This window comes from Pseudomonas sp. A-RE-22, from assembly GCF_019956035.1.
GTDB classification, from domain to species: domain Bacteria; phylum Pseudomonadota; class Gammaproteobacteria; order Pseudomonadales; family Pseudomonadaceae; genus Aquipseudomonas; species Aquipseudomonas brassicacearum.
In genome coordinates, this window is record NZ_JAHBCZ010000015.1 from 57,672 (window position 1) to 103,492 (window position 45,821).

Annotated in this window: 41 protein-coding genes and 1 pseudogene (1 of these 42 only partly in view); 19 read left to right on the plus strand and 23 right to left on the minus strand. The window is 61.9% G+C overall.

Annotation, left to right across the window (positions count from 1 at the left end; genetic code table 11):
* The 7 genes from KGA89_RS09905 to bioB all read right to left on the minus strand — a co-directional run.
* Positions 1–999, minus strand: partial view of a phenylacyl-CoA dehydrogenase gene (locus KGA89_RS09905; protein WP_003206230.1) — the 5' portion only. Its footprint begins 807 nt before the window's first position; only the first 999 of its 1,806 coding nucleotides appear in the window; its start codon is at positions 997–999; its stop codon lies off the left edge, out of view.
* Positions 1,000–1,275: 276 nt separating this feature from the next.
* Positions 1,276–1,572: a pyrroloquinoline quinone biosynthesis protein PqqE gene (locus KGA89_RS09910; protein WP_214509874.1), complete on the minus strand. Its 297-nt coding sequence runs from the start codon at positions 1,570–1,572 to the stop codon at positions 1,276–1,278.
* A gap of 120 nt (positions 1,573–1,692) precedes the next feature.
* Entirely contained in the window at positions 1,693–2,373 is a 681-nt protein-coding gene (gene bioD, locus KGA89_RS09915; RefSeq protein ID WP_223471409.1) for a dethiobiotin synthase, read from the minus strand.
* Positions 2,370–3,182 (minus strand): malonyl-ACP O-methyltransferase BioC, encoded by an 813-nt coding sequence (gene bioC, locus KGA89_RS09920; RefSeq protein WP_223471410.1) that lies wholly within the window; start codon positions 3,180–3,182, stop codon positions 2,370–2,372. The genes bioD and bioC overlap by 4 nt, the downstream gene beginning before the upstream one ends.
* Positions 3,175–3,906, minus strand: a complete 732-nt coding sequence (locus KGA89_RS09925; protein ID WP_223471411.1) for an alpha/beta fold hydrolase — start codon at positions 3,904–3,906, stop codon at positions 3,175–3,177. Before KGA89_RS09925 ends, bioC begins: the two co-directional genes overlap by 8 nt.
* Positions 3,899–5,077, minus strand: a complete 1,179-nt coding sequence (bioF, locus tag KGA89_RS09930; RefSeq protein ID WP_223471412.1) for an 8-amino-7-oxononanoate synthase — start codon at positions 5,075–5,077, stop codon at positions 3,899–3,901. The genes KGA89_RS09925 and bioF overlap by 8 nt, the downstream gene beginning before the upstream one ends.
* Before the next feature lie 162 nt (positions 5,078–5,239).
* The gene (gene bioB / locus KGA89_RS09935; RefSeq protein WP_063324077.1) at positions 5,240–6,295 is read right to left on the minus strand and encodes a biotin synthase BioB; all 1,056 of its coding nucleotides are present in this window, start codon (positions 6,293–6,295) and stop codon (positions 5,240–5,242) included.
* Between the two features lie 90 nt (positions 6,296–6,385).
* Between bioB and KGA89_RS09940 the strand changes: the two genes are divergently transcribed.
* From KGA89_RS09940 to rarD, 5 genes are all read left to right on the plus strand, one after another.
* Entirely contained in the window at positions 6,386–7,126 is a 741-nt protein-coding gene (locus KGA89_RS09940) for a ComF family protein (protein ID WP_223471414.1), read from the plus strand.
* Between the two features lie 58 nt (positions 7,127–7,184).
* Positions 7,185–7,949, plus strand: coding sequence for a TOBE domain-containing protein (locus tag KGA89_RS09945; protein WP_223471416.1), 765 nt, complete (start codon positions 7,185–7,187; stop codon positions 7,947–7,949).
* A gap of 66 nt (positions 7,950–8,015) precedes the next feature.
* Positions 8,016–9,917, plus strand: a complete 1,902-nt coding sequence (locus tag KGA89_RS09950) for a PhoX family protein (protein WP_223471418.1) — start codon at positions 8,016–8,018, stop codon at positions 9,915–9,917.
* Between the two features lie 196 nt (positions 9,918–10,113).
* Positions 10,114–11,088 (plus strand): serine/threonine protein kinase, encoded by a 975-nt coding sequence (locus KGA89_RS09955; RefSeq protein WP_003206247.1) that lies wholly within the window; start codon positions 10,114–10,116, stop codon positions 11,086–11,088.
* 203 nt (positions 11,089–11,291) lie between these two features.
* The gene (gene rarD, locus KGA89_RS09960) at positions 11,292–12,179 is read left to right on the plus strand and encodes an EamA family transporter RarD (protein ID WP_003206249.1); all 888 of its coding nucleotides are present in this window, start codon (positions 11,292–11,294) and stop codon (positions 12,177–12,179) included.
* Between the two features lie 217 nt (positions 12,180–12,396).
* On the opposite strand, the gene KGA89_RS09965 is transcribed toward rarD, so the two are convergent.
* The gene (locus KGA89_RS09965) at positions 12,397–12,915 is read right to left on the minus strand and encodes a glycine cleavage system protein R (RefSeq protein ID WP_003206251.1); all 519 of its coding nucleotides are present in this window, start codon (positions 12,913–12,915) and stop codon (positions 12,397–12,399) included.
* 451 nt (positions 12,916–13,366) lie between these two features.
* Between KGA89_RS09965 and KGA89_RS09970 the strand changes: the two genes are divergently transcribed.
* Positions 13,367–15,544 carry a malate synthase G gene (locus tag KGA89_RS09970; protein ID WP_223471420.1) on the plus strand — a complete coding sequence of 726 codons (2,178 nt, stop codon included), beginning with the start codon at positions 13,367–13,369 and terminating at the stop codon, positions 15,542–15,544.
* A gap of 206 nt (positions 15,545–15,750) precedes the next feature.
* Here KGA89_RS09970 and KGA89_RS09975 read toward each other — a convergent pair whose 3' ends face one another.
* On the minus strand, positions 15,751–16,197 hold the full coding sequence (locus KGA89_RS09975; protein WP_003206256.1) for a response regulator: 447 nt from the start codon (positions 16,195–16,197) through the stop codon (positions 15,751–15,753).
* 258 nt (positions 16,198–16,455) lie between these two features.
* Here KGA89_RS09975 and KGA89_RS09980 point away from each other — a divergent pair, with 258 nt between their 5' ends.
* From KGA89_RS09980 to KGA89_RS10020, 9 genes are all read left to right on the plus strand, one after another.
* The gene (locus tag KGA89_RS09980; protein WP_317846344.1) at positions 16,456–18,390 is read left to right on the plus strand and encodes a putative nucleotidyltransferase substrate binding domain-containing protein; all 1,935 of its coding nucleotides are present in this window, start codon (positions 16,456–16,458) and stop codon (positions 18,388–18,390) included.
* Positions 18,387–19,094: a PolC-type DNA polymerase III gene (locus KGA89_RS09985; protein ID WP_223471422.1), complete on the plus strand. Its 708-nt coding sequence runs from the start codon at positions 18,387–18,389 to the stop codon at positions 19,092–19,094. Before KGA89_RS09980 ends, KGA89_RS09985 begins: the two co-directional genes overlap by 4 nt.
* Positions 19,095–19,320: 226 nt before the next feature.
* Positions 19,321–19,839 carry an RNA polymerase sigma factor gene (locus KGA89_RS09990; RefSeq protein WP_223471423.1) on the plus strand — a complete coding sequence of 173 codons (519 nt, stop codon included), beginning with the start codon at positions 19,321–19,323 and terminating at the stop codon, positions 19,837–19,839.
* Positions 19,836–20,810, plus strand: coding sequence for a FecR domain-containing protein (locus KGA89_RS09995; RefSeq protein ID WP_223471424.1), 975 nt, complete (start codon positions 19,836–19,838; stop codon positions 20,808–20,810). Before KGA89_RS09990 ends, KGA89_RS09995 begins: the two co-directional genes overlap by 4 nt.
* A gap of 231 nt (positions 20,811–21,041) precedes the next feature.
* Positions 21,042–23,480, plus strand: coding sequence for a TonB-dependent siderophore receptor (locus tag KGA89_RS10000; RefSeq protein WP_223471425.1), 2,439 nt, complete (start codon positions 21,042–21,044; stop codon positions 23,478–23,480).
* A gap of 167 nt (positions 23,481–23,647) precedes the next feature.
* A complete protein-coding gene (locus tag KGA89_RS10005; protein ID WP_223471426.1) occupies positions 23,648–24,778 on the plus strand; it encodes a PepSY-associated TM helix domain-containing protein in 1,131 nt (376 codons plus the stop codon).
* Positions 24,775–24,954, plus strand: coding sequence for a hypothetical protein (locus KGA89_RS10010; protein WP_223471428.1), 180 nt, complete (start codon positions 24,775–24,777; stop codon positions 24,952–24,954). Before KGA89_RS10005 ends, KGA89_RS10010 begins: the two co-directional genes overlap by 4 nt.
* 206 nt (positions 24,955–25,160) lie before the next feature.
* Positions 25,161–26,459 carry an MFS transporter gene (locus tag KGA89_RS10015; protein ID WP_223471430.1) on the plus strand — a complete coding sequence of 433 codons (1,299 nt, stop codon included), beginning with the start codon at positions 25,161–25,163 and terminating at the stop codon, positions 26,457–26,459.
* An 83-nt stretch (positions 26,460–26,542) separates the two neighbouring features.
* Positions 26,543–27,172, plus strand: coding sequence for a glutathione S-transferase (locus KGA89_RS10020; RefSeq protein WP_223471432.1), 630 nt, complete (start codon positions 26,543–26,545; stop codon positions 27,170–27,172).
* A gap of 183 nt (positions 27,173–27,355) precedes the next feature.
* On the opposite strand, the gene creD is transcribed toward KGA89_RS10020, so the two are convergent.
* From creD to KGA89_RS10045, 5 genes are all read right to left on the minus strand, one after another.
* A complete protein-coding gene (gene creD, locus KGA89_RS10025) occupies positions 27,356–28,729 on the minus strand; it encodes a cell envelope integrity protein CreD (protein ID WP_223471434.1) in 1,374 nt (457 codons plus the stop codon).
* A 54-nt stretch (positions 28,730–28,783) separates the two neighbouring features.
* Positions 28,784–29,758, minus strand: a complete 975-nt coding sequence (locus tag KGA89_RS10030) for an alpha/beta hydrolase (RefSeq protein ID WP_223471436.1) — start codon at positions 29,756–29,758, stop codon at positions 28,784–28,786.
* 171 nt (positions 29,759–29,929) lie between these two features.
* Positions 29,930–31,348 carry a two-component system sensor histidine kinase CreC gene (creC, locus tag KGA89_RS10035; protein ID WP_223471438.1) on the minus strand — a complete coding sequence of 473 codons (1,419 nt, stop codon included), beginning with the start codon at positions 31,346–31,348 and terminating at the stop codon, positions 29,930–29,932.
* On the minus strand, positions 31,348–32,028 hold the full coding sequence (gene creB / locus KGA89_RS10040; protein ID WP_223471440.1) for a two-component system response regulator CreB: 681 nt from the start codon (positions 32,026–32,028) through the stop codon (positions 31,348–31,350). Before creB ends, creC begins: the two co-directional genes overlap by 1 nt.
* 69 nt (positions 32,029–32,097) lie before the next feature.
* The gene (locus KGA89_RS10045) at positions 32,098–32,604 is read right to left on the minus strand and encodes an ATP-dependent zinc protease (RefSeq protein ID WP_057449669.1); all 507 of its coding nucleotides are present in this window, start codon (positions 32,602–32,604) and stop codon (positions 32,098–32,100) included.
* Between the two features lie 178 nt (positions 32,605–32,782).
* Between KGA89_RS10045 and KGA89_RS10050 the strand changes: the two genes are divergently transcribed.
* Together KGA89_RS10050 and KGA89_RS10055 are read left to right on the plus strand one after the other, a co-directional pair.
* Positions 32,783–33,676, plus strand: a complete 894-nt coding sequence (locus KGA89_RS10050; RefSeq protein ID WP_003206284.1) for an acyltransferase — start codon at positions 32,783–32,785, stop codon at positions 33,674–33,676.
* Between the two features lie 167 nt (positions 33,677–33,843).
* Positions 33,844–34,185: a DUF3757 domain-containing protein gene (locus tag KGA89_RS10055; protein WP_223471442.1), complete on the plus strand. Its 342-nt coding sequence runs from the start codon at positions 33,844–33,846 to the stop codon at positions 34,183–34,185.
* A gap of 40 nt (positions 34,186–34,225) precedes the next feature.
* Here KGA89_RS10055 and KGA89_RS10060 read toward each other — a convergent pair whose 3' ends face one another.
* Positions 34,226–34,804 carry a DUF2780 domain-containing protein gene (locus KGA89_RS10060; RefSeq protein WP_223471444.1) on the minus strand — a complete coding sequence of 193 codons (579 nt, stop codon included), beginning with the start codon at positions 34,802–34,804 and terminating at the stop codon, positions 34,226–34,228.
* 213 nt (positions 34,805–35,017) lie between these two features.
* Between KGA89_RS10060 and KGA89_RS10065 the strand changes: the two genes are divergently transcribed.
* Both KGA89_RS10065 and KGA89_RS10070 read left to right on the plus strand, forming a co-directional pair.
* Positions 35,018–35,590 carry a hypothetical protein gene (locus tag KGA89_RS10065; RefSeq protein ID WP_223471446.1) on the plus strand — a complete coding sequence of 191 codons (573 nt, stop codon included), beginning with the start codon at positions 35,018–35,020 and terminating at the stop codon, positions 35,588–35,590.
* 359 nt (positions 35,591–35,949) lie between these two features.
* Positions 35,950–36,162, plus strand: coding sequence for a cold-shock protein (locus KGA89_RS10070; RefSeq protein ID WP_003206294.1), 213 nt, complete (start codon positions 35,950–35,952; stop codon positions 36,160–36,162).
* Positions 36,163–36,265: 103 nt separating this feature from the next.
* Here KGA89_RS10070 and fdhA read toward each other — a convergent pair whose 3' ends face one another.
* The 8 genes and pseudogenes from fdhA to KGA89_RS10110 form a co-directional block, all read right to left on the minus strand.
* Positions 36,266–37,465, minus strand: a complete 1,200-nt coding sequence (gene fdhA, locus KGA89_RS10075; protein ID WP_003206297.1) for a formaldehyde dehydrogenase, glutathione-independent — start codon at positions 37,463–37,465, stop codon at positions 36,266–36,268.
* Positions 37,466–37,646: 181 nt separating this feature from the next.
* On the minus strand, positions 37,647–38,504 hold the full coding sequence (purU, locus tag KGA89_RS10080; protein WP_003206299.1) for a formyltetrahydrofolate deformylase: 858 nt from the start codon (positions 38,502–38,504) through the stop codon (positions 37,647–37,649).
* A gap of 182 nt (positions 38,505–38,686) precedes the next feature.
* A complete protein-coding gene (locus tag KGA89_RS10085; protein WP_028237469.1) occupies positions 38,687–39,319 on the minus strand; it encodes a sarcosine oxidase subunit gamma in 633 nt (210 codons plus the stop codon).
* A 135-nt stretch (positions 39,320–39,454) separates the two neighbouring features.
* On the minus strand, positions 39,455–42,472 hold the full coding sequence (locus KGA89_RS10090; protein ID WP_003206303.1) for a sarcosine oxidase subunit alpha: 3,018 nt from the start codon (positions 42,470–42,472) through the stop codon (positions 39,455–39,457).
* Positions 42,469–42,798, minus strand: a complete 330-nt coding sequence (locus KGA89_RS10095) for a sarcosine oxidase subunit delta (protein WP_003206305.1) — start codon at positions 42,796–42,798, stop codon at positions 42,469–42,471. Before KGA89_RS10095 ends, KGA89_RS10090 begins: the two co-directional genes overlap by 4 nt.
* Before the next feature lie 14 nt (positions 42,799–42,812).
* Positions 42,813–44,063, minus strand: a complete 1,251-nt coding sequence (locus tag KGA89_RS10100; RefSeq protein WP_003206307.1) for a sarcosine oxidase subunit beta — start codon at positions 44,061–44,063, stop codon at positions 42,813–42,815.
* A 21-nt stretch (positions 44,064–44,084) separates the two neighbouring features.
* Positions 44,085–45,338: a serine hydroxymethyltransferase gene (glyA, locus tag KGA89_RS10105; RefSeq protein WP_003206308.1), complete on the minus strand. Its 1,254-nt coding sequence runs from the start codon at positions 45,336–45,338 to the stop codon at positions 44,085–44,087.
* A gap of 315 nt (positions 45,339–45,653) precedes the next feature.
* A pseudogene (locus KGA89_RS10110) lies at positions 45,654–45,821 on the minus strand (conjugal transfer protein TraX); the annotation flags it as partial.

The window sequence follows — 45,821 nt, forward strand, 5'->3', positions numbered from 1 at the left end:
TGGCGCTTTCGGGCCAGTCAGGGAACGCATTTGCAAGCGATCGCGGGCATATTTCAGGCCGCCCTGGAAGCCGATCTCGGCGTGGGCCAGGCCTTGCAGCGCGGTGCCCAGGCGTGCGGTGTTCATGAAGGTGAACATGCAGTTCAGGCCTTTGTTCGCCGGGCCGATCAGGTAACCGGTGGCCGCGTCGAAGTTCATCACGCAGGTGGCGTTGCCGTGGATGCCCATCTTGTGTTCCAGGGAACCGCAGCTCACCGCGTTACGCTGGCCGATGGAGCCGTCGGCGTTAGGCAGGAACTTGGGAACGATGAACAGCGAAATGCCCTTGGTGCCAGCCGGTGCGTCCGGCAGGCGCGCCAGCACGATGTGGACGATGTTATCGGCCATGTCGTGTTCACCGGCCGAAATGAAGATCTTCGTACCGGAAACCTTGTAGGAACCGTCGGCCTGAGGCTCGGCCTTGGTGCGCAGCATGCCCAGGTCCGTGCCGCAGTGCGGTTCGGTCAGGCACATGGTGCCGGTCCATTCGCCGGAAACCAGCTTGGTCAGGTAAGCCTCTTGCTGTTCGGGCGTACCGTGCTCGGAAATCGTGTTCATCGCGCCATGGGACAGGCCCGGGTACATGCCCCACGACCAGTTGGCTTCACCGACCATCTCGCTGACCGCCAGGCCCAGGGATTCCGGCAGGCCTTGACCACCGTGCTCGACGTCGTGGGCCAGGCTTGGCCAGCCGCCTTCGACGAATTGCTTGTAGGCTTCCTTGAAACCAGTCGGGGTCTTCACGCCGGACTCGCTCCAGGTGCAGCCTTCGATGTCGCCCACGCGGTTCAGCGGAGCCAGCACCTGCTCACAAAACTTGGCGCCTTCTTCGAGAATGGCGTCAACCATGTCCGGAGTTGCGTCCTGGCAAGCCGGAAGGCTCTGATAATGCGCTTCGTAGCCAAGCAGTTCGTCACGAACGAAGCGAATATCACGCAAGGGGGCCTTGTAGTCAGGCATAGCGATAAACCTCTGCTGATGTAACCGGGAATGAACGACCGCGTGGATTTGTTGTAGCGGTCAAACAGTTGTTTGAAACATACGTTTACGCCCAAATCTTGTCAAGCGCCGATCTTTTGCCGTTCGTCATCAGCCTGAGAAAAATGTCGGACACGGAAAATCCATCGCGCTGAAGAATCCGCGATGCGCATAGGAAAAGATTAGTTGAGCAATAAGACGTTAGAGACAAGAACGCCGCGAATAATCGCGGCGTTTTCGTAAATCTGAAGAGAAGGATCAGGCAAAGGTATCGATCAACGTACCGAGCATTTCATCGGATGCCTTGGCCACGTTCACGCCCAGTTGCACCTGGAACTTCCCTTGGGACAGTTCGACCATGTTGCTGGCCAGGTCCGACTGCTGGCTACGATCCACCGAACGCAGGCGATCGACCTGGACTTCGGACGACTGGCTGGTGACCGAACGCTCGATCGTATTGTTGGCGATCTGGCTGGAAGCCTGATCGACACGGTTCTGCCCTGTCTGAATCGTGCTCAGACCGGCATAGAACGCAGTACTTCCTGAGATTTCCATGGCAGAACTCGTCTTCTTGAAGGGTCGACAATGGTCATTGAAGCAGAACCCCAAGGAAAAGACCCGACAAAAACACTAATGGCACAGTGCCTTGCCATAGTAAAAACCTTCCCTCGATGATTAATCCAGCAGATCCAGGTGCAGATGCGCAGCCACGATATCGGCAGTGATGCCTTTGACCGTCGGTACTCGCCCCAGGCAAGGCGCTGGGAGGCGTTCGGCCAGGGTGGCGAGATTTTCTTCCAGGCGCGAGGTCTTGGGATCGATGATATTCGCCACCCAACCGGCCAGTTGCAGACCGTCCCGGGCGATGGCCTCGGCGGTCAGCAACGCATGGCTGATGCACCCCAGGCGCACCCCCACTACCAGGATCACCGGCAGGCCCAGGGCCATTGCCAGGTCCGAAAGATTATCCTGATCGGCCAACGGAACACGCCAGCCGCCCGCGCCCTCTATCAAGGTGAAATCGGCCTCCAGGGCCAGCACCTCACGCATTGGCCCCAGCAAGGATTGCACCGTCAGCGCCACACCGGCTTCCCGGGCGGCCAGATGCGGCGCGATGGCCGGCTCGAATGCCAGCGGATTGACCTGGGCATACTCAAGCGGCACCGAACATTCGGCCAGCAGCGCCAGGGCATCGGCATTGCGCAGGCCCTTGGCCGTCACGTCGCAGCCAGAGGCCACGGGCTTGCCGGCGGCGGTGCTCATGCCAGCCTGTCGCGCAGCATGCAGCAGGCCTGCCGCGACGGTGGTCTTGCCCACATCGGTGTCAGTGCCGGTAATGAAATAGGCCTGGCTCATAGCGGTTTCTCCAAAACGGCGTAGACCACCTGGTAAGTCGCCGGCAGTCCCTGCGCCTGACGAAACTGCTCATAGGCTTCAACCAGCGCCAGGATCCGCGCCCTGCCGGTCAAGCCGCCGGGGCGACCGGGGTTCAGATTGTGGGCGCCCAAGGCTTTCAATTCGTGAGTCAGGCTGCGCACGTCAGGGTAATGCAACACATGGGGACGGTTTTCAAGACTGACGACATTCAACCCGCTGGCCGCGCAAAGGTGTTGATACGTCTCGAACCCACGGAAACGGTTGACGTGCACCAAGCCATCCACCTGACGCCAACTGTCGCGCAATTCGTACAAAGTGCCCACGCAGAGACTGGTGAAGGCAAACACCCCACCCGGTTTCAACACACGATGGGCCTCGCTCAGCACCGCGGCAAAATCCGCACACCATTGCACCGCCAGGCTGGAGAACACCAGGTCGCAGCTCACCGCTTGCAAAGGCAACCGTTCAGCGTCGCCAGCGACAAAATGCGCGGCGCCACCTTGGGGACGAGCATGGTTGAGCATGCCCTCGGCAATGTCCAACGCCAGACCGGAGGCCACGCCAAAACGCGCGCCCAGGGCCCGGGTGAAGTAGCCGGTGCCGCAACCCAGGTCCAGCCAACGTTGCGGGATAAACGAAGACGGCAAGCGCCCGAGCAACTGTTGGCCGACGTCGCGCTGCAGTTCGGCCACGCTGTCATAGCTGGTTGCCGCCCGGGAAAACGAAGCCGCCACCTGGCGCTTGTCGGGCAAGGCACCGGGCAATTTTGGAAGAGACAAATCAGTCATCGCCGGACTCATGCAAAAAAGCCTGGATCGCCCCTGCGACGCCGTGTGGGTCCTCCAGAAGGAATCCGTGGCCGGCCTGTTCGATCAGGCCGATTTCAACATCCGGCAGCAAGACCAGCAACTCAGTCGCAGCTTCGGCCGGCACCAGGGCATCGAGCCCGGCGAACAGATGCAGTTGCGGGCCACGAAAGCTCTGCAATGCGGCGCGAGTGTCCAGTTGCGCCAACAGTTCGAGCCCGGCCATCAACACTTCGGGCGAAGCGCTTGGCGCCCCGGCCAATAACAACCGCGACAACCCGCGTGGATCGCTGCAGCCCTGGGCGCACAGCAAACTGAAGCGCTTGAGGGTCTGGCGTGGATCGGCCGCACAGCCGGCGAGAAAACCATTGAAGGTTTCGCCGTCCATCGCGCTTGGCCATTGCTCATGGGCGACAAAGGACGGATTGCTCGCCAGGGTCAGCAGGCCGCAGCAGCGCTCACCCCGACGCGCCGCCAGCGCCGAGGCCAGCATGCCACCCAGGGACCAGCCGCCCAGCCAGGCGTCCTGAGGTACGGTGGCGTCCAATTCTTCGAGCCATTCATTGGGATCATTCGACGCCAATGCCGGCAACGGCTCGATTTCCACCCGCAGATGTTCGTCGAGCCCTTGCAACGCCGCCGCCAGCGGCTCCAGCGTTGAAACGCCCAAGCCCCAGCCGGGCAGCAATATCAGTCGATCACGCATGGCTTGGCTCCGGTCCCAACAGGGCAAAACACTCGGCCAGTGCATTCAACAATAGCTGCACCTGGGCCTCGCTGTGGGCGGCGGTCAGGGTCACGCGCAAACGGGCGCTGCCGGCCGGTACGGTGGGTGGGCGGATCGCCGTGACCATCAGCCCGCGCTCACGCAGCATCTGCGACAAGCGCATGGCCCGTCCCGCATCGCCAATCAGGATCGGCTGGATCGGCGTGAAACTGTCCATCAATTGCAGGCCGATCTGCTCGGCGCCCTGGCGGAACTGACGAATCAGCACCTGCAAGTGCTCGCGCCGCCAATGCTCGCTGCGCAGCAGCTCAAGGCTCTTGAGCGTGGCGCAGGCCAGGGCCGGCGGTTGGCTGGTGGTGTAGATGTAGGGGCGAGCGAACTGGATCAGGCTTTCAATCAGTTCTTCACTGCCGGCGACAAAAGCCCCGGCGGTGCCAAAGGCCTTGCCCAGGGTGCCCACCAGAACCGGCACGTCATCCTGGCTCAAGCCAAAATGCTCGACGATCCCGCCGCCATGGGCCCCCAGTGGACCGAAGCCGTGGGCATCGTCGACCATCAGCCAGGCGCCCTTGGCCTTGGCTTCACGGGCCAGCGCCGGCAAGTCGGCAATGTCGCCGTCCATGCTGAACACGCCGTCGGTGACCACCAGGATATTGCCGGTGGCTTTCTCCAGACGGCTGGCCAGGCTTTGGGCATCGTTGTGCAGGTACCGGTTGAAACGCGCACCGGACAACAGCCCGGCGTCGAGCAGCGAAGCATGATTGAGGCGGTCTTCCAGCACCGTGTCGCCCTGCCCCACCAGCGCGGTGACCGCGCCGAGGTTGGCCATGTAGCCGGTGGTGAACAGCAACGCCCGGGGGCGGCCGGTCAGGTCGGCCAAGGCTTCTTCCAGGGCGTGATGCGGGCTGCTGTGGCCGATCACCAAATGGGAAGCGCCACCACCGACACCCCAACGGAGCGCCCCGGCGCGCCAGGCTTCGATCACTTGCGGGTGATTGGCCAGGCCCAGGTAATCGTTGTTGCAGAACGCCAGCAACGGCTGGCCGTCCACCACCACTTCCGGGCCCTGCGGGCTTTCGAGCAGCGGGCGCTGGCGATAGAGGTTGTCGGCACGACGGGCAGCCAGGCGTGCGGCGAGATCGAAGGGCATGCAGGCCTCAACTGTTTAGAGACTGGCCAAAGCCCCTTGTGGGAGCGAGCTTGCTCGCGATGAGGATATTACATTCAACATTTCTGTCGGCTGTTATACCGTCATCGCGAGCAAGCTCGCTCCCACAGGGTCTTGCATTCCAATCCGGGAATCGGTGAGTGGTCAAACAGCGGCGTTATAGAACTGCTCGCTGCTCTTCTGCTCCACCAGCGCCTGTTCAATCGCCGCCTGGTGCACTTCATCGGCATGTTCTTCGCGGGCTTCGGGCTGGATGCCCAGGCGTGCGAACAGCTGCATGTCCTTGTCGGCTTGCGGGTTGGCGGTGGTCAACAGCTTGTCGCCATAGAAAATCGAGTTGGCACCGGCCAGGAACGCCAGGGACTGCATCTGCTCGTTCATCGCTTCACGGCCGGCGGACAGGCGCACATGGGACTGGGGCATCATGATCCGCGCCACGGCGAGCATGCGGATGAAATCGAATGGGTCGACGTCCTCGGCATTCTCCAGCGGCGTGCCAGCAACTTTGACCAGCATGTTGATCGGCACCGATTCCGGGTGCTCCGGCAGGTTCGCCAGTTGGATCAGCAGATTGGCGCGGTCGTCCAGGGATTCGCCCATGCCGAGGATGCCGCCGGAGCAGATCTTCATCCCCGAATCACGCACATAGGCCAGGGTTTGCAGGCGCTCGCTGTAGGTGCGGGTGGTGATGATGCTGCCGTAGAACTCCGGCGAGGTATCGAGGTTGTGGTTGTAGTAGTCCAGGCCGGCCTGGGCCAGCGCTTCGGTCTGTTCCTGGTCGAGGCGGCCCAGGGTCATGCAGGTTTCCAGACCCATGGCCTTCACGCCCTTGACCATTTCCAGCACGTACGGCATGTCTTTGGCCGACGGGTGCTTCCAGGCCGCGCCCATGCAGAAACGGGTCGAACCGATGGCCTTGGCCCGTGCAGCCTCTTCGAGGACCTTCTGCACTTCGAGCAATTTCTCTTTATCCAGGCCGGTGTTGTAGTGACCGGACTGCGGACAATATTTGCAATCTTCCGGGCACGCGCCGGTCTTGATCGACAGCAGAGTGGAAACCTGGACGCGGTTGGCGTCGAAGTGCGCGCGGTGCACGGTCTGCGCCTGGAACAGCAGGTCATTGAATGGCTGGACGAAGAGTGCTTTGACTTCGGCCAAAGACCAGTCATGACGCAGGTTGGCAGTGGTGCTGGCGCTCATGGGCATTTCCTTGATTATGCTTGGCTGGCGCCTGGGGCATGGAATACCCACAGGCGCGACACGGATGTTCGGCATATTTAAGGAAGAGTCATGCGCTGTCAACCACGACACAAAGGACCGGTTTACATCTGGTTAAAAAACAAACAATCCTGCCTACTGTGTGGCGAAAGCACCGATACGCCACAACCTATCTGCACGCCCTGCGAAAGCGAGCTGCCCTGGCTCGGCGATCAATGCAGCGTCTGCGCCTTGCCGCTGCCCATGGCTGGAATGCGTTGCGGACAATGCGCCTCGCAACCGCCGGCCTTCGAGCGGGTCCTGGCGCCCTGGGCCTACGACTTCCCGGTGGACAGCCTGATCACCCGTTTCAAGCACCAGGCGAAATGGCCCCTGGGCCGGCTGATGGGCGAATTGTTGGCGCAGTCGCTGCAACATCATTTCGACGAAGGGCTGGAGCGGCCCGACGCACTGGTACCGGTGCCACTGGCGACCCGCCGTTTGCGCCAGCGCGGTTTCAACCAGGCAGCGCTGCTGGCCCGCTGGCTCAGTGGGCCGTTGGCGATCCCTTGCGAAGAACACCTGCTGCGACGCACCCAGGACACCCCCGCCCAACAGGCACTCGATGCCAGGGCCCGGCGGCGAAACCTGCGTCAGGCCTTTGCCCTGGCGCCGCAGGCTTCCTTGCGCAACCGTCACTTGGCGTTGGTCGACGATGTGCTCACCACCGGCGCCACCGCCCAGGCGCTGGCTGCCCTGCTGCTCGATGCCGGCGCTGCGCGGGTCGATGTGTATTGCCTGGCGCGCACGCCGAAACCCGATGACTCGGCTTGACGCGCCGCGCCCAAGGCGCCAACGTCCGTCCATCAGCCATTGCCCACAGTTTTCCGTCATGTCATTGCCCACGCTTCTGACCCAGCACATCGTTCGGCGCCCGCAACGCATTGCGCTGCTGCAACACATCGCCGAACAAGGCTCGATCACCCGCGCTGCCAAGAGCGCGGGCCTGAGCTACAAGGCGGCGTGGGATGCCATCGATGAGCTGAACAACCTGGCGGACCAACCGTTGGTGGAACGCAGCGTCGGCGGCAAGGGCGGTGGCGGTGCCAAGTTGTCGGAGGAAGGCCAACGCGTGCTGCGCCTGTATCAGCGCCTGCAAGCGTTGCAGACGCAACTGCTGGAAGCGAGCGAGGATGCCGGCGACCTGGGCCTGCTCAGTCGCCTGATGCTACGCACCAGCGCCCGTAATCAACTGCATGGCAAGGTCCTGGGCATCGAGGCCCAGGGCCACAACGACCGGGTACGCCTGGAGCTGGCCCGGGGCCTGCTCATCGAAGCCCAGATCACCCACGACAGCACGCTGCGCCTGGAGCTGGATGTCGGCACCGACGTGGTGGCGCTGATCAAGGCTGGCTGGCTGCAATTGCACCCTGTCGAGCAAGCGGAAAAACCGGGGATCAATACGCTGCGCGGCATGATCGAACAGGTCGACGCCGCCAAAGACGGCCCCAGCGAAGTGCGCATCAGCCTGCCCAACGGCCAGACGCTGTGCGCCCTGGCCGACCCGCTTGAGCTACAAAAGCAGCATCTGGAAAGCGGCTCACCGGTGCAAGTGACGTTTTCAGCGACAAATGTGCTGCTCGGCACACCGTTGTAGCGCGCTGCAACAATAGTTTCATCGGCCCGCTTTAAGGTGACTGCCAAAACCAGCAGGGAGCCTGAGATGAGCCTATTAGAAGAAAACCAATCCACCGACCTGGAAAAGATCGTCGGCCTGAGCCGGCGCAGCTTCATCAGCGCCGGCGCCCTGTGCGGCGCGGCGATGTTCCTGGGCGGCAACCTGCTGAGCCGCAGCGTCCTGGCCGCCGCCGTGAGCGAAGGCAACAGCCGGCTGCTGGGCTTCAACAGCATCGCCGCCGCCACGGCCGACACCATCACGTTACCGCCAGGCTACAAATCCTCGGTGCTGATCAGTTGGGGCCAGCCGCTGCAGAAAAATGCACCGGCCTTCGACCCCAGTGGCAACGGCACCGCCCGCGCACAGGAAGTGCAGTTCGGCGACAACAACGACGGCATGAGCCTGTTCCCGTTCCCCGGCGACAATAACCGGGCGCTGATGGCGATCAACAACGAATACACCAACTACCGCTACCTCTTCCCCCACGGCGGCCAGCCGCAGTCGGCTGAAGACGTGCACAAGGCCCAGGCCAGCGAAGGGGTGTCGGTGATCGAGGTCCAGCGTCGTCGCGGCCAGTGGCAGTTCGTCCAGGAATCGCGCTACAACCGCAGGATCCACGGCAACACGCCGATCCGCCTGCGCGGCCCGGCCGCCGGCCACGACCTGCTGAAAACCAGTGCCGACAAGAGCGGCAAGAAAGTCCTGGGGACGTTCCAGAACTGCGCCAACGGCATGACGCCATGGGGCACTTACCTGACCTGCGAAGAAAACTTCACCGACTGCTTCGGCAGCAGCAAGTCCGACTTGCAGTTCGATGAAGCGCAAAAACGCTATGGCGCCACCGTCACCAGCCGCGAGATCAACTGGCACCTGTACGATCCGCGCTTCGACCTGGCGAAGAACCCCAACGAACTCAATCGTCACGGCTGGGTAGTGGAAATCGACCCGTTCGATCCGCAATCCACACCGGTGAAACGCACCGCCCTGGGCCGCTTCAAACACGAAAACGCCGCCCTGGCGCAGACCAATGACGGTCGCGCCGTGGTGTACATGGGCGATGATGAGCGCGGTGAGTTCATCTACAAGTTCGTCAGCCGCGAGCGCATCAACCCGCGCAATGCCCAGGCCAATCGCAACCTGCTGGACCATGGCACCTTGTACGTGGCGCGCTTCGATGCCGGCGACGGCAACCCGGACCACCCCAAAGGCAAGGGCCAGTGGATCGAGTTGACCCACGGCAAGAACGGCCTCGACGCCAGCAGCGGCTTCGCCGACCAGGCCGAAGTGCTGATCCATGCACGCCTGGCCGCCAGTGCCGTGGGCGCCACCCGCATGGACCGCCCGGAGTGGATCGTGGTCAGCCCGAAAGACGGTCAGGTCTATTGCACCCTGACCAACAACTCCAAGCGTGGCGAAGACGGCCAACCGGTAGACGGGCCAAACCCTCGGGCCAAGAACGTCTACGGGCAAATCCTGCGCTGGCGCACCGACCGCGACGACCATGCGTCCAAGACCTTCGACTGGGACCTGTTCGTGGTAGCCGGCAACCCGACGGTACACGCCGGCACGCCGAAAGCCGGATCGTCCAACATCAACCCGCAGAACATGTTCAACAGCCCCGATGGCCTGGGCTTCGACAAGGCCGGCCGGTTGTGGATCCTCACCGACGGCGACTCCAGTAACGCCGGGGACTTCGCCGGCATGGGCAACAACCAGATGCTCTGCGCCGACCCCAACAGTGGCGAAATCCGCCGCTTCATGGTCGGGCCGGTGGGCTGCGAAGTGACCGGGATCAGTTTCGCGCCGGACCAGAAGGCCTTGTTCGTCGGGATCCAGCATCCTGGGGAAAACGGCGGTTCGACCTTCCCTGAACACTTGCCCAACGGCAAGCCGCGGTCTTCGGTGATGGTGATTACCCGTGAGGATGGCGGGGTCATCGGCGCCTGACTCTGATCGTTCCCACGCTCTGCGTGGGAATGCAGCCAGGGACGCTCCGCGTCCCCAAAGCGTAACGCGGAGCGTCACATGAGGCGTTCCCACGCTGAGCGTGGGAACGATCACCGACAGCCACCACCTATCTGCCTCTGTCTGCGCTACCATGCTGGGCCGGACGCGGCAGCCCTGCCGCTGCGCAGGAGTCAGCATGTCCCATCCGTTTGAAACCCTCACGCCCGACCTGGTACTCGATGCCGTTGAAAGCATCGGCTTTCTCAGCGACGCCCGCGTGTTGGCCCTCAACAGTTATGAGAACCGCGTCTACCAGGTCGGCATCGAAGATTCCGAGCCGCTGATCGCCAAGTTCTATCGCCCTCAGCGCTGGACCAACGAAGCGATCCTGGAAGAGCACAGCTTTACCTTCGAGCTGGCCGAATACGAAGTACCCGTGGTCGCGCCGCTGATCCACAACGGCACCAGCCTGCACGAACACGCCGGGTTTCGTTTCACCCTGTTTCCCCGTCGCGGCGGCCGTGCACCGGAGCCGGGCAACCTCGATCAGCTCTATCGCCTGGGACAATTGCTCGGGCGCCTGCACGCGGTCGGGGCGACCCGTCCGTTCGAACATCGTGAAGCCCTGGGCGTGAAGAACTTCGGCCACGATTCGCTGGCCACCGTGCTGGCAAGCGGCTTCGTCCCGCGTAGCTTGCTGCCGGCCTACGAGTCGGTCGCCCGGGACCTGCTCAAGCGCGTCGAAGAGGTCTACGCCGCCACGCCCCACCAGAACATCCGCATGCACGGCGATTGCCACCCGGGCAACATGATGTGCCGTGACGAGGTGTTCCACATCGTCGACCTGGACGACTGTCGCATGGGCCCGGCGGTGCAGGACTTGTGGATGATGCTCGCCGGCGATCGCCAGGAATGCCTGGGGCAATTGTCGGAATTGATGGACGGCTACCGTGAGTTCCACGACTTCGACCCGCGGGAATTGGCGCTGATCGAGCCACTGCGGGCGCTGCGCCTGATGCACTACAGCGCCTGGCTGGCGCGACGCTGGGACGACCCGGCGTTCCCGCGCAGCTTCCCGTGGTTCGGCAGCGAACGTTATTGGGGCGACCAGGTGTTGGCGTTGCGCGAGCAACTGGCGGCGCTCAATGAAGAGCCGTTGAAACTATTCTGACCCTACTGCTGGTCCCCCCGTGGGAACGAGCTTGCTCGCGATGGCGATCGAACATTCGACACCTTTGTCGACTGACACACCGCTATCGCGAGCAAGCCCGCTCCCACAGGGGATCTGCGGTGATTGTGCACAATACTCACAGCGCAACCAGACAAATCTCCTTACAATCACTCCTTTGTTAGCTGCCTAAGCAAGGATTCTGCATGCAAGCCGCCAACCCGCGTCGCGGGTACATCCTGGGCCTGAGTGCCTACATCATCTGGGGTCTGTTCCCGATCTATTTCAAAGCCATCGCCAGCGTGCCGTCGGTGGAGATCATCATCCACCGGGTACTGTGGTCGGCCCTGTTCGGCGCGGTGTTGCTGATGGTCTGGAAACACCCGGGCTGGTGGCGCGAACTACGGGACAACCCACAGCGCCTGGCGATCCTCGCCCTGAGCGGGACACTGATCGCAGCCAACTGGCTGACCTACGTCTGGGCAGTGAACAACGAGCGTATGCTCGAAGCCAGCCTGGGTTACTACATCAACCCGCTGGTGAACGTATTGCTGGGCATGTTGCTGCTGGGCGAGCGCCTGCGCCGCATGCAATGGCTGGCGGTGGGGTTGGCGGCGGTCGGCGTGGCGCAGCAGGTCTGGCAAGTGGGCAGCCTGCCGTGGGTGTCGCTGGTGCTGGCGCTGACCTTCGGTTTCTATGGGTTGATCCGCAAGCAGGCGCCGGTCAAGGCATTGCCGGGGCTGGTGGTGGAAACCTGGATGCTGGTGCCGATCGCCATCGCCTGGTTGCTGTTCAATCCCACGGCCACCAGTGCCCAGGCCGCTTTCTGGACCACCTCCGAAGCCTGGTGGCTGGTGGCGGCCGGCCCCGTGACGCTGGTGCCGTTGGTGTGTTTCAACGCCGCAACACGGCATTTGCCCTACACCACCATCGGTTTTCTCCAGTACATCGCACCGACGCTGGTGCTGCTGCTCGCCGTCACGCTGTTCGGTGAGCACCTGTCGTCCAGCACACTGGTGGCATTCCTGTTTATCTGGGCCGGGCTGGCGGTGTACAGCGTCGATGCCGTGATCAGCATGCGCCGGCGCAGCTGATCAAAAAACACACAAACCTCTACAGGCCACGTCTGACGTGGCCTGCGCTTATCCTTCCCAAGGTTATCCACAGCGTGATCCCCGCCCTTTGTGCACAAGCCCTTGAAAAGTGATGATTTTTTGACCATTCCCCGCTGAGCCCCGGTGGGTCTGGGCTGGAGCCGGGTCTCTACAGGTTATCCACAGGCAGGCGCAGTTTTTCCTTGGATAACCTTCGTCACGCTTCGTCGCTGAGCTTGAGCTCCACCATCAACTCATCGGCCAGCGTCTCCAGGCGCTCCTGCAACGTATCCAGCGACAGGGTCAAGGGCACCCCCAGGATCGCTTCGGCGTGGAACAGCAGCTCGCTGCTCATCGGTGCCGGCCGAACGTAGGTCACCAGACGCTCGACATTGACGCCCTGCTCGCTCAACAGCCGGGTGATGTCCCGCACGATGCCGGGACGATCGTTGCCCACCAGCTCCATGGTGATGGGTTTCCAGGTGCAGGACTCCTCAAGGGCGCTTTCAGCGATCAACACGCGGATGTCGTGAGTCGATAGCCCCTGCAAGGCTTCGATCAGTTCTTCATGGGCCTCGGCGGGGGCGCCGATTCGCAGGATCCCGGCAAACTGCCCGGCCAGGCGCGACATGCGGCTTTCCAGCCAGTTACCGCCGTGTTCGGCGATGCAATCGGCAATGCGCTCGACCTGCCCGGGCTTGTCCGGGGCGAAAACAGTGATGACGAGGTGGTCCATGGCGCAGTCCTCTTGTTGTGGAAGGGACAGTATAGGCAGGTGATCGCAAGCAGACCGCGGGCCTCGGGATTTATACCTCCCACAGAATGAGATCAGAAACATCGTGTACAAACATCAAGATTTATCTGGAACAATCCATCTGTTTTTTGAGAACATCCCGTGCCTCGTCGTGACTGTACTGCTTTAGTCGGTCGCGGAACGACGCAATTAGTCTAATTTTCACAACCGCAATTGATCATGTAGTATTCCGCAGCGAGCACTACATAACGTTGTACCGATGTCTGCTTAAGGCGCAGTCGCATCCCTGAAAAGCCCCGTCAGCAAGGCTTACCACCCAGCCGCCAGCGATGGCATGTACTGGTTCCGGGGTTTGTGCTTTAAATGTCCCGAGGCTTCATTGTCAAAATCGAAGAGCTGAAAAGCGAAATAGCTGAGCAGAGTGAGGCAAGCAATGACTGAACACGTTCAAGTCGGTGGCCTGCAGGTCGCCAAAGTCCTGTTCGACTTCGTGAATAACGAAGCCATTCCCGGAACCGGCCTCACCGCCGACGCGTTCTGGGCCGGTGCCGACAAGGTCATCCACGACCTGGCCCCGAAGAACAAAGCCCTACTCGCCAAACGCGATGATTTCCAGGCGCGGATCGATGCCTGGCACCAGGCCCGTGCCGGCCAGGCCCACGACGCCGTGGCTTACAAAGCCTTCCTGCAAGACATTGGATACCTGCTGCCAGAAGCGGCGGATTTCCAGGCTACGACCCAAAACGTCGATGACGAAATCGCCCGCATGGCCGGCCCGCAGCTGGTGGTGCCGGTGATGAACGCCCGCTTCGCCCTCAACGCATCGAACGCCCGCTGGGGTTCGCTGTATGACGCGCTGTACGGCACCGACGCCATCAGCGAAGCCGATGGCGCGGAAAAAGGCAAAGGCTACAACAAGGTCCGCGGCGACAAGGTCATCGCCTTCGCCCGTGCCTTCCTCGACGAAGCCGCGCCCCTGGCGGCCGGCTCCCATGTCGATTCCACCGCTTACAAAATCGTCGACGGCAAACTGGTGGTCACCCTCAAGGGCGGCAGCAACAGCGGCCTGCGTGACGATGCCCAGTTGATCGGCTTCCAGGGTGATGCCTCGGCACCGACCACCGTGCTGTTGAAACACAACGGCCTGCACTTCGAAATCCAAATCGATGCCAGCACCCCGGTCGGACAGACTGACGCCGCTGGCGTTAAAGACATCCTGATGGAAGCCGCGCTGACCACCATCATGGACTGCGAAGACTCGGTCGCCGCCGTCGATGCCGATGACAAAGTGGTGATCTACCGCAACTGGCTCGGCCTGATGAAAGGCGACCTGGCTGAAGAAGTCGCCAAAGGTGGCCAGACGTTCACCCGCACCATGAACCCCGACCGTGTCTACACCGCCGTCGACGGTTCGAGCGTGACCCTGCACGGCCGCTCGCTGTTGTTCGTGCGTAACGTCGGCCACCTGATGACCATCGATGCGATCCTGGACAAGCATGGCAACGAAGTGCCGGAAGGCATTCTCGACGGCCTGATCACCAGCCTGGCAGCGATCCACAGCCTCAACGGCAACACCAGCCGTCGCAACAGCCGCACCGGCTCGGTGTACATCGTCAAGCCGAAGATGCACGGCCCGGAAGAAGCCGCGTTCACCAACGAGCTGTTCGGTCGCGTCGAGGACGTGCTGAACCTGCCGCGCAACACCCTCAAGGTCGGGATCATGGACGAGGAGCGCCGTACCACGGTCAACCTCAAGGCCTGCATCAAGGCCGCCAGCGAGCGGGTGGTGTTCATCAACACCGGCTTCCTCGACCGTACGGGCGATGAAATCCACACCTCCATGGAAGCCGGCCCGATGGTGCGCAAGGCCGACATGAAAGCCGAGAAGTGGATCGGCGCCTATGAAAACTGGAACGTCGACATCGGCTTGAGCACTGGCCTGCAAGGTCGCGCACAAATCGGCAAGGGCATGTGGGCGATGCCGGATCTGATGGCGGCGATGCTCGAACAGAAAATCGCCCATCCAATGGCCGGCGCCAACACCGCCTGGGTTCCCTCGCCGACCGCCGCTGCCCTGCACGCGCTGCATTACCACAAGGTCGACGTGTTCGCCCGCCAGGCCGAACTGGCCAAGCGCGCGCGTGCATCGGTGGACGACATCCTGACCATCCCGCTGGCCGTCAATCCGAACTGGACACCGGAGCAGATCAAGAACGAACTGGACAACAATGCCCAGGGCATCCTTGGCTACGTGGTGCGCTGGATCGACCAGGGCGTGGGTTGTTCCAAGGTACCGGACATCAACGACATCGGCCTGATGGAAGACCGTGCGACGCTGCGTATCTCCAGCCAGCACATCGCCAACTGGCTGCGCCACGGCATCGTCACCCAAGACCAAGTGATGGAAAGCCTCAAGCGCATGGCGCCGGTGGTCGACCGCCAGAACGCCAGCGACCCGCTGTACCGTCCGCTGGCGCCAGACTTCGACCGCAACATCGCCTTCCAGGCGGCGGTCGAGCTGGTGATCGAAGGCACGAAGCAGCCCAACGGCTACACCGAGCCGGTGCTGCACCGTCGTCGTCGCGAGTTCAAGGCAGCCAATGGGTTGTGATTGAGCGGTAGACGCGGCACAAAAAAGCCCTGATCGAAAGATCAGGGCTTTTTCAATGCAAAATCACCATGCCCTGGCTGATGCTTGAGTCATTGCGGCAAGGGGATTTATCTGTGGGAGCAAGGCTTGCCCGCGATGAAGACAGCGCGGTCCTTGGTGAACCGAGGCGCCTGCATCGCGGGCAAGCCTTGCTCACACAGACGATTTTAAAGATCCATCCCCAACTCATGCTTGACCAACCCCAGCAGCTTGTCGGTATCGATCGGCTTGAGCAGAAAGTCCACCACGCTCAGGTGCATGGCTTCGATGGCGTCTTTCACGTCGGCATCGCCCGACACGATGATGATCGGCAGCGCCGCCCGCGGCGACTCGCGCACCAGGCGAATCAGTTCCAGGCCATCGACATTGCCCATCCGCAGGTCGGTGATCAACAGGCCGATCGATGGCTTGGTTTCCAGCATCTTGAGTGCCGTTTCACCACTGGCGGCGGTCATGCAGTGAATCCCGTCCAACGCCAGGATCTCCGACAGCAGCTCACGAGCGTCCTTGTCGTCATCGACGATCAAGACGCGCTGCGGCGGCAGGTCAGGTTCCAGCATGACGGCACTCAGCGCCTCGCGCTCGGCGTCACTCAAAATATCGTGGTCGGACATGGTGCTCTCTACGTTCTTTAAATCGATCCCCTGGCACAGTGGTCAGACATCGTTCTGCGGCGCTTCAATGTGCACTTCGTCGGATTTTTTTCCAAGAACATTTAACGAAGATTTTTCTGACGCTTGGCGTAGGATTTTTCCGTAAGCCTACCCCGAGGCTGCGACCTAGACTTACGTCCAATGGGCACCCCGCGCTGAGGGGCCGACCATGGGAGAACAGATCGACCACAACAATTCAAAAAAGACTGCGTAATGGTTATGAAAAAAGCGGACGCCTTCACCCAGGCAGGGAAAACCGCGGTGTTGCAAAACATCCAGGGGACACTGCAGTTTCTCCAGCGTTTCCCACCGTTCAACCAGATGGAAAACGCCCACCTGGCCTATCTGGTGGAGCAATGCCTGCTGCGTTTTTATGCGCCGGGCGAAACCATCATCAAACCAGCCGACGGCCCGGTGGAGCACTTCTACATCGTCAAGCAAGGCCGGGTGGTGGGTGAACGTCCGCATACGGCCAAGGGTGGCACCGAGACCACCTTCGAAATAACCACCGGCGAATGTTTCCCCCTCGCCGCGCTGCTGGGCGAACGGGCCACGCGCACCGAGCACCGGGCCGGCGAAGACACGTTCTGCCTGCAGTTGAACAAACTGGCCTTCATCAAGCTCTTCGCCCTGTCCGGCCCGTTTCGCGACTTCGCCCTGCGTGGGGTCAGCAGCCTGCTCGACCAGGTCAACCAACAGGTCCAGCAAAAGTCCGCACAAACGCTGGGCACCCAGTACTCCCTCAACACGCGGCTGGGCGAATTGGCGATGCGCCATCCGGTCAGTTGCAGCCCGGACACGCCGCTGCGCGAAGCCGTGAAGCTGATGCACGACCAGCAGGTCGGCAGCATCGTGGTGGTGAACGAACAGAAAGCTCCGGTGGGGATTTTCACCTTGCGCGACCTGCGGCAGGTGGTGGCCGATGGGTCCGGGGATTTTTCCCAGGCCATCGTAGGACACATGACTCAGGCACCGTTTTTCCTCTCGCCGGACCACAGCGCCTTCGACGCCGCCATCGCCATGACCGAACGGCACATCGCCCACGTCTGCCTGGTCAAGGACCAACGCCTGTGTGGCGTGGTGTCGGAGCGCGATCTGTTTTCCTTGCAGCGCGTCGACCTGGTGCACCTGGCCCGGACCATCCGCAACGCGCCCAGGGTGGAAAACCTCGTGGCCCTGCGCGGCGAAATCGGCCAACTGGTGGAGCGCATGCTGGCCCACGGCGCGTCGTCAACCCAGATCACCCACATCATCACCCTGCTCAACGACCACACCGTGTGCCGGGTCATCGAGCTGACCCTGATCGACAAGGGTGACCCAGGCGTGCCGTTCAGTTGGCTGTGCTTCGGCAGTGAAGGCCGGCGCGAACAAACCCTGCACACCGACCAGGACAACGGCATTTTGTTCGAGGCCCGGGACGCCGCCCATGCCGCGCAGATCCGCGGTCTGCTGCTGCCCATCGCCCAGCAGATCAACCAGAGCCTGGCCTTGTGCGGCTTCACCTTGTGCAAGGGCAACATCATGGCCGGCAACCCCGAGCTGTGCCTGTCCCGTGCTGAGTGGGCCCGGCGCTTTTCGGCATTCATTCGCGAAGCAACCCCGGAAAACCTGCTGGGCTCGAGCATCTATTTCGACCTGCGGGTGGTCTGGGGCGATGAGCAAGGCTGCGAGCAACTGCGCCGGCAGATCCTCGATCAAGTGGCCGATAACCGTTTGTTCCAGCGCATGATGGCCGAAAACGCTCTGCGCCACCGCCCGCCCGTGGGCCGCTTCAGGGATTTCGTACTGAGTCGCAAGAACGGCGAAAAAGCCACCCTCGACCTGAAAGTGCAAGGCCTGACGCCCTTCGTCGACGGCGCCCGTCTGCTGGCGCTGGCCAATGGCATCGAAGCCAACAATACCCTGGAGCGCTTGCGGCAATTGGTCGACAAGCAAGTGATCGAACCGCTCGATGGCGCAGCCTACGAAGAGGCCTATCACTTCATCCAGCAGACCCGCATGCAGCAACATCAATTGCAAACCCGCGAGAACCTGCCCTATTCCAACCGCGTCGACCCCGACAGCCTCAACCATCTGGACCGACGCATCCTGCGCGAATCCCTGCGCCAGGCCCAACGCCTGCAAAGCAGCCTGACCGTGAGGTATCAGCTGTGAGCATTTTTTCCTGGTTGCGCCCAGCCCAGCCAATGTTGTCCGAAGAAACGCAAAGGCGCCTGGAACGCCTGCCGACGGCTTCAGCCTTGGGTGAATGCGACCTGCGGGAACAGCGCTGGGTCGTGCTGGACCTGGAAACCACCGGGTTGAACCTGAACAAGGACCAAGTGCTGTCCATCGGCGCGGTGGTCATCGAAGACGGCGCCATCGACTTCAGCCAGCAGTTCGAACGCACCTTGCAATGCGATAAGCAGAAACTCGGGCCGAGCGTGCTGATCCATGGCCTGGCGCCCAGCGCCATTGCCGCCGGCAGCGACCCGGCCGAAGCGCTGCTGGCGTTCATGGAGTTCGTCGGCGACAGTCCGCTGCTGGCCTTTCATGCGCCGTTCGATTCCCACATGCTCGGGCGCGCCTTGAAAGACTACCTGGGCTATCGCCTGCAGCATTCGTTTCTCGACGTGGCGGATCTGGCACCGATGCTTTGCCCCCAAGCCAACCTGCGCAAGTCAGGCCTGGATGAGTGGATCGACTGGTTCAAGCTGCAAGTCTTCGACCGCCACAACGCCAGTGCCGACGCCCTGGCCACGGCGGAACTGGCGCTGATCCTGTTCAGCCGCGCCCGCCAGCAACAGATCCTGAGCCCGCTTGACCTGCAACAACGCCTGAGCCACTGGAAACGACGGCAGCAGGCGCCTTCGCTCTAAACCCTCTGCTCCGAGGGTGGTTCACCTGTGGGAGCAAGGCTTGCCCGCGAGGGCATCGCCTGGGATTGACAGGCTGACCGAGTCGCCTGCATCGCGGGCAAGCCTTGCTCCCACAGATTCATTCAGACCCACAAATCGAGTCCCGACCAGCGCCAATTGCTTTCCCGCCTCCGCCTCTGCCACAATCGCGAACAATTCTCGTTACTTAAAACGTCGGTGATGTTCCGTGTCGTCAGTCCCCAGTCCTCATAGTGATTTGGTTGGTGCGTTGTACCGCGACCATCGCGCTTGGCTATTGGCCTGGCTGCGACGCAACGTGGCGTGTTCGCAACGGGCCGAGGACCTGAGCCAGGACACTTTTGTGCGCTTGCTGGGTCGCGAGGAACTGAAGGCGCCCCGCGAGCCGCGAGCGTTTCTGGTGGCCATCGCCAAGGGCCTGTTGTTCGATTACTTCCGTCGAGCGGCATTGGAGCAGGCCTACCTCACCGAACTGATGCGGATCCCCGAGGCCGAACAGCCCTCGGTGGAAGAACAGCAAATCATCCTCGAAGACCTCAAGGCCATCGACCGCCTGCTTGGCAAACTGTCGAGCAAGGCCCGCGCAGCCTTCCTCTATAACCGCCTCGACGGCCTCGGCCACGCCGAAATCGCCGAGCGCCTGGGGGTTTCGGTGCCGCGGGTCCGACAGTACCTGGCCCAAGGCATCCGACAGTGCTACATCGCACTTTATGGTGAGCCGACATGAACCAGGCCCATGCCAAACCGGTCTCGGCCAGCGTGCTGGATGCCGCAATTGCCTGGCAGTTGTCCCTGGACTCGAGCAGCGCACAGCAGCGTGAAGCCTTCGCCCAATGGCATGCCGCCGACGAAGAACACGCCCGGGCCTGGCGACAGCTGGGCATGCTTGACCAGCGCTTCAGTGTGGCCACCGGACCGGCGCGCGCCGCGTTGCTGCAATCGCGGGTGAGCATTCGCCGACGGATACGCAAGGTTGGCAGCGGCCTGGCCAGCGTTATCGCGGTCATCGGCCTGGCGTTGTTTGCCGGCGATCGTTACCTGCCGCTGGATTACTGGCTGGCCGATCAGCGCACCGCTACAGGCGAACAGCGCACTCTGCGCCTGGCCGATGGCACGCTGATCAACCTCAACACCCACAGTGCCCTGGACGTGCGTTTCGATGACAAGCAGCGCCGCATCGTCCTGCAGGAAGGCGAGATTCTGGTGGAAACCGGCCACGACGACCCGCGTCCGTTCATCGTCGAAACCCGCGAAGGCAGCCTGCGCGCCTTGGGCACACGGTTCCTGGTCAAGCGTGAAGACGAAGGCACGCGCCTGAGCGTGTTGAAATCCGCTGTAGCCGCGCATCCGCAGGCCACGGACAAGGAACAGATCCTGCGCGAAGGCCAACAAGTGCTGATGCGCCGCGACGACCTAGGGCCGACCCTTGCCTTGAACCCCGGCGCCGATGCCTGGACCCGCGGCATGCTGGTGGTGGACAACGCGCGCCTAGAAGATCTGGTCCACGAACTGGGGCGTTACCGGCATGGCTACTTGGGTGTCGCGCCACAAGTGGCAGACCTGCGCATCACCGGCAGTTTCCCGCTGCACGACATCGACCTGGCCTTAACCGCCCTGCTGCCGACCTTGCCGGTGCAGGTCGAGCATCACACGCGGTGGTGGGTGGTGGTGGGGCCGAGGGCTGAAGCCAAGCCCTGAAGGACTTTGTGTCAGTGATGGCCTCATCGCGAGCAAGCTCGCCCCCACATTGATCGGGTTGCCCACGAGTCATCCTGTGGGAGCGAGCCTGCTCGCGATGAGGCCATTCGCCCCACCACAAAGCCACCACCAGCAAAGCGAATCTAAATTATTTTCATCCAGCCCTATCACTTTTCAATTTTCATCCGGCACCCAGGCAATTGAGAAATATTTCCATTCAGGAGCCGCCGTATGTCCCGCCCGCTAGACACCCTGTTGCGCCCCAGCCTGTTGGCCATCGCCATTGCCTTTGCCGTCCCGTTGACCAGCGCCCCGCTGCTGGCCGCCGAACAGGCCACGAGCGTGCGCACCTACAACCTGCCCGCCGCGCCGCTGGCCAGCACCTTGAACCAGATCGCCAGCCAGGCTGGCCTCGCCCTGAGCCTGAATCCGTCCCTGGCCTCGGGCAAGACCTCGGCCCCGGTCCAGGGGCAGTTCGATGCCACGGGCGCATTGCGCGAAGCCTTGCGCGGTACCGGCCTGCAACTGGAACAAAGCAGCGCCGGCACCTACAGCCTGGTGGCCGTGCCTGAAGGCGTCATGGCCTTGCCGGAAACCAGTGTGATCGGGGCCGGCCTCAGCGAAACCGCGTGGGGCCCGACCGAGGGCTACGTCGCTACCCGCACCGCCGCCGGGACCAAGACCGATACGCCGATTGTCGAACTGCCGCGTTCAGTCTCCGTGGTCACGCGCCAACAGATGGAAGACCGTTCGGTCCTCAACCTCAATGACGCCCTGCGCTACACCGCCGGTGTGCAGAGCAGCGGCTACGGTTCAGATTCGCGCAATGACTGGCTGTTGGTCCGCGGTTTCATACCGACCCAGTTCCTCGATGGCCTGCCGCTGCCCAAGGGCAACTACATCACGCCGAAAATCGAGCCCTGGAATCTGGAGCGCATTGCCGTGCTGCGTGGCCCGGCCTCTTCGGTCTACGGCCAGACACCCCCTGGCGGCATGCTGGACATGGTCAGCCGTCGTCCACAGGCCGAAAGCAGCAATGAAGTCGAGCTGCAGGCCGGCAGCTACGAACACAAGCAGATCAATTTCGACAGCACCGGCAAGGTCGATGACGAAGGCCAGTTCCTCTATCGAGTCAGCGGTACCGTGCGCGACAGCAACTCCCAGGTCGATCACATCCCGGACAAACGCTACAACCTCGCGCCGAGCCTGACCTGGAACATCAACGACGACACCCGCCTGACCTTCCTGTCCCAGTACACCCGTGACGACACCGGCATCACCGGGCAATTCTTGCCGCTGCAAGGCACCAAGCTTTCTTCGCCAGCGGGCAAGATTTCCCATCACAAGAACCTCGGCGACCCGGACTGGGAATTCTACGACCGTACCTACTACGCCCTCGGTTATGCCTTTGAACATCGCCTGAACGATACCTGGCAGTTCCGCCAGAACCTGCGCTACACCAAGAGCGACCTGGAGACCCAAGGCATTTCCGCTGGCGGGCAATTCTGGCCGGCGGGACCTGAGGAAGCAGTGAGCGCCGATGGCACCGTCAAACGCAGTGCCAGTGTCGTCGACGAAGACATCAGCCAGTTCGCCGTGGACAACAACTTCCAGGCCGACTTCCAGACCGGCGCCCTCAGCCACACCCTGCTGCTGGGCCTGGACCACCAGCACTCCAACAGCAATTCGCGCTGGCTGTGGGGCTCGACCGGCGTGCCGACCAGCAACATCAACAACCCGATCTACGGACAGGATTTCTCCAATGTCCAATACTTCACCATGTACGACTACAACCAGAAGACCAACCAGACCGGCCTGTACGTCCAGGACCAGATTGCCCTGGACAACTGGCGCCTGACCCTCGGTGGTCGTGAAGACTGGATTCACACTGGCACCGAGTTCCACAACCAGAACAACGTCACCAATACCCAGCGCGACAAGAAATTCAGCGGCAACGCGGCGTTGAGCTATGTCTTCGATAACGGTGTGACGCCCTACATTTCCTTCGCCCAGTCGTTCCAGGCAGCGGCAGGTTCAACCGTCAACAGCACCGAAGCGTTCAAACCCACCGAAGGCGAACAATACGAAGCGGGTATCAAGTACCAGCCACCCGGCACCAAGACCCTGCTGACCGCTGCGGTGTTCGACCTGACCCAGAAAAACAACTCCGTCACCGAAAACAACGTCACCCGCCAGGTGGGCGAAGTCCAGGTGCGTGGCCTGGAACTGGAAGCCTCGGGCGACGTGACCGACAACCTCAAACTGATCGGTTCCTACACCTACAACGACAGTGAAATCACCAAGGGCACGGCGGCGGAAAAAGGTAAGCGCATGGCCCAGGTGCCGCGCAACCAGGCCACCGCCTGGGCGGACTACACCTGGCATAACGGCTCGCTGGACGGCTTCGGCATCGGCGCCGGTGTGCGTTATGTCGGCGACACCTACGGCAACACCACCAACACCGACTGGGGCCATGTCGGGTCCTACACCGTGTACGACGCCTCGGCCCATTACGACCTGGGCCGTCTGAACAAGACCCTCAAGGGGGTCACGGTGGCGGTGGACGCAAAGAACCTCTTCAACAAGGACTACCTGTCCACCTGCGACGGCTTCTACTGCTACTACGGCGACCAGCGCAACGTCGTCGCCAGCGTGAATTACAAATGGTAAACGGTTAGCATTTGCATACCCACTTTAACGGGCACTATGTGGGAGCAAGGCTTGCCCGCGATGGAGGCGACTCGGTTTCGGAAGGACCGTATCGCCTGTTTCGCGGGCAAGCCTTGCTCCCACAGATATCCCTCGCCACAAGGTGCCCTTTTACATCCGGATCGATCATGAAAAGCAAAACCATCCGCCGCTGGTCCTTCGTCCACACCTGGACCAGTCTGATCTGCACGGTGTTCCTGCTGATGCTGGCGATCACCGGGCTGCCGTTGATCTTCCACCATGAAATCGAACACCTGCTGGGCGACGCTCCGCAGCTTCGGGAAATGCCGGCCGACACGCCGCCGCTGGACCTGCAACAACTGGTGGAAAAAGCCAAGGCCCATCGCCCGGGGGAAGTGGTCCAGTATTTTGGCTGGGACGATGATGACCCCAACGGCGTCATCACCATCATGGCGCCGACACCGGGTACGGAACCCAACTCGTCCCACACCTTCATGCTCGACGGGCGTACCGGCGAGGCTCTGGAAATGCCCTCGGCCAATGGTGGCTTCATGATGGTCATGCTGCGCCTGCACGTGGACCTGTTCGCCGGGCTGCCGGGCAAGTTGCTGCTGGCGTTCATGGGCCTGCTGTTCGTGATTGCCATCGTCTCCGGGGTGGTCCTGTACCTGCCGTTCATGCGCCGCTTGAAGTTCGCCACGGTGCGTCAGGACAAATCCACGCGCCTGCGCTGGCTCGACCTGCACAACCTGATCGGCGTGGTCACACTGGTCTGGGCGCTGACCGTGGGCGTCACCGGCGTGATCGCCGCATGCGCCGACCTGATCATCGCCGCGTGGCGCAACGACAGCCTCAGCGCCATGGTCGAACCCTACCGCAACGCCCCACCACTGACCCAACTGGCACCGGCCACCCGACTGCTGGACATCGCCAAGGACGTCGCGCCGGGCATGGAGCCGAGTTTCATTGCCTTCCCCGGCACGCTGTTCTCCAGCGAGCACCACTACAGCGTCTTCATGAAGGGCGACACCCACCTGACCTCGCACCTGCTCACGCCCGTGCTGATCGATGCCACCACTTTGGACGTCACCGCCGTCGCCGAACGGCCGTGGTACATGGACGTCATGAGCCTGTCCCTGCCGCTGCACTTCGGTGACTACGGTGGCCGGCCAATGCAGATCTTCTGGGCGACCCTCGATGTACTGACCATCATCGTCCTCGGCAGCGGCGTTTACCTGTGGCTGGTGCGGCGTAAAACGGCCAAGCGCGTAACCGTCGGCACGGAGGTCGCCTCGTGAGGCCTCGGCAGTCGAGTTTCTGGAAAGTGTTTGGTATTCCCCTGATGATCGGTGCGCTTAGTGCGGCGGGGTTGTTCAGCGCATTGCTGGGTGACGGTCTGTGGGACGCCGTCAGTTGGCTGGGGTTGGGCATACCCTCCGTGTTGGCGGTGCGGGGATTGGTCCCACGCCGTTGAGTCATCCGGGCGCTCACTTGCCAGAGTGAGCACCCTCTCTCCTCGTCATACGACAACCGACAGATACGCCAGGTTGTTTCAAACCGCACAGCCTTTGACATATTTGTTGACAAATTAATTCTTGACCCTCTATAAGTGCGCCTGTTGTACGACAACCTACAACACAGCATGCGACGCCAAATCCAAAAATAATTGATGGTGAAGTAATGAAAATCAAAGGCATCCGCTGGTGGATGGTTGGCCTGGTCACGGCCGGCCTGATGGTCAACTACCTGGCTCGCAATACCCTCTCGGTGGCCGCTCCCACCCTGATGAGCGAAATGAACATCTCCACCGAGCAGTATTCCCACATCGTCGTGGCCTGGCAGATCTGCTACGCGTTGATGCAACCGGTGGCCGGCTACATCATCGACGCCATCGGCACCAAGATGGGTTTCGCCATTTTCGCGTTCGCCTGGTCCATCGCCTGTGCCGCAGCGGCCATGGCATCGGGCTGGCAGGGCCTGGCGTTTTTCCGGGGTTTGCTGGGCCTGACCGAAGCCGCCGGGCTGCCGGCTGCGGTAAAGACCTCTACCGAATGGTTCCCGGCCAAGGAACGCTCGGTGGCCATCGGCTGGTTCAACATCGGTTCCTCAATCGGCGCCGTACTGGCTCCGCCGCTCGTGGTCTGGGCGATCCTGAACAGTGGCTGGGAGCTGGCGTTCCTGATCGTTGGCGGCCTGGGCGTGGCCTGGACGTTACTCTGGATGATCTTTTACAAGCATCCGCGCGACCAGAAGCTCCTGGGCGACACCGAGCGTGATTACATCCTCAGCGGCCAGGAAGCTCACTTCCAAGACCCGACGCCAAAGAAAGGCAGCTGGAAACGCATCATCGCCAGCCGCAACTTCTACGCCATCGCCAGCGCCCGGATCCTCTCCGAGCCGGCCTGGCAAACGTTCAACGCCTGGATCCCGCTGTACCTGATGACCGAGCGGCACATGAACATCAAGGAAATCGCAATGTTCGCCTGGCTGCCGTTCCTGGCCGCCGACCTGGGTTGCGTGCTGGGCGGTTACCTGAGCCCGTTCTTCCATAAATACTGCAAGGTGTCGCTGTTTACTTCGCGCAAAATGGTCCTGTTGTTCGGTGCGTCCTGCATGATCGGCCCCGCCTGCATCGGCCTGGTTGCCAGCCCTTACACCGCCATCGCCCTGCTGTGCGTCGGCGGCTTTGCCCATCAGACCCTGTCCGGTGCGCTGTACGCCATCACGTCCGATTCGTTCGGCAAGAATGAAGTCGCCACCGCCACCGGCATGGGCGGGATGTTCGGTTACCTGGGCGCCGCCGCCTTCACGCTGCTGTTCGGCGTCATGGTGACCAAGATCGGCTACAGCCCACTGTTCGTGCTGCTGGCAATCTTCGATGTCATCGCCGCATTCATCGTCTGGACTGTCGCCCGGGAGCTCAAACACCAACCGGCAACGCCGTCGTCCGAGCCGCAAGCACTGCAACCGGCCGTCTGAGGCACCTTGCGGCCGGGCCCCTTCGGCTCGGTCGCACGAACGCGCTATGCTGCGCAGCAAGCCCCACTGATCGAGACGTTGCCATGTCCACCCCCAGCATGACGCTGTTCCACAACCCCGCTTCGCCCTTCGTTCGCAAGGTCCTGGTGCTGCTGCACGAAACCGGCCAGCAGGACCGCGTGGCGTTGCAGCTCAGCCAGCTCTCGCCGGTCAAGCCGGACCGGGTGCTGATCGATGACAACCCGTTGAGCAAGATCCCGGCCCTGCGCCTGGCCAACGGAACGGTGATCCATGACAGTCGCGTCATCCTCGACTACCTCGATCACCAGCACGTCGGCAACCCGCTGATCCCCCGGGACGGCGCGGCCCGCTGGCGGCGCCTGACCCTGGCCTCCCTGGCCGATGGGATCATGGATGCGGCGGTGATGATCCGCTACGAAACCGCGCTACGCCCTGTGGAAAAACACTGGGACGAATGGCTCGATGCGCAACGGGACAAGATTCGCCGGGCCCTGGGCATGCTCGAAGCCGAAGCGATTGCCGAACTGGCCTGCCACTTCGACGTGGCCTCCATCAGCGTGGCCTGCGCCTTGGGCTACCTGGACCTGCGCCATCCCGACCTGGAATGGCGCAAAGCCAATCCGCAACTGGCGGCGTGGTTTGCCGAGGTCAGTCTGCGGCCTTCGATGATTGAGACGGTGCCCAGGGTTTAGCTTTGCGTTAGCTGTGCCGGCCTTATCGCGAGCAAGCTCGCTCCCACAGGGGACCGTGGAGCTCTTTGTGGGAGCGAGCTTGCTCACGATAGCAGCGCACCGGATCCAGCGGAAACAACCCAGCAATGCGCATCACCAACACTTCGCGCACCCGCTGATCCTCACGCAACCCCAGCGACCGGCTCATTTCACCTCTCCCAAATCGAAGTTCATCGCCGCCGCCGGCTTCGCCCCGACCCCGTACCAGTCCAGCTTGCGGGTCAGCACCATGAACACGCCCAGCAGGCCGAACAGCAACAGCGAGCCCATCAACAACGCGTAGTCCTCGGCGCTCAACAGGCCGTAGAGCAAACCGTACAAGCCCGCCAGCCCTGCCGAGAATCCCAGGCCGTGGCTCACGCTGCGCAGCACATGGCAGACATAGAACCCGATCAGCAATACACAGGCGCTGGCCGACACCAGGTACGCCAGGGTGAAGCCGATGTGCTCCGACAGCGACAACAGCAGCAGGTAAAAGAATGCCAGCGCCACGCCCACCAAGGCGTATTGGACCGGGTGCACCGCCAGGCTCTTGAGTACCTCGAAGAGGAAGAAGCCGGCGAAGGTCAGGGCGACAAACAGCAGCGCATATTTGATCGCCCGGTCGCTCTTGAGGTACTGGTCCACCGGGTCGATGAAACTCACCCCGAAGGCCCGACTGCGGAACGCTTCACAACTATCGCTCGATTCGCAGGCTTGCAGCGTTTCCAGAAGGTTGGTGGAGAAAAACGACGTCTGCCAGTCGGCACTGAAACCCTGCTCATTGATCTCACGATTGGTGGGCAGGTAGTTGCCGATGAAGCTCGGATGCGGCCAGTCGGCCGACAGGTGCACCTTGGTGGATTTGCCCACTGGCAGAATCTGGAACTCGCCAGTGCCTTGCAGACGCAGGTCAAAACCGAAGGTCAGCTCAGGGCCGCCCTGGGCGGTGATCATCGGCAGCGGCACATGCACACCCTGCCCCAGCCAGCCGAGTCGCGAGCCGGGCAGGAAGTCGACGGTCTGTTGGTTCAGCGTCAGGGTCAGCGCATTCTCGATGCCGCGAATATCGCTGATGCCGACACTCATGTACGGCTCGTCGAAGCGGTAATCGGCGAAATCCTTGGCGGCTACACCGTAGCGCTCAGGCACCTTGAAGCGACCATCGATCCGGTTATCGGCATGGAACAACCGCGCTTCGTAGATGCCCCGGGCCCGGGTTTCGGTGCGGACTTGGCCGTCGAGCTCAAACTGCTCCGGTAGAAAATACAACTCGCCCGCTCGCTCGACGGTTTCCAGGAAACGCACGCCGGTCTTCTCGTTGGTATTCCAGACCTTCACGCTCTTGCGAAACGGCACCACGATCATCGGCCCGATCAATTGCTGGCTGTAGCTGGAGCTGCGGGCGATGTCCTGCAGCACACCGTCACGCAGTTCCTGGCGCTCATCGATGAGCCCGTTGATCATCAACAAAGGGATCATCAACAAGAGAATCAGTAGGGCGATCATGCCCAGTTTTATGGCGAGACTGCGGTTCATGTGGGGCTCTCCCTGTTCGAATGAGGGAGAGTCTGGGATGGCTGTGTGCTGGGCTTATGGAGCGATTGTGGAGATTGTGTGGAGACTGCCCTCGCCTCGTTGCGCCGAAGCGCCGGCATCCGCGTCATCCACGGTCTGGAAAGCCTCGCGCAGAGAGTCCTCCATCATCTGCCAGGCCTCCTCGGCCGATTCGTCCGGCCCCAGGTGGGTGAACATATGGTCGCAGCCTTCAAACATTCGCTGGCGCACCGGCACGCCGGCCTGGCGCAACTTCTCGGCGTAGGCCTCGCCTTCGGCACGCAGGATATCGTATTGCGCCGTGATCACCGTGGCTGGCGGCATCCCCGCCAGTGCCTCGATCGGCGCCAACAGGGGTGAGGCCAACGGATCGCGAGCTTGTGCCGGATCGCTCAGGTAGCAGCTGTTGAAGAAGCGCATCAGGCCGGCATTGAGCAGTGGCCGGGCACTGGTGGACGTCTTCAAGGCTGGGTCCTGGTGCAGATCCAGCGCCGCATAGTCGATCAACTGATGCACCACCTTCAACGCTTGATGCCCTCGCGCCAGCCCCGCCACGGCGGCGGCCAGATTGCCGCCGGCGCTATGGCCGCCAACGGCGAGACGCTGAGGATCGATGCCCAGCGTTTCGGCTTCGCTGGCCAGCCATTCGAGCACCGCGAAGCACTGCCGCGGGCCTGCGGGGAAGGCGTGCTCTGGCGCCAGCACATAGTCCAGATTGACCACCAGGCAGTTCAGGTTATGGGCCAGTCGACGGCAATAGCTGTCGTCGTGTTCGGGCGTCCCGGCGACAAAGCCACCGCCATGGAAATTCAAGTACACCGGCAGCTTCGCCGAGGACTGCGAATGGGGCCAGTAAAACAGCGCCCGCGCAGCCCCCCAAGGGGTCGGGATGGTTTGCTCGACAACGGCGCGCAACGGAAACAATGCAGCGTCATAGGTAAACTTCGCCTTCATTCTCTTGGCGAAGGCGCGCAACAACTTGGCCTGCAGTTTTTGCCAGAGGCTCACCATGCTCATGCTCCCGGTTGTGTATCCACGAATAGGACCAGCCGACCGAAAGTCATCTCGCCGTAAGGCATGGCTTGCTGACAGGTTTATTGAATCGTTCGCCGGTGCTGAGGGGAAATTAAACCTAAAAAATGGTTATGTAAATTAATCAATAACAAGTTTAAGCAAATTCCCTCACGGCAACCTCAGCACCACCTCAACCCCGCCCTCGACATTGCCGATACTGAATTGCCCCCCATGCAACTGCACCACTTCCTCCACGAAGTTGAGCCCCAGCCCGGTGCTCTTGCGGCCGCTGTCTGGGCGCGGCAGGGAGTAGAAGCGCTCGCTCAGGCGTGGCAGCGCGTAGTCGGGAATCGGCGCGGCCTGATTGAACAGGCGGATCTCGACGCGATCCCCGCTGCGCTCGGCGCTGATACGTAGCCGGCCGTTGACGGGGGTGAAGTCCAGGGCGTTTTCCAGCAGGTTGCCCAAGGCCTGACGCAACAGGAACGGCTCACCGGTTAGTATCAGGTCGGCAGCGATGTGCTGCTCAACCGTCAACTGGCGACTTTCAATCCAGCCGCCACGCGCTTCCAACAACTCGTCCATCAACGCCGCCAGCGGCACCGCGACTTCTTCTTCCAACCCCTGGCGCTGCTCGATCTGGGCCAGGTTGAGCAACCGTTCGATCAACTGCTGCATGCGCACACTTTCGTTGTCGATGTTATTGACGAAGCGCTGGTGCTGGGCGGCGGGCATGTCGCTTTGCAGCAGTTCGGCGGCACCGCGAATCGCCGCCAGCGGGCTCTTGAGTTCGTGGGTCAGCGTATGCACGTAACGCTCGACGTAAGCCTTGCCTTCCAGTTGCGTGCGCATGTGTTCCACAGCGCCAGCCAGTTGCTCGAACTCGCCACCGCGATAATGCGGCACCTCCACCCGAAGTCCCTGGCTGACCGCCTGGGCATAGGCCGTCAAACGCCGCAGTGCCGCACTGAGCCACCACGACAACAAGCCCCCGAGCAACAGGCCCAGGGCCACCAGCCCGGCGCCATAGGCCAGCAGTCGCCGCTCGGTGCGATCGACATAAGGCTGCAATGAGCTGTTGGGCTTGGCGACGGTGACGACCCCAATGATGCGGCCGTTGTCACGGATCGGCGCGCCGACGTGCATCACCGAAGACGTCGGATCATCGGCAATGCTGCGGGTCGAGCGAGCGCCGTAGTGGCCGCGCAGGGTCAGGTAGACGTCGTTCCAGCGCGAATAATCCTGGCCCACCGCCACGCCACTGGAGTCGAGCACCACGATGCCGCTGGCATCGGTGACATAGATGCGATGGCTGACCTGGTTTTTCGGCAAGCCCCAGATCGTCGCCGCCGGCTGGCGCTCGCCGTAGGCCTTGAGCAACTGCGGCCAGCGATTCTGGTTGAGGGTGCCGGCCTTGAAATCGTCCCGCAGGATCTCGGCCATCAGGTTGGCCGTGTCCACCAGGGTTTCTTCGGTGGACTGGCGCACGCCGGGGCGGATTTCCTCCATGACCGTGTTGAGCACGAAATAACCGGTCAAGGCGATAAACAGCACATACACCAGGAAAATCCGGATCCCCAGCGACATCAGCTGTGCCCCGGACTGTAGCTGTAGCCCAGGCCCCGATGCGTCTGGATCGGCTCGGCCTCGGCCCGGACCAGGCGCAGCTTGGCGCGCACGCTCTTGATGTGGCTGTCGATGCTGCGCTCGTAGCCGGCATCGCTGGCCACGCCCAGGGCATCGAGCAATTGTTCGCGGCTGAAAACCCGCTCAGGTTGCTCCAGTAGACAATTGAGCAGGCGGAACTCGTGACGGGTGAGATTCAGCGGTTTGCCGCGATAGTTGATCTGCACACGGTCGGCATCGACCTGAAACAGCGCCGTGCTCGACTCCGCCGCCGGACGCGGCGCCATGCGCTTGAGAATCGCCCGGACCCTGGCCGCCACCTCGCGGGGGCTGAAGGGTTTGACCACGTAATCGTCGGCACCGATCTCCAGGCCCACCACCCGGTCGATCTCGCCATCCCGGGCTGTAAGAAAGATGACCGGAACGTCGCTGAAACGTCTGAGATTTTTACAAGTCTCGAATCCGCTGATATCCGGCAGCCCCACATCGAGAATGATCAGGTCCGCCGGAGCGCTTTTCTGGTGCTCAAGGGCCGCGGCACCAAGGCTCAGCCACGTGGTGTCGAACCCCTCCCCTTGCAGGGCAAACACCAGCGTATCGGCGATGGCGGCTTCGTCTTCGACAATCAGGATATGAGGCATGGCTTGCGAGCCCGGCAGTAAAGTTGCCGGAACGGTGCCGCAAGCCTTGGAGTACGTCAATCAGGGAAATCAGCAGTCAGGCTTATCCGCCGTAAACCGCCGCGCCGGGTTCACCGCCGCCCCGAACTCACGCAACGCCTTGGCGCCAATCAGCAACGGGTAATTGAAACTGCTGCGGTCCGTCAGGTTGACCTCGACCGTGCGCTTGACGTTACCCAGGCACAACTCCAGATCGACCACCGGGCGCTTGGTGGGCGCGATCTTTTCGTCGTCTTCTTCATCTTCCTCGGAACGGGTCTTGATCTTGCTGATGCGCGCGATCTTGTGCTCGTAGACCTTGTTGCTCGCATCCTTGGTCGCCAGGCGGAACCGCACCCAGTCATCGCCGTCGCGGGTGAAGGTCTCGATGTCCTTGGCCGACAGCGAGGCGGTCAGGGCGCCGGTGTCCATCTTGGCCTTGAGCACTTCGCCGCCGATTTCCGGCAGCGCGATGTATTCGTAGCGCCCGTACAGGGTTGGCTCGGCGGCCAGCACTGGAAGGGCCACCAGGGAAAGCAGGGCGAGAAAAGACTTCATGCAATAGGGCTTCCTGTGTGGGTGGTTTTTTAGACCGTGACCGACGGATTCGTTCGGTTGGTCATGCACCAGTGGCCCAGCCTACCCCGGCCAAGGTGAAACTTTCGTCCACACCGATTTGGCCTGCCGCCCGAAGCTTGCTTATCATGGCCCGCCCACCTGTTTGCAAGAGTCATCTATGCGCCGCCTGCTCACCGGCTGTTTCGTCACGCTGCTGTTATTGCTCAACACCCTGGTGCTGTTCGGGCCGTTGATGGTGTTCGCCGTGCTCAAACTGGTCCTGCCCGGGCGCTTTCGCGACTATGCCTCGTGGTCGGTGATGTGGATCGCCGAGACCTGGGCCGAGATCGACAAGCTGATCTTCGCCCTGTGCATCCCCACCCGCTGGGACATCCGCGGCGGCGCGGACCTGCGAGGCGATACGTCTTACCTGGTGATCAGCAATCACCAATCCTGGGTAGACATCCCCGCCCTCGTCCAGACCCTCAACCGGCGTACGCCGTTCTTCAAGTTCTTCCTCAAGAAAGAGCTGATCTGGGTGCCGTTCCTGGGATTGGCCTGGTGGGCGCTGGACTACCCCTTCATGAAGCGCTACACCAAGGCTTTCCTGGCAAAGAACCCGGAACTGGCCGGCAAGGACCTGGAAATCACCAGGGCCGCCTGCGAACTGTTCAAGCGCCAGCCGGTCACCGTGGTCAACTACCTCGAAGGCACCCGCTTCACCGCCGCCAAGAGCCAACAACAGCAATCGCCTTTCACCCACCTGCTCAAGCCCAAGGCCGGGGGCGTGGCGTTCGTACTGGCAGCCATGGGTGAGCAACTGGACGCGGTGCTGGACGTGACCGTGGTCTATCCGCAAGAGCGCATCCCCGGGTTCTGGGACTTGATCAGCGGCGCGGTGCCCAGGGTCATCATCGACATCCAGACCCGCGAACTGGACCCGACGCTATGGCAAGGCGACTACGAAAACGACCCGGTGTTTCGCCAGCACGTGCAGGACTGGGTCAACCAGCTATGGACTGAAAAGGACCGGCGCATCGCGGCCCTGCGCAGCGAGGGAAGTACTGCCTGACCGTTCTGACAGGCAACGCCGCGGATGAATACCTTAAAGCGGGAGGTCTGCTTTTTTTGGACCTGTCCTCTATTCCAAATCGACATAAAAAACTGTCAACCCTGACAGTAGCCCTGGCCAGGCACAGCCGCAAACATGTCGCCGACACAGAATATGGAGGCAGGCCAATGGGAAACTTCATGACAGGCGGCTCTGGAATACTCTTGCTGATAATCGGTCATGTCCACGCCGCAGAAGTCACTCACCCGAGTGCGGCACCCAGCCATGGCAATAATGAAACGGTAGAGATTCAGGATGATCGCGAATGGCAGCAACCGCGCCTCATACAGGCCGCCAACCCAGCGGTGGAACAATTCAACGAGGCCGAGTTCGCGATCCATGAATCCGACGAAGAGGAACAAGCATTAAGCAGGGTAACTCTCACCTGCAAAGTGGGTGGCATCCATCTCACGCTGCATTACCTTCAGGCCCAAGCGCCAACACCCGACTGCTTCAGCTTGAGCTTTTAAGGGCTTCGTGGCGGATTTTCGATGTCGCCACCTTTATCTATCAGACGCCTGCACCCGCGCCCCAAATACCACCCAGGTTCTGCAGCAGCGAACCGGCAACACCCTGTTGGCCGAGGTACTGCAGAATGATCGGAGCAAACTGGCCGATCATGCCGCTGTCCATGCCCAGCGCACTGAAGGCATTGTTCAGGTCGCCGGTGTCCTTGACGTTACCCAGCAGGCCATCGAGCAAGGCATTTTTGTCCGACCCGCCGCCGAGCAAACCACCCAGGCCATTGAGCCCACCGATGGCGCTGTTTCCGGCAATCTGATCCAGCCCCGGCACACTTTTGCTCAATTCGGAAAACTGCGGCTCGCTGAGCCGATTCTTCGCCAGCCCCAGCATCGCACCGGCACCGCCGATAGCCTGTTCCGGCGTGATCTTGAGTTCCGATCCCAAGGTGTTGAGCAGCCCGGCGGCTTTCGGCGCGGCGGCCACGGCGCCCTCGCCCTGCTCGCCTTGGTTGCCCTGCATCGCCGATACCACATTGGCTGCATCACTGAGGCTGAACTGCGCGAAGGCCGGGCTGGCAGCCAGCGTCAACAGGCAAGACAGAGCAAAACCACGTGAAACCTTCATCAGGAACTTCCTCTTGAGCATGAAAAAGCCGCTCGTAAAGAGCGGCGTAAAGCGTTCGTTGGACTGGGGTCCAGGGGGATTGTTCCCTAAGACGTATTGCATCTGCGGCCAGTCATGGCAACCGCGTCACGGTTCCAGCACCGCCGCTCAACGCCCCCTGCCATCGCCTGCGTCATTGCCGTACAGTGCGGCTTCCTCCAACAGAGTTTGCCCATGAACGTAAAAATCGGTGGCGCCACCCTTGTGGTCATCCTGACCGGCATGCTCATTGTCCTGGGCGTCAACGAGTGCCAGCGTGGCCCGCTGAATCCGGAACTGGCCGACGGCACCAGCGAAGAACAAAAGACCTGGCTGACCATCGAACACCGCATCAAGCGCTCCGACCCGACTCTCACCGATGTGACCCGCGACCAGCAAACGCTGACCGTGCTTTACCGTCCAGGTGCTTGCGCGGATGACTGCGAGCCCTGGGTCCCACACATGCTGCGCGTTGTCGGCCATGGCCTGGCAGCGCTCAATGGCTCACCAGGGGGCAAGCAATACACGCAAGTGACGGTCAAGGCGCGACTGCTTGCCGACGATGACGTGGAACTGGTCTACGACATGCGGGGGTTCGACGCCATCAAGACCCAACAAGGCGGCTATGAAACCTTTGCCGGCATGCCTCGCAGCCTGAGTTTCAGCGCCGACGCCCTGGCCCAGGCGCAAGCCTATTGCCAAGGCCCTAGCGTCAAAGGTTTCTACCCTGAATTCTGCGAACGGATCGGGACCGCATCTGCCCTGTAGGAGCTGGCGAAGCCTGCGATCTCTTGATCTTTCGCTTGAGACTCAAGTGTCTGGGAAAAGATCGCAACCTCGTTTCACTCGACAGCTCCTACGGACGATTCCGTTGCGCGGTGGCTGCGATGTGCTGGACGTGATCGGTCGACGCTTGCAGGCACAAGCCATGGCATGACAGCTGCGGCAGTCATCCAACTATCAATGCACAATCCGTTATTTCTTCTCGGTATTGCCTACTGTCAACTCTGACAGTAGGCAACTGTGGGTGCCGACTCTAAGCTCCAGCCGAGACAGCGAAAAACAAGGCTCTGGGCAAACCACAGTCCCTGTGCCTTTCTTCATTCGGGCAAGCAGGACAATAAAAAATGAACGACCGAATCAAAGGAACCGTTAAATGGTTTAACGATGCAAAGGGCTATGGCTTCATTACCTGCGGCAAAGGAGGCGAGGAATTGTTCGTTCATTATTCGGCAATAGCTGGCGAAGGTTATAAAACGTTGAAACAGCGGCAGACCGTTTCGTTTGAAGTCGAAAAGGGAGGCAAAGGCATGCAGGCCGCGAAAGTGACGCCGGAATAACGATCGGTCAGGGCTATCACTATCAGTGCCAGGATGAGGTTTTCAAACCAATAAAAAAGGGCGACATCACTGTCGCCCTTTTTTCCGTCTTGCCCTTTACCGCTTACGCCGCACTGAACAACTTGTGCGGGTCAATCACAAACTTCTTCGGCACGCCCGCATCGAACTCGCCGTAGCCTTTCGGCGCGTCGTCCAGGCTGATGACCTGCACGCCGACGATTTCAGCAATGTTGATACGGTCCCACATGATCGCCTGCATCAGTTGGCGGTTGTACTTCATCACCGGGGTCTGGCCGGTGTGGAAGCTGTGGGATTTAGCCCAGCCCAAGCCGAAGCGAATGCTCAGGCTGCCCATTTTCGCCGCCGCATCGACAGCGCCCGGGTCTTCGGTGACGTAGAGGCCAGGGATGCCGATCTTGCCGGCTACACGGACCACGCCCATCAGCGAGTTGAGTACGGTGGCCGGGGCTTCGTGCTTGACGCCGTCATGGCCATGGCCGCGGGCTTCAAAGCCTACCGCATCGACGGCGCAATCGACTTCAGGCTCGCCCAGCAGCGCGGCGATCTGTTCGTGCAACGGGGTGTCCTGGGACAGGTCGGCGATTTCGAAACCCTGGGCCTTGGCGTGCGCCAGGCGGACCGGGTTGACGTCGCCAATGATCACCACTGCTGCACCCAGTAGGCGAGCGGAAGCAGCGGCCGCCAGGCCAACCGGGCCAGCACCAGCGATGTAGACAGTGCTGCCAGGGCCAACGCCGGCGGTGACAGCGCCGTGGTAGCCGGTCGGCAGGATGTCGGACAGGCAGGTCAGGTCGCGGATTTTCTCCATGGCCTTGTCGCGGTCCGGCAGTTTCAGCAGGTTGAAGTCGGCGTACGGCACCAGCACGTATTCGGCCTGGCCGCCGGTCCAGTCGCCCATGTCCACGTAACCGTAGGCACCGCCGGCACGGGCCGGGTTGACGGTCAGGCAGACACCGGTGTGTTGCTCCTTGCAGGAACGGCAGCGCCCGCAAGCCACGTTGAACGGCACCGACACCAGATCACCGATTTTCAGGTTCTCGACGTCGCTGCCCTTTTCGATCACTTCACCAGTGATTTCGTGACCCAGGACCAGACCAGTCTGGGCAGTGGTACGGCCGCGCACCATGTGCTGGTCGGAGCCGCAGATGTTGGTGGAGACCACGCGCAGGATGACACCGTGCTCAATCTTCCTGCCGCGCGGGTCCTGCATTTTTGGATAGTCGATTTTCTGTACTTCGACCTTGCCGTTGCCGAGATACACGACACCACGATTACCAGACATGCTTTCACCTCGCTGTTGTTTTTGTGGAACTGCGTTGCCCAGGCAGGCAGCGCGTTGATTGCTCGGGTTAGTGCTTGTGTCTTTGTTTCTTTGTTGTCTGTAAGGGCCTCATCGCGAGCAAGCTCGCTCCCACAGTTGATCGCGTACTCCCTGTGGGAGCGAGCTTGCTCGCGATGTCGGTCTAAAGAACGACAGTGCGATTGGCGTTCAAGAACACCCTTCGTTCGATGTGATACCCCACGGCCCGGGCCAGGGTGAGCCCTTCGATGTCCCGGCCCTTGGCGATCAGGTCTTCGGGATAGTGGCTGTGGTCCACCACTTCCACGCCCTGGGCGATGATCGGACCTTCGTCCAGGTCGTTGTTGATGTAGTGCGCCGTGGCGCCCACCAGCTTCACGCCTTTGTTGTAGGCCTGGTGATACGGCTTGGCGCCCTTGAAACCCGGCAGCAGCGAGTGGTGGATGTTGATCGCCTTGCCGTCGAGCTTGCGACACAGCTCCGGCGACAACACTTGCATGTAGCGCGCAAGGATCACCAGTTCGGCGCCGGTGTCTTCGATCACCTGCCACACCTGCCGCTCCTGGGAAGGCTTATCGTTCGGGTCCAGGGGGAAATGGTAGTAGGGAATCTGGTGCCAGTCGGCCAGCGGCTTGAGGTCGGGGTGATTGGACACCACAGCCACCACGTCCATGGACAACTGGCCGATGCGCTGGCGGTAGAGCAAGTCGTTGAGGCAGTGATCGGCCTTGGAGACCATGATCACCACTTTGGGCCGGTAGTTGGGCGGCGTCAGTTCGAAAACCATGCCGAAGGCTTCGGCACGCTCGGCCAGGCCGGAACGGAAATTCTGCTCGTCAAAACCTTCCGGTTGGCGAAACTCCACGCGAATGAAGAAGCGTCCCGAGAGCCGGTCGTCGAAGGAGTGGTGCTCGGTGACGTAGCAGCCCTGCTCGAACAGAAAGCGGGTCACCGCGTCCACCGTGCCGAGCACGCTGGGGCAGTCGGCAGTCAAGATCCATGTGTCTGGGGCGCGGCTCATTGCGGTGACTCCTGTTTGTTATGGATAACCCCCCGCCGGACACAGAACCTGTGGCGGAGGATTTATCTGTGGGAGCAAAGCTTGCTCGCGATAAAAACAACGCGGTCTATCTGGAACTCAAGCGCCTGCATCGCGAGCAAGCTTTGCTCCCACAGTTTTGCTTCCACAAGGACTGCAGTGTTTCAGGCCTGCACGCTCAAGCCATACTCAGCCGCGGCATCCTGCAACCACAGCCACCAGTAATCCGAGAAGCTGCGGCGGATCACCAGTTCCCAGGTGTCTTCGCCCGTGTGGCGGATCACCAGTTGCGACTTGGCGAACACCGTGCCCACGGCCTTGCCCACCGGGAAGTTGCTTGGGTGAACGTCATAGCTGGTGGACTTCATCAGCACGTCGCGCACGTTCGGGCCGGACAGTTCGAGGATCTGCTGGCCGCCGCTGACGTTGACGATCTGGATGTGCAGCTCGCCCAGGGCTTCGCGCAGCTTCTGCTCGGCGGTGAACTCTTCGCCAGTGGGCACCACCAACAGCCATTCATCCGGGCCAAGCCATTGCAGGCTGGTTTCACCCTTGACGATGACGGTCAGCGCACCTGGCAATTCCAGGCCCAGGGCCTTGTGCACACCGGCGGCGAACGCCGGGTCGTGACCGTCGCCACGAAGGGTCAGGTGACCCAGGAGTTTTTTCTCGCGCACGGTCACACCGGCGTTCTTGCGGCCCTTGCCCACCAGGCTGGCGAGGTCGGCATGGTGCAGCGACGACTCGGCCTTGGCCCCGGTGGTTGGGCGTTGTTGGTACACGTTGACTGCGGTCATATGGAGCACCTGTCTCGTAGATTGATCGTTCCCACGCTCTGCGTGGGAATGCCGCCATGGACGCTCTGCGTCCGCTTTTGGGACGCGGAGCGTCCCGGGATGCATTCCCACGCAGAGCGTGGGAACGATCAGGTATCAAATATTCTGCCGATCCCCCTTCGGATCGAAGAACACCGAAGAAACGATCTCTGCCTCGATCACGCTGCCGTCGGCCAATGGCGCGAACACCCGCTCGCCCATCCGCTTGAGGCCGCCCCTGACCACACCCATGGCAAATGAGTAACCCAGGGAGTTGTGGGCATAGCTGGAGGTCACGTGGCCAACCATGGTCATCGGGATCGCCTGCTTGGTGTTGAACACCAGTTGCGCGCCTTCCGGCAGCCAGACATTCGGGTCGATCGGCTTGAGGCCCACCAGTTGCTTGCGGTCTTCACGCACGCAATCTTCGCGATTCATGCCGCGCCAGCCGATCCACGAGAACGGCTTGGTCCGCCCTACACACCAGCCCATGTTCAGGTCGTCCGGGGTCATCGAGCTGTCAGTGTCCTGACCGACGATGATGAAGCCCTTCTCGGCCCGCAATACGTGCATGGTCTCGGTGCCATATGGGGTCAGGTTGTACTTCTTGCCCGCCTCGACGATCTGCTCGAGCACGCCCATGGCGTAGTCGGCCTGCACGTTGATTTCGTACGACAGCTCACCGGTAAACGAGATCCGGAACACCCGCGCCGGCACGCCGCCCACCAGGCCTTCCTTCCAGGTCATGAACGGGAAAGCGTCCTTGTCCAGGTCGATGTCGGTGACGTCGCTCAGCAGCTTGCGGCTGTTGGGGCCCGACAGGGTCATGGTCGCCCAGTGGTCGGTGACCGAGGTGAAGTACACCTTCAGGTCCGGCCATTCGGTCTGGTGATAGATCTCCAGCCATTGCAGCACGCGCGCCGCGCCACCCGTGGTGGTGGTCATCAGGAAGTGGTTGTCCGCCAGACAGGCTGTCACGCCGTCGTCGAAGACCATGCCGTCTTCCTTGCACATCAGACCGTAGCGGGCCTTGCCCACGTCGAGCTTGGTCCAGGCGTTGGTGTAGACGCGGTTGAGGAACTCGCGGGCGTCCGGGCCCTGGATGTCGATCTTGCCCAGGGTGGAGGCATCCAGCAGGCCAACGCTGTCGCGCACGGCCTTGCATTCGCGCTTGACCGCGGCATGCAGATCTTCACCGTTCTTCGGGAAGTACCAAGGGCGCTTCCACTGGCCGACGTCTTCGAACTCGGCGCCGTTTTTCACATGCCAGGCATGCAGCGCAGTGAAGCGCACCGGCTCGAAGATGTGCCCACAGTGCCGACCAGCCACCGCGCCGAAGGTTACCGGCGTGTAGTTCGGACGGAACATGGTGGTGCCCATCTGCGGGATGCTCACGTTCAGCGAGCGGGCCGCGATGGCCAGGCCGTTGACGTTGCCCAGCTTGCCCTGGTCGGTACCGAAGCCCAGTGCGGTGTAGCGCTTGACGTGCTCCACCGACTCGAAGCCTTCGCGGGTGGCGAGCTCGATGGCGGCGGCGGTGACGTCGTTCTGCAGGTCGACGAATTGCTTCGGCGCCCGTGCAGTGGATTTTTCGTGGGGCACCTGGAACAGCGCCAGGGTTGGCTCTTCGTGACGACTCAGGGCTTTGGGCAACACGCCCTCCACTGCCTTGAAGCCGGCTTCGTTGGCCGCGCGCACGCCGCCCTCGAAGCCATCGGCCAAGCTATCGCCAAGGCTGTAGACACCGTTCACACCACCGACGCACACGCGCTTTTGCGGTGCTTCGCCCGGTACGAAACCGAGGATATCTTCACGCCAGATCGGCTTGCCGCCCAGGTGCGAAGCCAGGTGAACCACCGGGCTGTAGCCGCCGGAACTGGCTACCAGATCGCAGTCCAGCCATTCGCCGGGGCTGGTGACTTTGTGGGCACGGACGTCGATCGCGGCAACACGTGCCCCGGTGACGCGCTTGCTGCCGCGGGCCTCGATCACGGCGCTGCCGGTGAGGATGCGAATGCCCTTGGCGCGGGCCTCTTCCACCAGCGCACCACGCGGGTTGCTGCGCGCATCGGCAACGGCCACCACTTGCAGGCCGGCGTCGAACCAGTCCAGGGCCACGCGATAGGCATGGTCGTTGTTGGTGCTCAGCACCAGTTTCTTGCCCGGTGCCACGCCGTAGCGACGCACGTAGGTGGACACCGCACCGGCCAGCATGTTGCCCGGCACGTCGTTGTTGCCGTAGACCAGCGGACGCTCGCAGGCGCCGGTCGCCAGGACCACGCGCTTGGCGCGGACGCGGTTGATGCGCTGGCGGACCTGGCCGATGGGCGCTCGATCACCGAGGTGGTCGGTAAGGCGCTCATGGATGGTCAAGAAGTTATGGTCGTGGTAACCGTTCACCGTGGCGCGAGGCAGCAACACCACTTCTGGCATCGAGCGCAGTTCAGCCACCGCCGCAGCGACCCATTCGATCGCAGGCTTGCCGTCCAGGCTCTCGCGGGAGTCGAGCAGGCTGCCGCCGAACTCTTCCTGCTCATCGGCCAGGATGACGCGCGCACCGCTGCGGGCCGCGGCCAGTGCGGCGGCCAGGCCGGCAGGGCCAGCGCCGACGATCAGCACGTCGCAGTGGCGGTTCATGTAGTCGTAGGTGTCCGGATCGTTCTCGGTCGGCGAGCGACCCAGGCCGGCAGCCTTGCGGATGTACTTCTCGTAGGTCATCCAGAACGATTGCGGGTACATGAAGGTTTTGTAGTAGAAGCCCGGCGGCATCAGTTTGCCGCCGACCTTGCCGAGAATGCCCATCATGTCGTTGTTCACGTTCGGCCAGCCGTTGGTGCTGGTGGCGACCAGACCCTGGTACAGCGCCTGTTGCGTGGCGCGCACGTTAGGAATTTGCGTGGCTTCGGTGGCACCGATCTGCAGCACGGCGTTCGGCTCTTCGGCACCGGCGGCGAAGATGCCGCGAGGACGCGAATACTTGAAGCTGCGGCCAATGATGTCGACGCCGTTGGCCAGCAGCGCAGCAGCCAGGGAATCGCCCTCGAAGCCTTTGTAGGTCTGGCCGTTGAAGGTGAAGCTCAGCGCTTTGTTGCGGTCGATCCGTCCACCGTTGGACAGGCGATTGATCTGGCTCATACCTTCTCTCCCAGAGCCTGTGCGGCCGCTTTCGGACTGTCAGCCTTGTCGGTGAATTGCGGCTTTTGGCCGATCTTGTAGGTTTCGAGAATCTCGTAGGTCACGGTGTCGCGGGTCACGTTGAAGTACTGGCGGCAACCGGCGACGTGATCCCACAGCTCATGGTGCAACCCGCGCGGGTTGTCACGGAAGAACATGTAGTCGCCCCACTGTTCGTCGGTGCAAGCGTTCGGATCCAGTGGACGCGGGATATGCGCCTGGCCGGATGCATGGAATTCCTCTTCGGAGCGCAGTTCGCCGCAGTGAGGACAGAAGATGTGCAACATAGGGATTTCTCCTGTTAGTGGGCGACGGCAGCAGCGCCGTGTTCGTCGATCAGTGCGCCGTTGTGGAAACGGTCGATGGAAAACGGCGCGGCCAGCGGATGCATTTCACCCTTGGCCAGGCTTGCAGCGAAGACGTTGCCCGAGCCCGGTGTTGCCTTGAAGCCGCCGGTGCCCCAACCGCAGTTGAAGAACATGTTCGGCACCGGGGTCTTGGAGATGATCGGGCAGGCGTCCGGCGTGGTGTCGACGATGCCGCCCCACTGACGGTTCATGCGCACCCGCGAGAGCACCGGGAACATTTCGACGATGGCCTGGATGGTGTGTTCGATCACCGGGTACGAACCACGCTGGCCGTAGCCGTTGTAGCCGTCGATACCGGCGCCGATCACCAGGTCGCCCTTGTCGGACTGGCTGATGTAGCCGTGCACGGCGTTGGACATGATCACGCTGTCGATAATCGGCTTGATCGGCTCCGACACCAGCGCTTGCAGCGGGTGGGATTCGATCGGCAGGCGGAAGCCCGCGAGCTTGGCCATGTGTCCGGAGTTACCAGCGGTCACCACGCCGACACGCTTGGCGCCGATGAAGCCCTTGTTGGTTTCCACGCCGATGCACACGCCGTTTTCCTTGCGGAAACCGATCACTTCGGTCTGCTGGATCAGGTCCACGCCCAACGCGTCCGCCGCCCGGGCAAAGCCCCAGGCCACGGCATCGTGACGGGCCACGCCGCCGCGACGCTGGACGGTGGCGCCCATCACCGGGTAACGGGTGTTCTTCGAGCAATCCAGGTATGGGATCTCGTCGGCCACTTGCTTGGCGTTGAGCAGCTCGCCGTCCACGCCATTGAGGCGGTTGGCGCTGACACGACGCTCGGAATCACGGATGTCCTGCAGGGTATGGCACAGGTTGTAGACGCCACGCTGGGAGAACATCACGTTGTAGTTCAGGTCCTGGGACAGACCTTCCCAGAGTTTCATCGCGTGTTCGTACAGGTGGGCCGATTCGTCCCACAGGTAGTTGGAGCGCACGATGGTGGTGTTGCGCGCGGTGTTACCGCCGCCCAACCAGCCCTTCTCGACCACGGCCACGTTGGTGATGCCGTGCTCCTTGGCCAGGTAGTAGGCGGTTGCCAGGCCATGCCCGCCACCGCCGACGATGACCACGTCATAGACCTTTTTCGGGGTCGGCGTGCGCCACATCCGCTGCCAGTTTTCGTGATGGCTGAGAGAGTGTTTGAAGAGGCCGAAGCCCGAATAGCGTTGCATAGTCATTACTCCAAAACCGACTCAGCGATAAACCGGGAAGTCCGCGCACAGGGCCGCCACTTGCTGCGCGACATTGGCCTCGACATCGGCATCGCCGAGGTTGTCGAGAATGTCGCAGATCCAGCCGGCCAGCGTGACGCACTGGGTCACCTTGAAGCCACGTGTGGTCACCGCCGGGGTGCCAATGCGCAGGCCCGAGGTCACGAACGGTGATTGCGGGTCGTTCGGCACGGCGTTCTTGTTGACGGTGATGTGGGCACGGCCCAGGGCAGCATCGGCGTCCTTGCCGGTCAGGCCCTGACGGATCAGGCTGACCAGGAACAGGTGGTTATCGGTACCACCGGACACTACATCGTAGCCGCGCTTGATGAACACGCCAGCCATGGCCTGGGCGTTATCGATCACTTGCTGCTGGTAAGCCTTGAAGCCAGGCTCCGCCGCTTCCTTGAAGCACACCGCCTTGCCGGCGATCACGTGCATCAGCGGGCCACCCTGGGCGCCGGGGAATACCGCGGCGTTGAGCTTCTTCTCGATCTCTTCGTTGGCCTTGGCCAGGATCAGGCCGCCACGTGGACCGCGCAGGGTCTTGTGGGTGGTGGTGGTGACCACGTCGGCGTAAGGCAGTGGATTAGGGTACAGACCGGCGGCGACCAGACCGGCAACGTGGGCCATGTCGACGAACAACAGGGCACCGACCTTGTCGGCGATCTGGCGGAAACGTGGGAAATCCAGGGTCTTGGAGTAAGCGGAGAAACCGGCAACGATCATCTTCGGCTTGTGCTCGACCGCCAGGCGCTCGACTTCGTCGTAGTCGATCAGGCCGGTGGTGGTGTCGATGCCGTATTGCACCGCGTTATAGAGCTTGCCCGAGGACGACACCTTGGCACCGTGGGTCAGGTGACCGCCGTGGGCCAGGCTCATGCCCAGGATGGTGTCGCCGGCCTGCAGCAGGGCCAGGTATACGGCGCTGTTGGCCGAAGAGCCGGAGTGCGGCTGGACGTTGGCGTAATCGGCACCGAACAGTTGCTTGGCGCGCTCGATGGCCAGGGCTTCGACTTTGTCGACGTGCTCGCAGCCACCGTAGTAGCGCTTGCCCGGATAGCCTTCGGCGTACTTGTTGGTCAGGCCGCTGCCCTGGGCCTCCATCACGCGCTTGCTGGTGTAGTTTTCTGACGCGATCAGTTCGATGTGATCTTCCTGGCGTTGCTCTTCGGCGTTCATCGCCGCCAGCAGTGCATCATCGTAGCCTTGGATTTGGTCTTGCTTGCTGAACATCGCGTCTCTCCCAGCGGCGGCGGTGCGCCTTTCGTCTCGGTGAGGCACGGACCGTTCGGTCGTGCCCTTTGGATGCGATGGTATGGCTGGCGCAGGCATGTCAAATGCCTATGGACGCCACGCAAAGGTGCGTTTACGACATGGGATCAAAGAGTCGGAGAGCAAGGCCTGCGCGATAGCACTGTGGGAGCAAAGCTTGCTCGCGATCCAGGCGCCTCGGTCCATGGGAGCGCGCGGCGCTTTCATCGCGGGCAAGCCTTGCTCCCACTGGCTTTGCTCCCGCGCCTTAGTTCCCAGGATGCTGCTCCCATAGGGTTACTCGACGATATGGCGAACCGCGAGCAGTAACAGGAAATGCGCGGGATAAAGGCCATATGTCCAACGCCGCATCGCCGGTGGATGAAAACGACCCGCGTGTCGCAAAAGCATCAGCCCAAGCCATGGCGCGATCAGGCAAGCCACCAGCCCCCACAACGCCACCCC

Coding starts and splice junctions, on each gene's coding strand:
- KGA89_RS09910 (WP_214509874.1), bottom strand. CDS start 1,572: ATGGAAATCTCAGGAAGTACTGCGTTCTATGCCGGTCTGAGCACGATT.
- bioD (WP_223471409.1), bottom strand. CDS start 2,373: ATGAGCCAGGCCTATTTCATTACCGGCACTGACACCGATGTGGGCAAG.
- bioC (WP_223471410.1), bottom strand. CDS start 3,182: ATGACTGATTTGTCTCTTCCAAAATTGCCCGGTGCCTTGCCCGACAAG.
- KGA89_RS09925 (WP_223471411.1), bottom strand. CDS start 3,906: ATGCGTGATCGACTGATATTGCTGCCCGGCTGGGGCTTGGGCGTTTCA.
- bioF (WP_223471412.1), bottom strand. CDS start 5,077: ATGCCCTTCGATCTCGCCGCACGCCTGGCTGCCCGTCGTGCCGACAAC.
- bioB (WP_063324077.1), bottom strand. CDS start 6,295: ATGAGCGCCAGCACCACTGCCAACCTGCGTCATGACTGGTCTTTGGCC.
- KGA89_RS09940 (WP_223471414.1), top strand. CDS start 6,386: ATGCGCTGTCAACCACGACACAAAGGACCGGTTTACATCTGGTTAAAA.
- KGA89_RS09945 (WP_223471416.1), top strand. CDS start 7,185: ATGTCATTGCCCACGCTTCTGACCCAGCACATCGTTCGGCGCCCGCAA.
- KGA89_RS09950 (WP_223471418.1), top strand. CDS start 8,016: ATGAGCCTATTAGAAGAAAACCAATCCACCGACCTGGAAAAGATCGTC.
- KGA89_RS09955 (WP_003206247.1), top strand. CDS start 10,114: ATGTCCCATCCGTTTGAAACCCTCACGCCCGACCTGGTACTCGATGCC.
- rarD (WP_003206249.1), top strand. CDS start 11,292: ATGCAAGCCGCCAACCCGCGTCGCGGGTACATCCTGGGCCTGAGTGCC.
- KGA89_RS09965 (WP_003206251.1), bottom strand. CDS start 12,915: ATGGACCACCTCGTCATCACTGTTTTCGCCCCGGACAAGCCCGGGCAG.
- KGA89_RS09970 (WP_223471420.1), top strand. CDS start 13,367: ATGACTGAACACGTTCAAGTCGGTGGCCTGCAGGTCGCCAAAGTCCTG.
- KGA89_RS09975 (WP_003206256.1), bottom strand. CDS start 16,197: ATGTCCGACCACGATATTTTGAGTGACGCCGAGCGCGAGGCGCTGAGT.
- KGA89_RS09980 (WP_317846344.1), top strand. CDS start 16,456: ATGAAAAAAGCGGACGCCTTCACCCAGGCAGGGAAAACCGCGGTGTTG.
- KGA89_RS09995 (WP_223471424.1), top strand. CDS start 19,836: ATGAACCAGGCCCATGCCAAACCGGTCTCGGCCAGCGTGCTGGATGCC.
- KGA89_RS10000 (WP_223471425.1), top strand. CDS start 21,042: ATGTCCCGCCCGCTAGACACCCTGTTGCGCCCCAGCCTGTTGGCCATC.
- KGA89_RS10005 (WP_223471426.1), top strand. CDS start 23,648: ATGAAAAGCAAAACCATCCGCCGCTGGTCCTTCGTCCACACCTGGACC.
- KGA89_RS10015 (WP_223471430.1), top strand. CDS start 25,161: ATGAAAATCAAAGGCATCCGCTGGTGGATGGTTGGCCTGGTCACGGCC.
- KGA89_RS10020 (WP_223471432.1), top strand. CDS start 26,543: ATGTCCACCCCCAGCATGACGCTGTTCCACAACCCCGCTTCGCCCTTC.
- creD (WP_223471434.1), bottom strand. CDS start 28,729: ATGAACCGCAGTCTCGCCATAAAACTGGGCATGATCGCCCTACTGATT.
- KGA89_RS10030 (WP_223471436.1), bottom strand. CDS start 29,758: ATGGTGAGCCTCTGGCAAAAACTGCAGGCCAAGTTGTTGCGCGCCTTC.
- creC (WP_223471438.1), bottom strand. CDS start 31,348: ATGTCGCTGGGGATCCGGATTTTCCTGGTGTATGTGCTGTTTATCGCC.
- creB (WP_223471440.1), bottom strand. CDS start 32,028: ATGCCTCATATCCTGATTGTCGAAGACGAAGCCGCCATCGCCGATACG.
- KGA89_RS10045 (WP_057449669.1), bottom strand. CDS start 32,604: ATGAAGTCTTTTCTCGCCCTGCTTTCCCTGGTGGCCCTTCCAGTGCTG.
- KGA89_RS10050 (WP_003206284.1), top strand. CDS start 32,783: ATGCGCCGCCTGCTCACCGGCTGTTTCGTCACGCTGCTGTTATTGCTC.
- KGA89_RS10055 (WP_223471442.1), top strand. CDS start 33,844: ATGGGAAACTTCATGACAGGCGGCTCTGGAATACTCTTGCTGATAATC.
- KGA89_RS10060 (WP_223471444.1), bottom strand. CDS start 34,804: ATGAAGGTTTCACGTGGTTTTGCTCTGTCTTGCCTGTTGACGCTGGCT.
- KGA89_RS10065 (WP_223471446.1), top strand. CDS start 35,018: ATGAACGTAAAAATCGGTGGCGCCACCCTTGTGGTCATCCTGACCGGC.
- KGA89_RS10070 (WP_003206294.1), top strand. CDS start 35,950: ATGAACGACCGAATCAAAGGAACCGTTAAATGGTTTAACGATGCAAAG.
- fdhA (WP_003206297.1), bottom strand. CDS start 37,465: ATGTCTGGTAATCGTGGTGTCGTGTATCTCGGCAACGGCAAGGTCGAA.
- purU (WP_003206299.1), bottom strand. CDS start 38,504: ATGAGCCGCGCCCCAGACACATGGATCTTGACTGCCGACTGCCCCAGC.
- KGA89_RS10085 (WP_028237469.1), bottom strand. CDS start 39,319: ATGACCGCAGTCAACGTGTACCAACAACGCCCAACCACCGGGGCCAAG.
- KGA89_RS10090 (WP_003206303.1), bottom strand. CDS start 42,472: ATGAGCCAGATCAATCGCCTGTCCAACGGTGGACGGATCGACCGCAAC.
- KGA89_RS10095 (WP_003206305.1), bottom strand. CDS start 42,798: ATGTTGCACATCTTCTGTCCTCACTGCGGCGAACTGCGCTCCGAAGAG.
- KGA89_RS10100 (WP_003206307.1), bottom strand. CDS start 44,063: ATGCAACGCTATTCGGGCTTCGGCCTCTTCAAACACTCTCTCAGCCAT.
- glyA (WP_003206308.1), bottom strand. CDS start 45,338: ATGTTCAGCAAGCAAGACCAAATCCAAGGCTACGATGATGCACTGCTG.